The 57671-nt window shown below is 67.0% G+C and carries 40 protein-coding genes and 2 pseudogenes (1 of these 42 cut by a window edge); 21 read left to right on the plus strand and 21 right to left on the minus strand.

The annotated features are described in order from the left end of the window. Positions 1-332 precede the first annotated feature (332 nt). Together EJ357_RS47495 and EJ357_RS47500 are read left to right on the plus strand one after the other, a co-directional pair. Positions 333-2549 carry a tetratricopeptide repeat protein gene (locus EJ357_RS47495; protein ID WP_175647244.1) on the plus strand — a complete coding sequence of 739 codons (2217 nt, stop codon included), beginning with the start codon at positions 333-335 and terminating at the stop codon, positions 2547-2549. A 223-nt stretch (positions 2550-2772) separates the two neighbouring features. Next, positions 2773-3324: an AAA family ATPase gene (locus EJ357_RS47500; protein WP_126399033.1), complete on the plus strand. Its 552-nt coding sequence runs from the start codon at positions 2773-2775 to the stop codon at positions 3322-3324. 19 nt (positions 3325-3343) lie between these two features. Here EJ357_RS47500 and EJ357_RS47505 read toward each other — a convergent pair. The 8 genes and pseudogenes from EJ357_RS47505 to EJ357_RS47535 all read right to left on the minus strand — a co-directional run. Next, positions 3344-3525 (minus strand): annotated as a pseudogene (locus tag EJ357_RS47505) (ATP-binding protein); the annotation flags it as partial. Between the two features lie 1014 nt (positions 3526-4539). Beyond that, entirely contained in the window at positions 4540-5451 is a 912-nt protein-coding gene (locus EJ357_RS47510; RefSeq protein WP_126387524.1) for a hypothetical protein, read from the minus strand. 42 nt (positions 5452-5493) lie between these two features. Next, positions 5494-6324 carry a hypothetical protein gene (locus tag EJ357_RS47515; RefSeq protein WP_126387522.1) on the minus strand — a complete coding sequence of 277 codons (831 nt, stop codon included), beginning with the start codon at positions 6322-6324 and terminating at the stop codon, positions 5494-5496. A gap of 571 nt (positions 6325-6895) precedes the next feature. Then, entirely contained in the window at positions 6896-7033 is a 138-nt protein-coding gene (locus EJ357_RS48810; RefSeq protein ID WP_175647243.1) for a hypothetical protein, read from the minus strand. 185 nt (positions 7034-7218) lie between these two features. Beyond that, positions 7219-11589 carry a non-ribosomal peptide synthetase gene (locus EJ357_RS47520; protein WP_126387520.1) on the minus strand — a complete coding sequence of 1457 codons (4371 nt, stop codon included), beginning with the start codon at positions 11587-11589 and terminating at the stop codon, positions 7219-7221. Next, positions 11586-13124 carry an amino acid adenylation domain-containing protein gene (locus EJ357_RS47525; RefSeq protein ID WP_126387518.1) on the minus strand — a complete coding sequence of 513 codons (1539 nt, stop codon included), beginning with the start codon at positions 13122-13124 and terminating at the stop codon, positions 11586-11588. The genes EJ357_RS47520 and EJ357_RS47525 overlap by 4 nt, the downstream gene beginning before the upstream one ends. Further along, positions 13124-13447, minus strand: coding sequence for an acyl carrier protein (locus tag EJ357_RS47530; protein WP_126387516.1), 324 nt, complete (start codon positions 13445-13447; stop codon positions 13124-13126). Before EJ357_RS47530 ends, EJ357_RS47525 begins: the two co-directional genes overlap by 1 nt. Before the next feature lie 527 nt (positions 13448-13974). Continuing rightward, entirely contained in the window at positions 13975-14463 is a 489-nt protein-coding gene (locus EJ357_RS47535; RefSeq protein WP_228472866.1) for a GNAT family N-acetyltransferase, read from the minus strand. Positions 14464-14924: 461 nt separating this feature from the next. Here EJ357_RS47535 and EJ357_RS47540 point away from each other — a divergent pair, with 461 nt between their 5' ends. From EJ357_RS47540 to EJ357_RS47550, 3 genes are read left to right on the plus strand one after another with little or no spacing between them, the layout of a single operon-like run. Beyond that, a complete protein-coding gene (locus tag EJ357_RS47540) occupies positions 14925-17156 on the plus strand; it encodes a YcaO-like family protein (protein ID WP_228473255.1) in 2232 nt (743 codons plus the stop codon). A 31-nt stretch (positions 17157-17187) separates the two neighbouring features. After that, on the plus strand, positions 17188-17748 hold the full coding sequence (locus EJ357_RS47545; protein WP_228472867.1) for a flavodoxin family protein: 561 nt from the start codon (positions 17188-17190) through the stop codon (positions 17746-17748). After that, positions 17745-19004 carry an MFS transporter gene (locus tag EJ357_RS47550; protein ID WP_126387511.1) on the plus strand — a complete coding sequence of 420 codons (1260 nt, stop codon included), beginning with the start codon at positions 17745-17747 and terminating at the stop codon, positions 19002-19004. The genes EJ357_RS47545 and EJ357_RS47550 overlap by 4 nt, the downstream gene beginning before the upstream one ends. Positions 19005-19098: 94 nt before the next feature. Here EJ357_RS47550 and EJ357_RS47555 read toward each other — a convergent pair whose 3' ends face one another. After that, on the minus strand, positions 19099-19614 hold the full coding sequence (locus EJ357_RS47555; RefSeq protein WP_228472868.1) for a hypothetical protein: 516 nt from the start codon (positions 19612-19614) through the stop codon (positions 19099-19101). Between the two features lie 735 nt (positions 19615-20349). Between EJ357_RS47555 and EJ357_RS47560 the strand changes: the two genes are divergently transcribed. The 5 genes from EJ357_RS47560 to EJ357_RS47580 all read left to right on the plus strand — a co-directional run bounded on the left by EJ357_RS47560 (position 20350) and on the right by EJ357_RS47580 (position 34424). After that, positions 20350-24186 (plus strand): LamG-like jellyroll fold domain-containing protein, encoded by a 3837-nt coding sequence (locus EJ357_RS47560; RefSeq protein ID WP_228472869.1) that lies wholly within the window; start codon positions 20350-20352, stop codon positions 24184-24186. Positions 24187-24309: 123 nt separating this feature from the next. After that, positions 24310-31326 (plus strand): polymorphic toxin-type HINT domain-containing protein, encoded by a 7017-nt coding sequence (locus EJ357_RS47565; protein WP_126387509.1) that lies wholly within the window; start codon positions 24310-24312, stop codon positions 31324-31326. A gap of 53 nt (positions 31327-31379) precedes the next feature. Next, positions 31380-32036, plus strand: coding sequence for a DUF6928 family protein (locus EJ357_RS47570; RefSeq protein ID WP_126387507.1), 657 nt, complete (start codon positions 31380-31382; stop codon positions 32034-32036). Positions 32037-32598: 562 nt separating this feature from the next. Further along, entirely contained in the window at positions 32599-33171 is a 573-nt protein-coding gene (locus EJ357_RS47575; RefSeq protein WP_323377762.1) for a hypothetical protein, read from the plus strand. Between the two features lie 71 nt (positions 33172-33242). After that, the gene (locus EJ357_RS47580; RefSeq protein ID WP_126387505.1) at positions 33243-34424 is read left to right on the plus strand and encodes an ISAs1 family transposase; all 1182 of its coding nucleotides are present in this window, start codon (positions 33243-33245) and stop codon (positions 34422-34424) included. A 57-nt stretch (positions 34425-34481) separates the two neighbouring features. On the opposite strand, the gene EJ357_RS47585 is transcribed toward EJ357_RS47580, so the two are convergent. The 4 genes from EJ357_RS47585 to EJ357_RS47600 all read right to left on the minus strand — a co-directional run bounded on the left by EJ357_RS47585 (position 34482) and on the right by EJ357_RS47600 (position 37835). After that, entirely contained in the window at positions 34482-35951 is a 1470-nt protein-coding gene (locus EJ357_RS47585) for a UvrD-helicase domain-containing protein (RefSeq protein ID WP_126399023.1), read from the minus strand. Between the two features lie 82 nt (positions 35952-36033). Beyond that, positions 36034-36531 carry a hypothetical protein gene (locus EJ357_RS47590; protein WP_126387503.1) on the minus strand — a complete coding sequence of 166 codons (498 nt, stop codon included), beginning with the start codon at positions 36529-36531 and terminating at the stop codon, positions 36034-36036. Further along, entirely contained in the window at positions 36528-37412 is an 885-nt protein-coding gene (locus tag EJ357_RS47595) for a DUF6083 domain-containing protein (RefSeq protein WP_126387501.1), read from the minus strand. Before EJ357_RS47595 ends, EJ357_RS47590 begins: the two co-directional genes overlap by 4 nt. Positions 37413-37571: 159 nt before the next feature. Then, positions 37572-37835: a helix-turn-helix transcriptional regulator gene (locus EJ357_RS47600; protein ID WP_126387499.1), complete on the minus strand. Its 264-nt coding sequence runs from the start codon at positions 37833-37835 to the stop codon at positions 37572-37574. A gap of 622 nt (positions 37836-38457) precedes the next feature. On the opposite strand from EJ357_RS47600, the gene EJ357_RS50120 reads away from it, so the two are divergent. Continuing rightward, positions 38458-39048: a hypothetical protein gene (locus EJ357_RS50120; RefSeq protein WP_228472870.1), complete on the plus strand. Its 591-nt coding sequence runs from the start codon at positions 38458-38460 to the stop codon at positions 39046-39048. Positions 39049-39383: 335 nt separating this feature from the next. Next, complete coding sequence (locus tag EJ357_RS47610) at positions 39384-40214, plus strand: hypothetical protein (protein ID WP_126387495.1); 831 nt, start codon at positions 39384-39386, stop codon at positions 40212-40214. Between the two features lie 146 nt (positions 40215-40360). Here the strand turns inward: EJ357_RS47610 and EJ357_RS50125 are convergent, their stop codons facing one another. Then, complete coding sequence (locus EJ357_RS50125; RefSeq protein ID WP_126387493.1) at positions 40361-40906, minus strand: ATP-binding protein; 546 nt, start codon at positions 40904-40906, stop codon at positions 40361-40363. A gap of 204 nt (positions 40907-41110) precedes the next feature. On the opposite strand from EJ357_RS50125, the gene EJ357_RS47620 reads away from it, so the two are divergent. Both EJ357_RS47620 and EJ357_RS47625 read left to right on the plus strand, forming a co-directional pair. Continuing rightward, complete coding sequence (locus EJ357_RS47620) at positions 41111-41347, plus strand: DUF397 domain-containing protein (RefSeq protein WP_126387491.1); 237 nt, start codon at positions 41111-41113, stop codon at positions 41345-41347. Positions 41348-41434: 87 nt separating this feature from the next. Beyond that, on the plus strand, positions 41435-42337 hold the full coding sequence (locus EJ357_RS47625) for a helix-turn-helix domain-containing protein (RefSeq protein WP_126387489.1): 903 nt from the start codon (positions 41435-41437) through the stop codon (positions 42335-42337). Positions 42338-42366: 29 nt separating this feature from the next. On the opposite strand, the gene EJ357_RS47630 is transcribed toward EJ357_RS47625, so the two are convergent. The 4 genes from EJ357_RS47630 to EJ357_RS48820 form a co-directional block, all read right to left on the minus strand. After that, complete coding sequence (locus tag EJ357_RS47630) at positions 42367-43167, minus strand: SAM-dependent methyltransferase (protein ID WP_228472871.1); 801 nt, start codon at positions 43165-43167, stop codon at positions 42367-42369. Positions 43168-43332: 165 nt separating this feature from the next. Continuing rightward, a complete protein-coding gene (locus EJ357_RS47635) occupies positions 43333-43896 on the minus strand; it encodes a hypothetical protein (RefSeq protein ID WP_126387487.1) in 564 nt (187 codons plus the stop codon). 27 nt (positions 43897-43923) lie between these two features. After that, positions 43924-44997 carry a helix-turn-helix domain-containing protein gene (locus EJ357_RS47640; RefSeq protein ID WP_126387485.1) on the minus strand — a complete coding sequence of 358 codons (1074 nt, stop codon included), beginning with the start codon at positions 44995-44997 and terminating at the stop codon, positions 43924-43926. Positions 44998-45153: 156 nt separating this feature from the next. Then, the gene (locus EJ357_RS48820) at positions 45154-45294 is read right to left on the minus strand and encodes a hypothetical protein (protein ID WP_175647240.1); all 141 of its coding nucleotides are present in this window, start codon (positions 45292-45294) and stop codon (positions 45154-45156) included. A 619-nt stretch (positions 45295-45913) separates the two neighbouring features. Between EJ357_RS48820 and EJ357_RS50665 the strand changes: the two genes are divergently transcribed. Further along, on the plus strand, positions 45914-46099 hold the full coding sequence (locus tag EJ357_RS50665) for a DUF6417 family protein (protein ID WP_126399019.1): 186 nt from the start codon (positions 45914-45916) through the stop codon (positions 46097-46099). Between the two features lie 131 nt (positions 46100-46230). On the opposite strand, the gene EJ357_RS47650 is transcribed toward EJ357_RS50665, so the two are convergent. Together EJ357_RS47650 and EJ357_RS47655 are read right to left on the minus strand one after the other, a co-directional pair. After that, positions 46231-46734: a response regulator gene (locus EJ357_RS47650; protein ID WP_228473256.1), complete on the minus strand. Its 504-nt coding sequence runs from the start codon at positions 46732-46734 to the stop codon at positions 46231-46233. A 224-nt stretch (positions 46735-46958) separates the two neighbouring features. Beyond that, the gene (locus tag EJ357_RS47655; protein ID WP_126387483.1) at positions 46959-47531 is read right to left on the minus strand and encodes an RNA polymerase sigma factor; all 573 of its coding nucleotides are present in this window, start codon (positions 47529-47531) and stop codon (positions 46959-46961) included. Positions 47532-48344: 813 nt separating this feature from the next. Between EJ357_RS47655 and EJ357_RS47665 the strand changes: the two genes are divergently transcribed. Continuing rightward, entirely contained in the window at positions 48345-49964 is a 1620-nt protein-coding gene (locus EJ357_RS47665; RefSeq protein ID WP_228472873.1) for a S8 family serine peptidase, read from the plus strand. 38 nt (positions 49965-50002) lie between these two features. Then, positions 50003-50401, plus strand: a complete 399-nt coding sequence (locus EJ357_RS47670; RefSeq protein WP_228472874.1) for a hypothetical protein — start codon at positions 50003-50005, stop codon at positions 50399-50401. Positions 50402-50500: 99 nt separating this feature from the next. On the opposite strand, the gene EJ357_RS47675 is transcribed toward EJ357_RS47670, so the two are convergent. Then, on the minus strand, positions 50501-51892 hold the full coding sequence (locus tag EJ357_RS47675) for a sporulation protein (RefSeq protein WP_126387479.1): 1392 nt from the start codon (positions 51890-51892) through the stop codon (positions 50501-50503). A gap of 363 nt (positions 51893-52255) precedes the next feature. Between EJ357_RS47675 and EJ357_RS47680 the strand changes: the two genes are divergently transcribed. The 4 genes and pseudogenes from EJ357_RS47680 to EJ357_RS47695 form a co-directional block, all read left to right on the plus strand. Next, positions 52256-53962, plus strand: a complete 1707-nt coding sequence (locus EJ357_RS47680) for an asparagine synthetase B family protein (protein ID WP_175647238.1) — start codon at positions 52256-52258, stop codon at positions 53960-53962. A gap of 28 nt (positions 53963-53990) precedes the next feature. Then, positions 53991-54425, plus strand: coding sequence for an NUDIX domain-containing protein (locus EJ357_RS47685; protein WP_126387475.1), 435 nt, complete (start codon positions 53991-53993; stop codon positions 54423-54425). Positions 54426-54498: 73 nt separating this feature from the next. Further along, a pseudogene (locus EJ357_RS47690) lies at positions 54499-55818 on the plus strand (UDP-glucose dehydrogenase family protein). A gap of 763 nt (positions 55819-56581) precedes the next feature. Next, positions 56582-57671: the 5' portion of a helix-turn-helix domain-containing protein gene (locus EJ357_RS47695; RefSeq protein WP_126399012.1), read on the plus strand. The gene runs 89 nt beyond the window's last position; 1090 of the gene's 1179 nt are visible here — the first part of the coding sequence; the start codon lies at positions 56582-56584; the stop codon falls past the right edge of the window.

Genomic DNA, 57671 nt, shown 5'->3' on the forward strand with positions numbered 1-57671 from the left:
CTTGGGCGTGAGTTTCCGGTCAGGATCCGGCATCCTCGCTGAGGTGCCTGCCATCCCCCTACAGTCACTGTGTGGACCTGGTGACAGCACTCACCGTGGTGGGAACCTTCGCGGGCGTGATGAGTGTTGTGGTGGCGCTCCTCCAGGGCCGACAGCCACCTCGTCCCGCGCCGGCTACTGACCCAGGTCCGCCCCCGGAGAATGGCACGAGGCGAGCACCAACCCTGCCAGCCCCTGATGCTTCCCCGCCATCGGCTCTCACCACAGTGCCCATTGCACGAACGCTGCACCCTCCAACGGGACGACTGGGGCAGATCCACGGCCGGGATGACGTGCTGGAGCTGCTGAGCAGCCGGCTCTCCGCACCTGACGGCCGCTTTCAGGTGCTGGCCGGCTTGGGCGGCACAGGAAAGACAACCCTGGCCCTCGCGCTGGCAGAGCGCGCAGAACGCCAAGGGCGCAGAGTGTGGTGGGTGTCTGCCACGGAGCAGAGGTCACTGTTGGGCTCCCTCCTCCAATTGGCTCTCACCTTGGGCGCGCCGGCCACGCAAGTGGAGGAGGCCCGAGCCGGAGTCCGCAACGCGGCCGACGTTCTGTGGGAGCGACTGGAGGCGGAGCGAGGATGGCTGCTCGTCTTCGACAACGCCGACGATACTGCGACGCTGGCGCTCGGTGACGCCCCTGCGCGCGATGGCAGCGGCTGGCTCCGCGCCACGTACGCCGGCCTGATCGTTGTGACCAGCCGGGTCAAAGACCAAAGAGATTGGGGCCGCCACGGTGTCGTGGTGCCAGTCCTCTGCCTGGACGCTACCGCCGGCGCTCGCGTCCTTCAGGATCTCGCTCCGCACGCCGGGCCTGCGGCTGAGGCGCAACTACTTGCCCAACGCCTCGGCGGCCTCCCACTGGGCCTTCACCAAGCAGGGGTGTATCTGGGATCGCCCTTTGCCTTGGAACGCACCTTCAGTTCCTATCTGGAGGCACTTGACGATCGATTCCCGCTGCTCATGGGCCAGGCAAGTGATCCCCGATCGGGCGTGACACACACCTGGGAGCTGTCCCTCGACGCCTTGGCAGCACAGGACAGAGCCCAGGCCCGGCCGCTGCTGAGGGTCCTGTCCTGCTTTGCCCCGTCTGCGGACATCACCTCCTCGCTGCTGGACCTGCAGGTACTGGGAGACGGCCTCGGTATGGCGGACATGTCCGTTCGAAGCGGACTGGAGGCCTTGCTCTCCGTGGGATTACTCGAGCTGGGGGCAACGCCTGGATGCGAGGAAGCCGCCAGCGTGGTCGTTCACCCGTTGGTAGCGGCCGCCAGCCGCCAACACCTGGACGTATACATCACGACAGCAGCCGCCCGCGCACTACGAGTCGCCACCGGCCGACTACGACCGGACGACCCCGAGGACTGGCCCTTCTGGCTTCGGCTGCTGCCCCACGTGCGTTCCCTGCTGTGTCTTCCCCCGGCTGCACTGTCCGACAGGGGCCTTGCCGCGATCGCGTGGGCTGTTGTGAGCAGTTGCCCGGCATTGAGGTGGAGCGGGGCGTGGTCGGCCCCGGAAGCGCTGACACGCGATGCCCTGCGCCAGGCGGAGTCTCTCGGCCCGGACCACGAGGCGGTGCTCTGTCTCCGATACCAACAAGCCCTCGCTGCCCTGTACCAAGGACGCCATACCGAAGCGGAATCACAGCTGAGCGGCATTCTGACGGCTCAACTCGACACCTTGGGTCCGGATCACCCCGCCACGCTGGCTACACGTCATGAATCGGCACATCTACTCGTAGAACAGGGGCGTCTGGTCGAGGCCGAGAGCGCCTGCCGCGATGTATTGCGCGACCAGCTCAGGGTGCTGGGGCCTGAGCATCCGCAGACTCTGGCCACACGTCACTGGCTGCTGCGGGCCGTCGGAGAGCGAGGACGTTACGCAGAAGCCGAGGCCGGCTACCGCGACCTGTTGGTCATTCGGACCCGGGTGCTGGGGCCGGAGCATCCCTACACCCTGATGACCTACAACAACCTGGGCCTGCAGCTCGCTTATCAGGGGCGCCTCGCAGAGGCGGAACTCATGTACAGCGAACTGGTCGAGACTCGCCTGCGTGTCTTTGGCTCCCGACACCCCTACACACTGCAAGCGCGCGCCAACCGGGCCGGGGTCATGACAGAGCTCGGCCGAGGACAGGAAGCAGAACAAGAGTTGCGCGACGTGCTGGAGACAGAACTACGCGTGCTGGGAGCAGAGCACGTCAACGTACTCGACGCCCGCTACGAACTTGCACGGGCGATATCCGCGCAGGGACGCCACCGGGAGGCAGAGACAGAACTGCGGGCGGTCATCGCCCTTGAGAACCGAGTGCTCGGGCCCGAGCACCATCTCGTAGGAGACGCCAGACTCGCGCTCGGCGAGACGCTGGCCAGCCAAGGCAGGATCGAAGAGGCAATCACAGAACTCCGGGGTCTTCTCGACATACAGACGCACATCCTCGGCCCGGCCAACCCGAGAACGGCGGCGACACGGGAGACCCTGACTGCCGTAGAAGCCAGCCGCACTTGAGTTGCACGGTTCACAGACCCGACCTGACATTGTGGTCTGACTGGTCGTACCCGTGGCTTCGACAACGTGAGCTGGCTCCGCTCGGCAGCGGGTTTCGGCCCCCACTTAGCGATCTTTCGGGCTGATCTGGCAGTGGAGTTGGCCCCATCCAGGCCGCGCGGCATGCTGATCCGACATGCCGGGCCCGACGCGGGGGCACGGCAACGGGGCGGGGAGGATCGCGTTGATCGTCTGGGTGAACGGTGCGTTCGGCAGTGGGAAGACCACGCTGGTGGACGAGTTGCGTCCGCGCTGGCCCGAGGTGCTGGTCTATGACCCGGAGATGGTCGGCTATGTGCTGAGGGAGATCGTGGAGGTGCCGACCGGCGACTTCCAGGACCTTCGGCTGTGGCGTCGGCAGGTCGCCGACCTGGCGGTGGGCCTGGTCGAGGAGTATCGCCGCCCGGTCCTGGTCCCCATGACCTTGGTCAATCACGGTTATGTCGGTGAGGTCTTCGGCGCGTTGACGGATGCGGGCATCGACGTCCACCACTTCTTCCTGAAGGTCTCCCGAGAGGTTCTGGAGAAGCGGATCGACGGCCGGAGCTTCACCCCGGACAACCCTGAGCAGGACGAGAAGGTTCGGCGCTGGTGCAAGGAAAGGATCGCGCCGTGCATGGCGGCGGCCGACACCCTGCCCAGTGACACGGTGTTCCTGGACGGAGAGCTGACCCCGCAGGAGTTGGCCGACCAGGTGCTGGCCCGGGTCCGAGCCGGTGGAACCTCCGGGGTGTGACCGTGGCGGGTGCGGTCAGCCGCTGTCCTGCTGGGGCCTGGGCGTGGGCAAGACGGTAGGAGTCAGTGCCGGCTCGATGATGTTGCCGCCGAAGGTGAGCCGGTCCACGATCGCCGCGCAGAGCCGGGGATCGGTGAAGGTCTTTGTCCACCCTCCAAACGATTCGTTGGAAGCGATAGCCACCGATGCCTCCTCCCACCGGAGAGCGCATCGATGCTCCCACCGCAACAAGGACGGTGGGGCCAAAACTTCCTCACCTCACCCGGCCGCCAACACGGGTGGTCCCAGCCCTGATTGCCAAGTGGAACCACAAACCGCTGTCAAAGCCATACCCGTGAGTCTGCTGTTTGTTGATTCGCGGCGGCTGAAGGATGTGAAACCGCCTGCGCCCGTGATGCTGCACGAACCTGCTGCTGCGGCCTAAGAACACCGCACGCCACAATCGCCGCGCGAGAGCAACGCTGCCCTACGCTGCTTGAGGCCAAGAAGGGTTCGGGGGAAGCGCATGAAATTCTTGATCACTGTTGTTCCCGCCGATGCCGCGGACACTGCCCTGCCCGACTTGCAGCGGTGGTTCGGCTGGTCTGAAGGCAGAAACACGGCACCGTCACGCTCGACGACCAGGCCTGGGACGGGGATCCGCAACGGGCTGGCACACCTGACCAGGCACGCAACCGGGCTCTGGTCATCGAGCTGCGGCCGGGTGCGACCAGCGAGCGACTGATCGGAACACTGGGAGCGTGGCTGCGGACTCAGCTGGCGGCCGATATCGAGATCGTCGTGCGGCTTCCCTCCGACCAAGAGATGACCGTTTCCAACGGCGACGACCTCGAAGAACTACGACGAGCCGTCCCAGAGTTGATCAGACCACCGTCGGCCCCGCCGATCCCACATCCCCCACCCAGGCCCACGCCCAGGGGCGGGGACACGCACAGGGCTTTCGGCGATCAATTCAAAGCGGGCCGGCCTCCGGGCCCTCCACTCCATCCCGACGATGACTGGCCACGGGGATAGCGACGGGAGACATCGCCAAGGGCGTGCTGGGCGGCGGCTGGGGACTGCTTGTCGGATGGATTCTGCCCACCGGCCTCAACCTCGCCGTCTTCATCTTCGCCGTCGCGCCGAGTCTCAAGGGACCCGGTCCCCTGGACAAATGGCCGCCGATGGGCAACAGCACGTCCGCGTTCCTCGTCGCCGCGGTCCTCCTTGGATTGGTCATGAGTGCTCTGGGACCACCGCTGTACCGGTTTCTGGAGGGCTACGCGTTCTGGCCGCGCAGAGCTTACGAGCGGGGCCTGCGTGTGCAGAGGAGCCGGCGTGAGCGGCATGGACCTTGTCGGCCCAGTCGGCGGCGCGCTGCGCCAGGTCGGCGAGGCGCAGGAAGTACGAGTCCGGGTGCCGGCGGGCACGGTCCATGAGCCGGGCGTGCTCGGCGGTGAGCTCCTCGGCGGCGTACGCGGCGATCGCCTCCACGCCGTGGCGGCGTGTGACGCGCCCGAAGGGGCAGGCGCCCTCCTCCTGTTCGATGACGGCGAGGTCGGCGGGAAGCCAGCCGGTCTCCTTGTCGCGCGGGCCGAGCTGGATGTCGAGCACGCACACCGCGTCCGCATCGTGCAGGCCGTCTCCCTGGTAGCGGATGTGCGGCCGGGGAACGGGGCCGATGGGGCGTTCGGTGTGGGCGCGCCACAGTTCGGGGGAGGGGTCCTCGTCGTCCTGGTGGAGGCGCTGGAGGTAGGAGACCAGGGCGGGAAGCTGCCAGGCAGGGGTACCGAAGGGCGCGGCCGGCATGGCGAGCCCAGCCCGGGCGATGAGGCCGGTGTGGTTGCTAACGGCGGACTGAGCGACAAACAACGGGGCATTCAGGCGGAGTTCGGAGCGGAGCATGGCGAGGCCTTCCGGGCGGCGGCGCACAGCGAGAGAGGGGGGCGGGCTGCCCGGGCCGAACCCGTCGGCCCGGCCCGGGCAGCGGGTCAGGAGGCGTCTTCCGTGCTCCTGCGGAACGGTGATGGCCGCCGGGCCAGGCTCCGGGCCGCGCAGCGGCTCCATGCCGGGGCAGGCTCCGCCCTCGGACTCCCACGCTTCGGCCGTTCCCGGGCCGGACGGCGCGGCGTTCGGCTCGACGGCCACCCGGCGGACAACGTCACCGGTCGACCACTCGCCCGTGACCCGTTACCCGCGCGCGGCGATCAGGCCGCCGGCCCGGTCCATGTCGACCTCGCCGAAGCTGCGGTAACGGCGCTCCTCGTCGTCCCACACCGTAGTGCGCTCCCACGGCCAACCCCGATGACGCCGCCCGCAACCGCACTCCAGACCCAGCGCCGCACCATTCATCCGCGTGTACATGAGCACCGCCTTGGCAGCGGTCATGGTGCAGGTGAGCGACCGCTCCCAGCACTCGTACGCCGCGTTGTACACCCCGAACGTCAGGATCTCCGACGAGATCACCCAACGGGCGAACGCGGCCCCCTCCGCGGGCTGCGGCCCTCCGCGACAGCGTACTCGGCGAGATCTTCGAGGTGGCAGGCGTTCGACGCGAGATAGCCGGCGGGGAGCACCGACAGGACCCGGTTCCGCGTCGAGAGCGGCGTGGTCGCCTGCGGGGGCGAGCAGGCAGTCAGCGCCGAAGTAGTCGCTCCCGACGGACCGCGACGGATACAGAGTCACGGGGACGGTTGCCTTGATCCACGGGCGCAGCATGACGGGGACCTCGCCTGCCGGAGTGGTGGCGATCGAGGCAGAGACGACCTCCGCAGTCACCGGCGACGCGTCCAGCTTGCCGTAGACCGACATAGACAGGTCCGGCGCCGTCGGCCGTGTGCGGGCGGTGGGCGCCTCGGCGACCACCAGGTCCCCGAGGGCGAGCCACGCGATGCCCTCGGACAATTTCTGGCCGAAGCGGGTCAGGGCAGCGCCGTTCCAGCGGTAGCCCCGGGCGGTGAGCCGCCACACGCACCGCAGGACGGTTTCCCCCGCCTTCTGACGGGCGGTGAGCAGCAGCACGCAGTGTCCGGGCTGCAGGTCTGCAGGGGAGTGTCAGTTGAACATCGTCGTCTGAGTGTCAGTGGATCGGGCCTTCTGACCTCGTGATCGGCACTGACGGATGGTGCTCAACTGGCACGAACATGAACGACGAATGGCCATGTCATTCTCGTGCAGACCGCTATAGCGGGCGCCGAGTTTGCGCTGGTCAGAGACGTGTGGCTCCACTGGGTTTGAGGTCTCAGTGCTGCTGTGGTGACCGCGTCCTGTTGGATGAGGCCACCACAGGCTTGGTGAGGACGTCTACAGGGCGGTGGGTGTGGGCGGTACAGGAATGGCAGTTGTCTCGAGCCGTGCTCGGCTTCGACTGAGGTCGCTGCAGCGAGGCCAACTCTGACTCGCCCTCGTGTCCCAGCCAACGTGGGCACCAGATGTCCGGGGCGGCGGGTTGTGCACTCATCAGTACGGTCGGCAGCTCAACATGCCAGCCGGTGCTGTGGGCGTCATGCACCCCCTGGTGGTTGATGGGTGGGCTGCCGGCATCCCACGGTCCTTACCACGCACCGGCAGCGTGTCGTCAGAACTCAGGCCGTCATCCCTGGGCGTAGCGTTCGTACAGGCGCAGGGCGGTTGTCAGCTCGTCGCCTGCCTGAAGTGAGCCCTCGTCGAGGGATTGCTGCAGGCAGGCGACGGCTCCGGCCAGGCCGGTCTCTCCGGCGAAGGCAGACATCGTTGGCTGGGAAGCAGGCCAAGCCCACAGACCCGCTCGAGGTCGTCGACCACACCGACACCCTGATCACCCATCTCGTCGACGGCCCCTTGCGGGTCGGGCCGCTGGGAGATAGCTGCGGTCAGTACCAACCTCACGATCGCCGGACGGCAGGACACCATGCCCTCCATCGCGCGTACTCGCACTCACCCACCCTGGATCTGTCCGGGCGGCGGCAGGAAGCCGCTCCGGACGTATGCCCGCACATACCCGGCGAAGAGTTCCTCATCCACGATCGGACAGTGAATCCCCCTGTCGGCTAGAGCGTTTCGCGTCGCGTGCGCATCGAAGACACACGGAGTATCACCGCCTGAGGAACCCACGTCTGCGGGTAGCAGGGTCAGTAACGGGTAGGCGGCATTGGTCGGTTCACCCTCGACGGCCTGACGCCACTTCGCCAGCGGTACTTCGGAAATCCGGTAGCCCAGCGCGCGCAGGTACTTGGCCGCCTCGGTCAGCCGCAGGAAGCGCTCGCTTGTCACGTGGAAATTGCCAGAAGCGTCCTGCCGCGAGAGTTCCAGCACGGCGCGGCTGACGTAGTCGACCGGCACCAGGTCGAAGATCTCTTCGGTGTCGTTGGGCACCATGCCTACGTCGACGCACCCCTTGAGCAGGAGCCACAGGTAGTCGGTAGTTGGCCCGAGTCCGCCGACGGCAGCCCCGGTGATTCGAGTGGGCCGATAGATCGACACGGGTAAACCGCGCTGACGGGCCTGCCGCAGCAGCACCTCGGCCGCCCATTTGCTCTGTGCGTAGCCGTTGCTCAACGTGCCGTCCGGGGGCAGCGGATCGTCCGGCCGGATGGCGCCACGTCCATCAGCGTTCGCGTAGACGCCCACCGTGGAAACGTGGTGAAGGGGGACGGTGTGGTGCTGAACGGCCAGGCGCAGTACTTCCGCGGTGCCGCGTACATTGGTGTCCTTCAGTTGCTCGTAGGAGAGCGCAAGGTTGACACAGGCGCCAGTGTGATAGACAGCGTCGACCTGCCGGGCAAGGGCATCGAAGTCCGTTGGAGGCAAACCCAGTCGCTCGAGCGACAGATCACCCGGGACGGCGATCAGCCGCTGCGCGAACGCCTCGTCCCACAGCCCGAAGTGGGCGAGGGTTGTGCGCAGCCGCTGCTGCGCAGACTCCTCATCGGGTGAGCGCACCAGGCAGTACACAACCGCTTTGGTGTGGGCCAGCAGGTCATGCAGGAGATGGCTGCCCAGGAAGCCGGTGGCCCCGGTGAGGAAGACGTATCGGGCAGGGCCCGTTGCCCGCTTGCCGGTGCCCTGCGCGATGATGTCGGGAGCCAGTTCAGCGTCTGTGTTCGTACCGGGAGCCGTCTCTGCGGCGCCGTTGGTAAGAACCGTCGCCATGCGGGCGATGGTGGGTGCGGCGAACATCGCCCCTAGGCCGAGGCGGATCCCCCAGTCCTCACGCACTTTCAGAAGTAGCCGTACGGCGAGCAGCGAGTCCCCGCCCAGCGCGAAGAAGTCCTCGTCCGGTCCGATCTCGTTCGTGCCGAGTACCTCGCACCACAGCGTGGCGACCCGGCGTTCTGCGTCGCTCATCGGCCGCCGAGGCTGCGTCGCCGTGCCCGTTTCCTCTGGTTCTGGCAGCCGTGACCGGTCGACCTTGCCGCTCGCGGTGAGCGGCAACGCAGACAGCGGCACGTAATGCGCGGGGATCAGGTGAGAGGGCAGCCGCAGGCCGAGCTGGGCACGCAGGTCCGCCGCCAGAAGCGCGGTTCCGCTGGCGGATAGGTAGTGCACGACCAGGCGCCTGTCACCGGCCTGCGACGTACCGGCGGTCACCACGGCGTCGGCCACACCCGGCAGCCCTTTGACAGCGGCTTCGACTTCGCCGAGCTCCACCCGGACACCACGGATCTTCACCTGCTCATCCCTGCGTCCGAGGAACTCGATCCGGCCGTCCGGCAGGAACCGACCGAAATCACCGCTGCGGTACAGCCGGGCGGGTGCGGCAGCCCAGGGGTCAGCTACGAACTTCTGTGCGGTCGCTGCCGGCTGTCCGTGATAGCCGAGGGCGAGACCGGTCCCGCCGATGCAGATCTCACCCGGCGTGCCAGGGGGCACCGGGCGCAGCTGTCCGTCCAAAACAAGAATCTTGGCGCCGGGCACCGGCCGTCCGATGGGCGGCCGTTCCGGCCAAGCCGCGGGATCGCCGGAAAGCAGTTCGGCGGTGACGACATGGGTCTCGGAGGGGCCGTACTGGTTGTCGAGCACGGCACTGGTGCTCTGTGTGAAGAACCGTCTGACTGCGGGGGTGATGAACAACTGTTCGCCTGCGGTCACCACCTCTCGGAGGCTGGCGCAGCGCCATCCGTCCGCCGCCGCGCAGTCCGCCAGCTGCTGCAGGGCCACGAACGGGAGGAAGAGCCGCTCGATGGACTGCTCCGTGACGAAGCCAAGCAGCCGCGTGGGGTCTCGTCGGACGTCCTCGTCGACCAGGACCAGCGTTCCGCCGCCGGCCCAGGTGGCGAACAACTCCTGGAAGGCGACGTCAAAGCTGAGTGGGGCGAGCTGAGCCGTCCGTGAACCCCGTGTCGTGCTGGTCCGGTGCTGTTGCCAGCTGATCAGGCCGGCCAGCGCCCGGTGCGGCATCACCACCCCCTTCGGCCGGCCAGTGGAACCTGAGGTGTAGATCAGGTAAGCGGGGTCGTGCCCGGTCACTTCAGGCAGTGTGGGGAACGTGTCGTCTGATGTGGCCCGGGCATGCGTCGACGGGGCTTCGTCCAGGAGCAGCGTCTGGACAGCGGGTTGACCGGTCACCAGGTGCTGGAGGTTCCGGGTGGTCAGCACGGTCCCGGCTGCACTGTCGTGCAGGATGAGGGCGACGCGCTCCGCTGGATATCCGGGGTCGACCGCCACGCAGCAGCCGCCGGCCTTGAGTACGGCCAGCACGGCCAGCGGCAGCCCAAGGGAGCGCTCCAGCAGAATGGCTACCCTGCTTTGCCCATGCCCGGCGGCAACCAGTTGCTCCGCCAGCGCGGTACTTGCCGCGTCGAGCTCCGCGTAGCTCCACCCGTCCTCCCCGTGCAGCACGGCAGTTGCATCGGGGGTTCGGCCGGCCGCCAGGCGGAATGCCTCGTGGGCAACGGGCGGATCAGGTTCCGGCTCCGGTCCCGCGGCCCAGGATCCCACGACCCGATCGTGGTCCGCCTGGGAGAGCATCGCCAGTTGGGCCACCGTCTGGTCGGGGTGAGTGACCGCGTCAGCGAGCAGTGCACGAAATCGAAGGGTCAGCTCTTCGGCGGTTCGTGCCGAGAACAGGTCTGTCGCGTACTCCAGGCGTCCTCGCAGCGCTCCGTTCTCGGGAGTGAGATGGAAGAAGACGTCGAACTTTGCTGTGCCCGCATGCGGATACAGCCGCTGTGCCGACACACCCGGCAGAGACAGGCCGGGCGGTGGCCCGTCGTCCACCGTCAGTACCACTTGGAACAGAGAGGAGCGGGAAGGTACGCGTGGCACGCCCGCTTCAGAGACCAACCGGGTGTAAGGGATGTCCCGATGGGCGACGGCGGAACGGATCCTCTGCTTCGTCCCGAGTGCCAGTTCCCTGAACGGCTCCTCGGGCCGTACCGGTTGGCGCAGGGGAAGGACCTCGGCGAGGCAGGCGATCATCGATTCCAGCTCGGGCCCCTCACGACGCGAGACCGGTGCACCCAAAACCACGTTCTGTTGACCGCTGTGCCTGCTGAGCAGGGCAGTGACGGCGGCCGCCAGTACCGTATAGGGGGAGGCCTTGAGTTCACGGCACAGCCGGTGCAGCCGCTTGGTGATCTCGCGGTCCACGGTGAAGTCGACTACCGCGCCGCGGCGGCTGAGCATGTCCGGACGGGGCCGGTCGGGCGGAAAGGTGGACTCAAGGGGGGCGTCGGCGAGGACCTTACGCCAGTAGGCCATCCCATCGGTGTGCCGCGCACGCTGCTGCTGCGCGTACGCCCTGAATGGCAACGGCAGCTCGGGCAGCGTCGCAGTGGTTCCCCCGACGGCTGCCCGGTACAGCTCGCTGAACTCCTCGTCGAGGAGTTGGAGAGACCAGCCGTCTACCGCCGCATGGTGGACGGCCACGGCCAGCACCGCTTCCTCCTTGCCCAGTTCGAGCAGGGTCGCGCGTAACAGCGGAGGCTGCTCCAGTGCCACTGGTCCTGAGACCGCCGTCCGCACGGCTTCCCGCAGCCCGGTTGCGGTGACCTGCCGGCGGGCGAGCGGGACGGGGCGTGGGGGCACGATCTCCTGCAGCGGTTGTCCATCGATCATGTGGAGCCGACTGCGCAGGGACTCGTGCCGACGCACGATGCCGTCCAGAGCGTCCTGCACGGAAGGGACGTCGATTGCACCGCGCAGGTGGTGTGCCCACGCCTCCACGTAGCTGGAGGGTCCGTCGCCGATTTGGTCGACGAGCCAGATCCCCTCCTGCTCATACGACATCGGATACAGCGACGGTACGTCTGCGCTCGTCTGCCTGCGGACGGAGCCAGGCGGGATCACGGACTTCTCCTTGCTCATGGGCCGGTGCGAGGACGTGGTGAGGAGGGCAAAGATGCCAGTAGCGCCGCAGAGTCGACCTTTCCATGCGTTGTGAGGGGGAAGGACGCGCACGGCCGGAGCAGGTGCGGGACCAGATATCGGGGCAGTCGCGCCGACAGAGCCTTCCGAACGGCCGCTGGGGAAGCGGCGCCTTGCTCGCCTGGCACGGTCGGCAGCGCAGGCACGTAGAACATGGCCAGGCGGACCACGCTCCCACCGCTGTCGGTTACGGGCAGCACCGTGCATTCCCGCACCCCGTGAACAGCCCGGCCAGCCGCCTCGATCTCCGCCGGTTCCACCCGGTGGCCAGCCACCTTGATCTGGCGGTCGCCGCGTCCACTGAAGTGCAGAAGGCCGTCCTGGTCCAGCCAGCCGAGGTCGCCTGTGCGGTAGATGCGCCGTGCGACTCCTTCGACTCGCACGGTGGGGAACTTCTGGGCAGTCAACTGCGGATCTGTCAGGTACCCCAGCGCCAGCCCGTCCCCGGACAGGCATATTTCGCCGGTCTCTCCGGGCCCGGCCGGCTGGCCGCCCCGCAGCACGTGGATCCCGGTACCGGGAACGGCGCGCCCCAGCGGTATGCCGCCTGTGAGATCACAGTCTTCTCGGTCGATTGCGTGGACGGAAGCGAACACACAGTTTTCGACAGGCCCGTAGCAGTTGCTGACTCTGAGCAGCGGATGCCTTTCCAGGCAGGTGCGGACGTGGGTGGCTGAGAGTCTCTCGCCCCCTACGAGGACACGGCGCAGCCCCCTAAAGGAGTCCACGTCCTCCTCCACAAGGAAGTTGAACAGCGACGTGGTAAGGAAGACTGTGTCGACCCGCGCCGTGCCCACCAGCGTGCGCAGCCCTCCTGGAAGAAGGTGGCCCGAGGGGTGCACCACGCAGGTACCGCCGGTCAGCAGCGTGCCCCAGACCTCGAGTGAGAAGGCGTCCCAGGACGCTGGCGCCACTTGGGCGATCACCCCGCCTACTGGCCACCAGTCGGTGTGCTCCCGGAACAGGCGGGTCGTCGCCCGGTGCGGGGAGAGCACCGCCTTGGATGTGCCAGAAGTGCCCGACGTGAAGAATACAGTGGCCGGATCGGCGCCGCTGATGCCGGACAGGGGAGCCGCGCCGGTCGCGGAAGCCGGCCAGGTGGCGGGGGGCGACCAGACAGGCACGGCGGTGTGCGTCGATGACGGCGCCGTGGCCACCAGTACCGGGGGGTTGAGCGCCTCCAGCAGGGCGTGGACTCGCTGGTCCGGCCAGCTCGGGTCCATCGCCGCGTAGGCTGCGCCGCACTTAAGCACTCCGAGCAGCACGGTGATCAACTGGGCCGAGCGCGGCAGGATCACAGGAACGATGCTTCCTCGGGCCACTCCCCGCTCTCGCAGCGCGTGCGCCACCTTGCCAGCGTCTGCATCAAGTTCAGCGTAGCTGAGCCGTTCCACACCACTGATCACCGCTGTTGCCCCAGGCTTCATCGCAGCCCGACACGCTACCCCCTCGTGGATCAGCACGGGGTTTGTCATCACGCGTCCTTGAGCTCAGCCACCGATCGCGCGAAGTCACCGAGGCAATCGCTGTCGAGAAGGACCTCAGGCTTGATCACGACAGCAAGTGTCTTCTCGATCCGGACGCAGATCCGCATGGCCTGAAGTGAGGTCCCTCCGAAGTCGTAGAAACCGTCGTCCAAAGTCACTGTGCCTGCCCGTAGGACCTCTTCGACGATATTCAGCACCACTTCAGAAGCCGACGCGGAAGGCATTCGGCCGGTGGTCATCGATGCATCATTCATCGGGTCTTCCGGTGCAGCGGGTTTGCTTGCCTGGGCAATTTTGGGCAGATTTGCCACCAGACTCCTCACTCGCGGGCAGCGTACTTTCGGCCATTCGAGGGAATCGGTTTCAGGACATAGTTCTGTGGATGTAGGAACGGCCTGTTGTAGCCACTAAACGTCGCCCAGGCCCTTCGGATCTCAAAAGGCCTTTTTCGGTCACGATCTTGCTGCCTGGCTGAAATCAGTGCAGTGCGGGCGCAGTAGTGATCCTCGCACCCCAGACGGAGTCCCGTTGACCGTGGTGCGATACGCCGGGGCAGGCCGCGCAATCTACCCGAATACCGCCAGGGCCATCACCCGGCAGGGCAGGGCCTTCAAAGCTTTCCGCAAGCAAGAAGCCCTCTCAGAACCTGTCGGGGCCCCGAGAGGGCTTCCGCGCCCCTGGGATCGGTGTGAACAGGGCCGCATAGCAGCCCTTGCATCCCCTCTCTCGGCTGGCCACTTACAGGAGATGGGGGCCGGGTTCTGCGCACCGCAACCGCCCGCCCGCGACTTCTTCCTGTGCCGGGGCCGCGGTAAGGCCGCTTCCGCAGGCGCGTTGTCTACAGGGGGCGAGCGGCCGTTGTGGCGTGGTCGGTGAAGCCGTGGCGCGCATAGAAGCGACGGGCTCCCTCGTTGGCGACGTAGGCCGTGACTTCCGCGCGCTCAGCCCCACGCTCCTTGGCCCAAGTGAGGAACTGCTCGACGAGTTGGGCACCGACGCCAGACCCGCGATGGTCGGGACTCACCCACATGGCAGTGAGGGTGGCGATGGGGAAGGTGGTCATGGGCGAGGGCTGGGCGAGGGTGCCAGTCAGGTAGGCGACAGCGCTTCCGTTCTGGCTGTCAGCGGTGAGGATGAGCCGATCCGGATCGTGCAGACCGGTGGCGAAGCGGTCCGGCCCGTATTCGCGCGGCCAGTTGGTGTTAATAGCCGAGTCGCGGCTGCCGGCGTCCTCTGCAAAGAGCGCGGCAGCACATTCGACGAGATTCGGAATGTCCTTTTCGATGGCGGTTCGCACCACGATGGGGTGAGCCTGGTATGTCGTCACGACACGCATCGTATCGCAGGAGACTTCCCGGAATGCGAAATTAAGCGGAACTCTAAACTCCGGAATGCGTGCATGCGCCAGGCGTGACGCAAGTAATCATCGGTAATGGGTGATCTTCGCCACAGCGAATTTCCTCTGTAACAACAAGGTCTCCCTGTGTTAGCTTCAAGAAGTCAGCAGTCGGGAGCGCTCCCATTCGGGGCGGATATCCCGACTTACGTTTGCGATTTGAGGAGCCTCAAATGGTGAAGACCTACGGCGAGCGTGACGACCTCTCGACCCGCGCCCCGGCCAACAACAACGTGGCCCCGGCGCCCACGGTTCGCTGGGCCTGAAGCTGAGGCCTTGCTGAACACGCTGAATTCTCAGCGGTAGCGAATGGGGTCGTTTCCATCCTCTGGAAGCGGCCCCATTCCGCGCACTCTGTTAGGTTTCACGGAAGGGCCACTTTCTTGACCGACGTGATCGCAGCCGAGGTAGACGTCCTTGAGGTGACGGCAGACCAGTCCTTACTGGTCACCCCCCACGGCGCCAAATTCATGCTCTCCACACCCGCACCGCTTCTCCGCGAATGGCTGGAGCTGCTGGACGGTAGTCGGTCACTGGAGGAGGCTCTGAAGTCCGCCCCGGAAGGCTACGACGAGATCGCTGCCGTGCTGCAGGAGGCGGGATGCCTACGCCCGGTACAGAACGGCGTGCTGGAGCGATGGGCCTATCGCATGGCGGATCCGGAAGCACCCTCGGTGCCGCTGGAGCGCGTGCGACTGGCGGTCACTGGAACAGAACAACTGCGGTCAGAGGCCGGCCCCCTGCTGAATCAGTTCCGCACGTACGAGAACGTGACGGCGGCCCAACTCCCCGAGTGGGCCGCCGACGCCCGCAGAGCAAGCCAGGTGCCGGTACTCCTCGCACTCTTCGACACCCCAGCTCACGCCCAACTGCTCGCACTGAACGAAACATGCGAAGCCGAGCGCATCCCGTGGCTGTCGCTCAGGTTCGAACTGGGGCAGGGTCTGATCGGCCCAGGAATCTGGCCAGGGCGGGGAGTAGACATGCGCGACGTCCTGGACCGCCGGCGGTCGGCCGCGGTCCAGGAGGACGTCTTCGACGCCCTGGCCCGTGACGAGGCTTCCATCCTGACGCGCACTACGCCATCCGAACTGCAGTGGATGCTGGCACAAGTCGCGACGCGTCTCCAGCGGTGGCTCATGGGGCTCATGCGCCCCGACCTGTATGAGTCGGAGCTGGAAATGAACCCTCTCTACCTCACCGTGCAGCACCACGAAATCATTCGCATGCCTCACCGACCCTACGCCGATGCCGACTACACTCCGCCACCCAAGTCCGTCGTAGGCCGAGAGACCGGCATCGTCACACGGGTCAAGCCCTGGGGAGCCCGGCAGGGCAACCCATCCAAGCTGCACACCTGCACGGTGGACGTGGCTCGCGTACGACGCGTCATGGAACTCTCCGCTGACCCGGCCGCGTTCGGCACGTCGTGGGAGTCCGCCGAAGCGGCACAACAGGCGGCGGTCGGCGAGGCCATCGAGCGCTACAGCGGCAACTACGTGGACCCCGCAAGGCTGGTGCACGGCTCCTACGCCTCGCTCACCGCCCGCGGGCTGAACGCACTCAGCCCTGCCTCGCTGGTGCTGTACTCCGAGACCCAGCACGCGACCCCCGGCTTCCCCTTCCCACGCTTCACCACCGAATCCGAATGCGCCTGGGTCAAAGGCTGGTCCCACACGAAGAACGCCGAGATCTACGTGCCGGCGTTCCTGGCGTACGTGGCCTGGCACGAGCACCCCGAACGAGTGAAGCACGACGAGCCGCTGTACGCCTATCCGAACCTGGCAGGCATTGCAGCCGGGCCCTCGAAGGACTTCGCGCTGATGTCGGGCCTGGAAGAGGTCATCGAGCGTGACGCGTCGATGGTCTGGTGGCACAACGCCAAGGCATTGCCCGCCATGCCGGATCGGCCCGAGCTGCAGGACCTGATCGCTGACCGGGCCGATGAGCTCCTGCCCCGGTACGTGCACCTGGACAACGAGTTCGGCGTTCCCGTCATGGCCTGCATCCTCGACTCGACCGTGAACGACACAGTGGTCATCGGCTTCGCAGCCCGCGACACCCCTCTGGCGGCGGCCAAGAAGGCCCTAGCCGAGGCGATCACCTTGCAGGGCAACGCCGCCTTCACACTGGACGCGGAAGAGCTCGCGGCTGAGATAGCAGCCGGCGCGCTGAACGGCCACAACCTCAAGCCCCACAGAGCCGACCGGCGCTATCTCGACAGCTACCGCCCAGACTTCCGGGACGTTGTTGACCTGCAATGCCAGGGCCAGGTGAACCTCGACCCGCGAGCCCGGGAACGCATTGCCCCGTGGACGGCCGATTTGCCTCAGGGCGACTGGGCCTCCCTGCCCTCACTGCCAGCGCGTTCCTTCGAGTTGTACCTCGAGCGGATTGCCGCCAGAGAGCTGGACGTCATCAGCGTGGATGTCACCACCGCCGATGTGGCACCCTGCGGCTTCCACGTGGCCCGAGTCCTGGTCCCAGGCCTCACCTCGAACTTCCCCGCCGCGTTCCCACAGCTTGGACGAGGCCGCGTGCAGCAGGCGGCCGTCACCCTGGGCTGGCACAGCGAGCCCACGCCCGAGGACGAGCTGAACTACTTCCCCCTCCCGCACGTGTAGAGCCGGAGCAGCAGTGAGCACACTCATATCCGTGGTCTATGACTCGCGTGGCGGCAAGACCCACCGAATGGCCAGCGCGATCGCTGACGGAGCGGAGAAACAAGGCGCGCAGGTCCACCTGATCAGGGTTGCGTCACTGAACGAGCACCAATGGGAGTTGATGGCAGCTTCGAACGGTGTGATCTTCGGGTCACCCACCTACATCGGAGGTCCCACCGCCAGCTTCGTCGCCTTCGCCGAAGAAACCGCCGGCCGGCAGATGACCTCCCACTGGACTGACACCCTGGCCAGCGGGTTCACCACGGGGGCAGCCATGGCCGGCGGCAAGCTGCACACCTTGAACTACATGCTCGCTCTTGCCATGCAGCACTCGATGATCTGGGCCGGGCAGTCACTGCCCGCGGGGTGGAACACCTCCACCAGCAGCCCGGACGACGCCAACAGACTCGGCTACCGGCTAGGCACAGCAGCTCAGGCGAACATCGATCAGGGCCCCGAAGGCCTGCTCGACAGCGACCTGGCCACTGCGACGGAACACGGACGACGCGTGGCCGAACTGGCCACCCGCATGCGACAAGGAGCCCAGGCGTGAACGCCGCGCTATGGAGAGACCGCCTGGGATTCCCGGACACCGCCCGGCGCAAACGGCTCGTCGTCACCGCCGCAGTCGACAGTCTCGGCACCGGTCTGTTCCTGCCGCTCAGCGTCCTCTACTTCGTCAACGTCGCCGGCATGGACGTCGCCGAGGTGGGACTCGCCCTGTCCATCGGCGCCGGCATCGCCCTGCTGGGCGGCCCTCACACCGGCACTCTCATCGACCGCATCGGCCCCGGCCAGATGGCCGCACTGTCCTGCCTCCTACGGACCGCAGCCTTCCTCGCCTACCTCGGCGTCGACCAGTTCTGGCAGATCATCGCCATCTCAGCAGTCGTGCTCTGGGGCGACAACGCATTCTGGCCAGCCAACTCAGCCATGATCATCGCGCTGTGCGGGCGAGAACAACGAGCCCGCTGGTACGCCCTCGGACGTACTGTCCGCTCCGTCGGCACAGGCCTCGGCGCGGCCCTGTCCGGAGTGATCGTGGCAACAGGCAGTGAAGGCACACGAATAGTGGTCTTGCTCAACGCGCTGTCCTTCGCGGTCGTGGCAGTGCTCCTCTACACATGGCGAGAAGCACGTGTAACCACGACAACCTCCGGCCAAGAAACGGAAGATGGCGAAGACAGCGCAGAAAAGCGAGCCGGACTGCGAAACGTACTGGCCGACCGGCCTTTCCTGCTCGTCGTGGCTTCCAACGCCCTGCTGGCCGTATGCGCCATGTCCCTGATCGTGCTGCTACCTCTGTCTGCAAACAGCCTCGCACCCGACGCCGTCTGGTTGCCCGGCCTGCTCTTCGCAGTCAACGGCGGACTACTCATGCTGGCCCAAGGCCCCGCCGTCCGGCGTATCGAAGCGAGTAGCCCCTCCCGGATGCTGCAAGCATCGATCGCCCTCTACGCCGCCGGTTTCGCCACCTTCATGATCACTCCAGACATCGGCGGCCTGATACCCATCCTGGCCATGACAGCTGCCGTGACGCTCTACACCGCCGGTGAACTGATCCACCCTCCCACCAGCGTGATCCTCGTGACAGACATGGCACGCGCTGACCTCCTCGGCCGATACCTGAGCGTCAATCAGCTCTCCTGGAGCGTGAGCCACGTAATCACGCCCGCCGCGCTGGCAGGTCTCTTCGCCTGGAACGCCCGTCTGCCCTGGCTCGTGCTGCTGGCCACCTGCGCGGCAACCTCGGGCCTGCTGGTACTTGCCACCCGCAACCTTCAACCGAAGGAAGCTGTATCGGCATAGAAGCGGCAGGGCACGAGAACGTCACCGGGGGACTTTTGGGTGGCTGTGTCTCGGTGCCGTCCTCGATGCGGCAGCCAGGGGCGCAAAGCCGCGGTCAGGAGGTGGAAGCCGCTTGCAGAGCGGCTTCCACCTTCTTCACCTGCCGGGCGACCAGGTACTCCGGCAGCACCGGCATGAGAGCAGCCTTCTTCTGCTTGGGCAGTGTGCTGCCAAACGTCTCGTTGAATTTGAACACGGCGAGGACATCCCCGATGCGCACCAGTCCGTACGCCGTGTGGTTGTCGATCCCCTTCGAGGAGAAGCCCATGTTCACCCTGAGCGACTCGTCACCTGGCTCCAGCGGTTCTCCAAGCGAGAGCTTCGCGTGCAACGAGTTTCCCAACACGGTTTTGTAGACCACCGACGGACAGTCCTGAAGCGACTTCTCAACCGCTGCGAGCACCCGTTTGGCCCCACCTGCGGGATAGCTCGTCAGCGCCACCGATCTAACCCCTACGGTGTTCGTCGGGTCGCTCAGGTACAACCGTGTATAGGCGGATGCGCCTTCTGCCCAGCCGTGTAGGAGCACCCTGAGCGCGGGCAGGCAGACCTCCGGCTTGGCGATGGTCACCCCCGCCTTCATGTCCGTTGGTGTTTCGCTGCTCAGACCTACGCCGTAGCGTCCCGATTCCCTCTCGGTCAGTCTCGCGGCTTCCAGTTCCCTCTGACTGAGTGAGCGCGCTTCAGGGGTGGCACTGGGGCTCGGACTGGAAGCCTGCGACGAGCACCCGCTCACTGCGGACACGGCAAGGACTAGCACCGCGGCTGCTGCACGGCTTCTTCGCCGACCAAGCCCGACGGGCTCACAGCCCGTGCGCGAACTACGAAACATCCCAGCCCCTCCCCGAACAATCCGGCCGAGAGCATAAGGCAGTCGCCGGACCTCGCATGCTTGTGGGGTGCCGCAGAATCGGCGCGAGCGCTGAGAGCGCGGGGGTTGAGCGCCGCTGCGGCCTTCTGCGTGACCTGACGCGACACGCCTCCCGCCCCATAGACGACTGCCTCGGGGCGGGCCTAGTGGTCTGTCCTGGATTCAGCAACTCCGAACAACGCCTTTGGCCAATGCCCCACCGCGTAGAGCGAGTTACAGCTGTGTCGGGATTCGGCGAAGTCCTGTCGATGCCTGTCCTGCCCCTCGCACATGGCTGCCTTTGGGCGAGTCGTGTCTCTGCGTTCTGGTCGTTACCTGCGGGAAGCCGCAGCTCAGGTTCTTGACATATGCAGAACACGTCTGGATAGGGTGCCTCCACTTTGATCATCTTGTGACTCCGGGGTGGGGATGCTGTGGAGTCGGGGGAGGCATGGGATGAGTGTGTCCATGTGGCGCCGCAGCATCGGTAAAACGTTCTTGACAGCGGTCGCGGTGGCCGTCGTGGGCGGTGTGCTGCCACCCAGCGCTGCGGCTCATGCCGTAACGGCCAACGCCGCAGCTGTACAGGACGCTGGGCAGGCTTCGGATGCCATTCCCGCGGAGGCTGAAACCGCGTCCACCCTCGCTGCCCAATCGGGGGAGCCGGTGGAGGTGCCGTTCGAGCGGACCGAGTATTCCCAGGTCTTCGCCCAGCCGGACGGCAGCTTCAAGCTGACGCAGTCGACCACCCCGCAGCATGCGAGGGCGTCGGACGGGTCGTGGAAGCCGGTCGACGTCACGCTGGCGAAGCGCGCCGATGGCCGCATTGCGCCGAAGAGCGCTGTCGTGGACCTTTCCTTCTCCGGCAAGGGCACCGGTTCCGACATGATCCGGATCGGGTACCGCAACGGGCACATGCTCACCCTGGGTTGGGGCCGTTCATTGCCCGAGCCGGTTCTGGAAGGCGATACGGCCACTTACCGTGAGGTGCTTCCCGGAGTCGATCTGCGTCTGACGGCGACGGCGGAGTCCTATCGCGAAGTTCTTGTCGTCAAGACACCGGAGGCCGCGGCCAGCCCGGAGTTGGACAAGGTGCTTTTCAGCGTCGACAGCGAGGGCCTGGAGGTCACGTCCACCATCAACGGCGGCCTGGCCGCGGCGAACGATGACGGGGTGGAGATATTCACCGGCCCGCCCGGCCGGATGTGGGACTCCGCAGGCGAGGCTCAAGCCGCGGGTGCTCAGCCCATGATGGGCGCGAGTACGGCTGCAGACGAGAGTCAGACCCCGGGTGAGGGCGGGGCAGAGGAGCCAGACCCGGCCGCCGGTCCGGGTGACGGCGACGCCTCGGCGGTCATGCCCGTGCAGGTCGCAGACGACAGCATCGCTGTCGTGCCGGACACCGATGTGCTGGAGGGTGCCCAGACGGTCTATCCGGTCTACATCGACCCCGCCGTCGGGATCGGGCACACATACCGCGCGGTGCTGTCCTCCGACGGCGACAGCTACTGGATGTTCGACGGGGCCGGCTACGGCATCGGCCGGTGCGGCTACAACTCGCAGGGCACCTGCACCACCGGTGCCTGGTACACGAACCGGATGTACTTCCAGTTCAACTCCGCGAGCGCCCTGCGCGGCAAGTACGTGCTCGACGCGACCTTCCGCGCCTATGAGACCTGGTCGTTCGACTGCAACCCGGCCTGGGTGGACCTGGAGCGCACCGACGGCATTTCCTCGGGCAGCAACTGGCCCGGGCCCGGAGGACCCAAGGCGGACAACAGCTGGGACCAGATGGGCGACCAATACGTCTCGGCCGGCCGCGGCACCGCGTGCTCCCCTGAGCAGCCGAACGCGTGGATCGAGTTCAACGACAACCCGAACGAGCCGGACGAGAACCTGAAGTCCACGGTGCGGAACTTCGCGGACGGCAAGATCGACAATCTGACGCTGATGCTGAAGGCGAAGGACGAGTCGGATGTCACCGCCTGGAAGCGCTTCGACGACAACGCCGAGTTGCAGGTGGACTTCGCTTACCAGCCCGGGGTGCCGACCCGCTACGGCCTGTGGCCGGGCAACCCCGGCGGCGACCCGGACGACGTGCAGTGCGCCACCTCCTCATCGAACCCCATCATCGTGACCCGGGCCGAGCCGTACGTGCAGGCGGCAGTGCAGACCAAGGTCGAGCACAACGCCGGAAGCTCCGAGGGATCGCTCCAGGCCGAGTGGGTGATGGAGCGCCAGCACTCCGGCACCTGGGTAGGCAGCTGGAGTGCCCACAAGCCCGACACCGGCTGGGATCCCGACGGCACCGTGGAGACCGCGAAGGTCTCCCCGCGAGCTGACAAGACGCTGTACCGGGTCAAGGCACGTACGCAGTCGCACTGGACCTATGACGGCAAGTCCGGGGATCTGTTCTCCTCGTACACGCCCTGGTGCTACTTCAAGGTCGACCTCGAGCGGCCGAAGCCCCCCGTGGTCACTGCCGTGGACGGCGGCATCTACACCCTGTGCGTCACGGAGGACTGCGCTGCGCAGGGCGGTCCAGGCATCCAGGGCAAGTTGCACTTCGCCCAGAACGCTGCAGACAGCGACGTCGTCAAGTACGAGTGGATGCTGCCCGGCATGACCAAGACCGACTTCGCCACGGGCGCGAGTGTGGATGAGCCCGTCACTCCCTTGGTCGCCGGCCGCCAGACCCTGCAGGTGCGCGGCTGGGATTCCGGCGGCTCGGGCGAATGGGCCCACGTCAAGATCAAGGTGCAGGCCGCAACCGGCGCGATCGGCCGCTGGCACTTCGACGACTACGCAGCCGGCTCACTCGAGAAGCTCGCCCGGGACACCGCCACCGAGGGCACCGTGCGGCACGACGCCACCATGTACACCGAAGGCACCGGGTTTTCCTCGCTGGCGCGCCGCGGCGGCGGTACCGACGGTACCGACCGGTCGCTGTGGCTGGACAGCACTGACCCGGCCAAGCAGCAGGGCTATGCGGCCACCTCCACACCACCGATCAACACCGGCGACTCCTTCACCGTTTCGACGTGGGCGTATCTCACCGACGCATCGGCCAACAGGGTGGTCATGGCCCAGCCCGGCACCAATGCGAACGCGTTCGCCCTGTACTACTCGACCGCCTACAACGCCTGGGTGTTCAACCGCACCGACCAGGACAAGACCAGCCCTGTGTTCATCCGCTCCCTTGCCGAGGAGGAACCTCAGCTGAAGGTCTGGACGCATCTGGCCGGCGTGTTCAAGACCGAAGGCGATGACGGCCTTGCGGACACCGACCCGACCAACGACACCATCCAGCTGTTCGTCAACGGCCGGCCCCAGGGCCAGCCGGTCAAGCTGGCCAGTGCGGCCTCCACCTACCAGCCTTGGTCAGCCTCCGGAGGCTTGCAGTGGGCCCGCTCGGTCAAGTCTGGTGTCGGAGGGGAGTTCTTCCGTGGGCGACTCGACGAGACAGCCGTGTGGCAGCAGGCACTGACCGAACCCCTGATACGTGCCGAAGGCGAGCTGAAGGAGAACGAGGCTGCGGCCACCGAGCTGGTGGCGCACTGGGACGCCACCAAATCGACGGGTACCACCCTGGCGGAGACGACCGGTTACCCCATTACCGGCATGGCCCTGGCAGGGAGCGCGCAATTCGCAGAGACCCCGCAGCTGCTCACGCTGAACGGCACCACCAGCTATGCCTCCACCAGCGGGCCGGCGGTCGACGAAACCGGCTCCTTCACCGTCAGCGCCCTGGCCCGGGCGGACTCGGCCAAACTGGTCGGCAAGGCGGACGGCTACACCGTCACCATCGCGAGCCAGAAGATCGGCAACGAAGCGTCCTGGGCCCTGAAGCTGGTCAAGCTGGCCGACGACATCGACCGCGACAACAAGCCTGAATGCCTATGGCGCTTTGAGCGCACCAAGGTCGACGCGAACGGAAACAAGGCTTCCGCGACGCAGGTGTCGGCCATCGCGGTGGCGGTGCTGGACGAACTCGTCCACGTCACAGGGGTGTACAACGCCGCTGAGTCATTCGCGGACGGCGATGCAACCCGGTTCGGCAAGCTCCACCTGTTCGTCGGCGCTGACGACCAACAGGATGACTCCACCGAGCCCAACTTCGCCGACCCGCAGCAGGGCACCGGTGAACTCGCCATCGGCCGGAGCCACACCAGCGGGGCGCCCGGCGAGTACCTGCCCGGGGCAGTACAGCAACTGCGGATCTGGGCCGGGGCGATGGAAAGCCGCCAGATCGCCGAGCGGGTCCTCGGCGAACCGGCCACAACCACCGGCTAGCCGGATCCTCATGGGCGGCCGCCGAGACCGGCACGCCGCCCACCTCAGCAAGCAGGGCAACGACGCGGATTCAGACGTGCACCTTGGTGCGGGTCAGACGATGACGATGGGCGGAACAAGGCCATGAAGGCTGCACACCGAGCAGGGCGGCGACGCTGGATGGGCCGGGCGGCTGCCGTATTGGCGCTGGCCATGGTGCCGAGCCTGCTGGGGCCCACCGAGTTCCAGGCCGAGGCCAAGGACAAGGGACTCGGCCGCCCGAAACTGCCCGCGCCGCGGGAAGCCGATCTGCGCCCGCTCAAGGCCAAGCCGGACAAGAAGAGCGCCGCCGCGTTGAAGAAGGCGGAAGCCGCCGACAAGGCCGCGGCACGGCGTGCCCGTGACGAACAGGCGGCCAAGCCTGTGTGGCCCACGCCCGGATCCGTCACCATGGACGTGCCCGCCACCGGCACCGCTCGTGCCAAGGCAGGTTCCCTGCCTGTCACCATCGCAGCCCCCAAGAAAAAGCACGCCAAGGCAGCCGATGAGGTAACCGTTACGGTCCTGGACCGCAAAAAGGCCAAAGCCGCAGGCGTCGACGGGGTGATGCTCACCGTCACCGGCAACGCCACCGGAGCCGCCCGACTGGCCGTGGACTACCGCAAGTTCGCGGTAGGCGGCGCCGACTTCGCCGGTCGGCTCCGCCTGGTTCAGCTGCCTGCCTGCGCACTGACCAAACCCCACAAGCGTGCCTGCCGAATCCAAAAGGAACTGCCCTCCACCAACAATCGCCGCACGGCACGGGTGACCGGGGACATCACCGTGCCCAAGCCGGCCACCACCCCCACGCCCGACCGGCCCGCTGCTGAGCAGACGACACAGCCGCGCCAGATGGCCTTGCTGGCCGTCACCGCAGGGGCCAGCTCCGGACTGGGCAACTACAAGGCCACCCCGCTTGCGGCATCGTCCGCGTGGCAGGCCGGCGGCTCCTCCGGCTCCTTCTCCTGGAGCCACCCGCTCACCATCCCCGCCCCCGCGGCCGGCCCGGAGCCAGATCTGGCCATCTCCTACGACTCCAGCAGCGTGGACGGGCGCACCGCCAACACCAACAACCAAAGCTCCATGGTCGGAGAAGGCTTCGACATCACCTCCTCCTACGTCGAGCGCAAGTACCACTCCTGTGACGACGACGGCGAGACCGGCAAGTACGACCTGTGCTGGAAGTACACCAACGCCTCACTCGTGCTCAACGGCAAGGCCTCGGAACTGGTCAAGGACGACACCAGCGGCGAGTGGCGGCTGAAGAACGACGACGCCTCCAAGGTCGAGCTCCTGCTGGACACCACCCTCGGCAACGGCGACGGCAACGGCGAACACTGGCGCATCACCACCGGCGAGGGCACCAAGTACACCTTCGGCCTGCACAAGCTGCCCGGCGCTCCGTCCGGCGAGCGCACCAACTCGGTCTGGACCGTCCCCGTCTTCGGCGACGACCAGGGCGAGCCCGGCTGGGGGAACTCCACCACCTTCGGCGGACGAGCGGTGACCCAGGCATGGCGGTGGAACCTCGACATGGTCGAGGACACCCGCGGCAACGCCATGACCTACTGGTACGCCCAGGAGAAGAACTTCTACGCCAAGAACGGCGTCGACACACCGGGCACCGAATACGTCCGCGGCGGCTACCTGAAGGAGATCCGCTACGGCCAGCGCGCCGACGCACTGTTCACCGGCACCCCGGCCGCCTCGAACAAGGTCACCTTCAACGTCGCCGAGCGCTGCCTGGCCGCATCTCCCGGCTGCAACACCCTGGATGAGGCGCACCGCACCAACTGGCCCGACGTACCCTACGACGCCATCTGCAAGACCGGCGACGCCTGCACCGGCCAGACCAGCCCCACCTTCTTCACCCGAAACCGGCTCACCAGCGTCGACACCTACTTCTGGAACACCAAGCTCACCACCCCCGCCTTCGACCAGGTCGACTCCTACCGGCTCAAGCACCTCTACCTCGACCCCGGTGAGGTCGGTGACTCCTCGGACCAGTCGCTGTGGCTGGACGAACTCCAGCGCGTCGGCACCTACGGCACCGACATCGAGCTGCCGGCCCTGAAGTTCGGCCACGAGATGTTCACCAACCGTGTCGACGGCAAGGCCGACAACATCCTGCCGCTGGGCAAGCCACGCCTTGCCACCATCGTCTCCGAGACCGGCCAGCAGACCACGATCAACTACATGCCGGCCGAGTGCACCGCCGCCATGACCAAACCGGCCGAGGACAACAACACCAAGCGCTGCTACCCGATCTACTGGTCCCCCAACGGCGGCTCCGTCCCGCAGCTCGACTGGTTCCAGAAGTACCCCGTCTCCGACGTCCGCCTCACCTCCGTCTACGGCGGCACCCTGGCCGTCAACCACCACTACGACTACTCCGGTGGCGGCGCCTGGCACTACAACGACGACCCCATGACGCCGCAGAAGGAGCGCACCTGGTCCATCTGGCGCGGCTACGGAAAGGTCACCCACACTGTCGGCGACGACACCGGGCCGAAGTCCAAGGACGTCACCGTCTACCTGCGCGGCATGCACGCCGATAAGCAGAAGGACGGCTCCACACGCACCGTTGAGGTCTCCGGGATCAAAGCCGCACCCATCGACGACCTCGACCAGTACGCCGGCTTCACCCGTGAACAGGTCACCTACGACGGCGCCGACGAGATCTCCGGAAAGATCAACGACCCCTGGTCGAAGAAGACCGCCACCCAACACAAGTCCTACGCCGACACCGAGTCCTACTACGTCCGCACCGAAGCCAGCCACGCCCGCACCCGGGTGACCTCCGGCATCACCGCCACCGACAAGACCCGCACCACGCAGACGACGTACGACGACTACGGCATGCCCGTGACCGTGGAGGACTCCGCCACCGAGGCCTCGGGCGACGAGGTGTGCACCCGCACCTGGTACGCCCGCAACGCCACCGCCGGACTCACCGCCTTGGTCTCCCGCCAGCAGGTGGTCGCCAAGAAATGCACCGTCGCGACAAGCCAGTTGGACCTACCGGCCAACGACGCCCGTCCCGGCGACGTGATCGGCGACACCGCCACGTCCTACGACACGACCACATGGTCGGCGGACCAGGTGCCGACCAAGGGCGAAGTCCGCTGGATCGGCCGCGTCAATGGCTACGACGCCTCGGACAATCCGATCTGGCAGAAGGTCACCGAGACCACGTACGACACCCTCGGGCGCGCGACCCTGGTCACGAACAACGTGGGCAGCCGTACCCGCACCACGTACGTCCCGTCGACTGCCGGCCCTTTGACCCAGATGGACGTCTACAACGACAAGGACCACAAGACCGTCACGGTCATGGACGCCAGCCGCGGCCTTCCCCTGAAGACAACCGACCCCAACAACAGGATCACCGAACAGAGCTATGACAGCCTCGGCCGACTGACCGAGGTGTGGCTGGCCAACCGCTCCCACGTCCTGGGCCAGGGCGGCAACTACAAGTTCGGCTACAGCATCTCCAACACCGAACCCTCGTGGCTCTCCACCTCAGTCCTCGGCAAAACCCAGTACAACACCAGCTACGAGATCTACGACGCGCTCCAGCGGCCGCGCCAGACCCAGGCTCCCTCTCCGCGCGGTGGCCGGATCGTCAACGAGACCCTCTACGACGACCGCGGCCTGGCAGTCGAATCCAACGCAGACCTGTGGGAAAGTGCCACCGCCCCGTCCGGCGAACTGGTCGCCACCGCGGGCGGCTCCGCTCCGCTGCACACCGACACCAGCTACGACGCCACCGGACGCCCGACCCAAGTGGTGACCAAGACCTACAGCACCACCCGCTGGACCACCACCACCAGCTACACCGGAGACTCCGCCACCACCACCGCGCCCGCCGGAGGCAAAGCCGTCACCCTGCTGAGCAACCTGCTCGGACAGGTCACAGAGAGCCGCGAATACCCCAACCCCACACCGACCGGTACACCGGCCATCACCGCCTTCACCTACGCTCCCGGCGGCCAGACCAAGACCGTCACCGGCCCGGACACCAAGCAGTGGTCCTACGGCTACGACCTCAAGGGCCGCCGCACCACCGCCACGGACCCGGACAGCGGCACCACCAAGTCGACGTACACCAGCCTTGACCTGCTGGACAACACCACCGACGCCGAGGACAGGAAGCTGCTCTACGGCTACGACTCCCTCGGCCGCAAGACAGGCCTGTGGCAGACCGACAAGACCGACGCCAACAAGCTCGCAGCCTGGACCTACGACACCGTCGCCAACGGTAAGGGCTACCTGGATTCAGCCACCCGCTACGTCGGCGGCACCACCGGCAAGGCCTACGCCCAGAAGGTCACCGCCTACAACAGCCTCTACCAGCCCCTGTCCACCCAGCTGCAGCTGCCCGCAGCCGCCGATGAACCCCTCGTCGCCGCAGGAGTCCCCCAGACCCTGGACTTCGCCACTGCCTACAACGTCGACGGCACCATCCAGTACACCCGCGAGCCCGCCGTCGCAGGCCTGCCCGCCACCGGCACCCAGACCTACGAACAAATCGACTACACCTACAACACCCTCGGCATGCTCAACACCGCCAAGGGAGTCACCGGTTACCTGCTCGGCACCACCTACACCACCATGGGCCTGCTGGAGCAACAGACCCTCGGCAGCGACTCCGCCGGCAAGAAGGTGTACGTCGCCAACCAGTACGAAGACGGCACCCGCCGTCTCAAGGAGTCGGACGTCACCACCGACACCCACAGCTACATGCTGCAGGACCTGAAGTACACCCACGACGACGCCGGCAACATCACCGCCATCTCCGACACCGCCACCTGGCAAGGAACCTCCCAGGCCGACCACCAATGCTTCGCCTACGACGGCCACCGCCGCCTCACCGAAGCCTGGACACCCAAAACCGCCGACTGCTCCACCACCGGCCGCACCACCTCCAACCTGGGCGGAGCCGCCCCATACTGGTTCAGCTACACCTACAACAGCGCCGGCCAGCGCAAGACCCAAACGCAGCACGGCGCTTCCGGAGACACCGCCGTCACCTACACCTACGGCACCGACACCGGACAGCCGCATCCGCTGACCAAGACCGAGACGACCGTCCCGGGAAGCTCCACCCCGACCACCGAAACGTACAAATACGACAAGGCCGGCAACACCACCAGTCGGCCCGGCACGCAGGCAACCCAGACGCTGAGCTGGAACAGTGAAGGCAAACTCGCCCAAGCCAGCGAGCCCGCCGCCGAAACCAAGCCCGCCACCAGCACGCAGTACCTCTACGGCCCGGACGGACAGCTCCTGATCCGCCGAGCCGCCACAACCGACGGCGAGACGGTCCTGTACCTCGGCAGCACCGAGGTGAAACTCACCGTCTCCAACAGCGGGGCGAACAAGGCCCTCTCAGGCACCCGCTACTACGCAGGCGGCGCCGTACGAACGGCCGACGCAGGAACCACCAGCCTCTCCTTCCAGGCCGGCGACCACCACGGCACCATGAGCCTGACCGTCAAGGACAACACAGCCCAGCCCGCCACCCGCCGCTACCTCACCCCCTTCGGAGCCCCCCGCGGCAACGAACCGTCCACCTGGCCCGACGACAAGGCATTCCTCGGCAAACCCGCCGACGACACAACCGGGCTCACCCACATAGGGGCCCGCGAATACGACCCCACCCTTGGCCAGTTCCTCAGCGTCGACCCCTTGCTGGAAACCGACAAACCTCAGACCCTCAACGGCTACAGCTACGGCGCTCAGAACCCCGTCACCCACTCCGACCCCACCGGCCTGGGCCTCGCCTGCGGCCGAGACACCGGCTCGCCGGAAGAATGCGGAACCGGTGTCGTCACCCACGGCGACGGCTCCCTCTCCAAGGACGGCAACCCGACAGGCGGAGGAGTCGCCCCCGGCTACGCCGGCACCAACCAATCCAGCGGCACGAACGGCGGCAACAACAAGGGCAGCACGAAGCAGCCCGAACTCGTTCCCGGCGTGGAGATCCCCACCGAGGAATACCTCCGCAACATCGGTTACGACCCGTTCGGGAACCAGACCTACAGCCAGCTCCTCGTCCGATGGGCCGAGAACCTGTGCTACCAGAACTCGGGAAGCCCCGAGTGCAACGCAGCCCACCAACTCGGCTGGATCAGACCCTCAGGCGACTTCCTCGAACTCATCGGCGTACGAGACGCCATCCGCTGCGCGCAGGGGAGCGTCAGCGGCTGCGTGTGGACGGTGGCTGGGCTTCTGCCTGTGGGGAAACTCGCCAAAGCGGCAAATCTCATCAAGAAGGGCGACACGGAGGCCGCCCGAGCGCTGGCCTGTCTCAGGCCGAGTAGCTTCCTGCCAGGCACCCAAGTACTCATGGCCGACGGCTCGACCAAGGAAATTGAGGATCTGCGGATCGGTGACCAAGTCTTGGCGACGGATCCTTGGACAGGGGAGACCTCACCACAGAAGGTGACCGCTGAACTCCTCAGCGAGGGCTTTAAAAACCTGGTAAAGATCACCGTTCAGGAAGAGACGGACGACAAGCAGACGCTTACTGCCACAGAAAACCACCCCTTCTGGGTCGTTAACGCAGGCCAGTGGGTCGACGCTGGCGACCTGAAGCTCGGCCAGTGGCTCCGCACATCAGCCGGCACTCTTGTTCAGGTCAAGGCCATCCAGCGCTGGACTCAGAGCGCACGCGTACACAACCTGACCATCGCTGGCCTGCATACGTACTACGTACTCGCGGGTTCTCACCCTGTACTCGTACACAATGCAGGAAGCGTTGGAGCGTGCCCGGAATCAGGAATTGACCACGGAGCCCTAGGGGCATTTGCGACGGCGGACCGGCTGGCTGCCGAGGGGTATCAGAACATCACAAAAGAGGTTCGATTCCTTGACAGTAATGGCGATGTATTCATCGCTGACTTCATAGCAAGGCGACCGGATGGTGCGTGGGTAGCGGTCGAGGTAAAGACTAATACCGGCCCTCTCACGCCCAACCAGTCGACCGGCTACCCTGAACTCACGACTACTGGCGCAGTGCTCCAGTCGAGCAAATTGAAGCAATATGGTTTCAAGAAGGGTGATAAGGTCCGGATGGAAACCGTGGAAATCGATCACTGGCTCTGCCCGGACTGCTGATGAGCCGCATGACCTGTGGATGCGTGACGAGGGGTGGCCAGAGAGGTTAACAGATGGGCTCGAAGGTTTCGGTACTTGCTTTTGCTCACCAGACGCCCCGCGAGGTGCTTCACTCCGAGCTCGTTGACGATGCAGTTTCCTCGCGTCGTCTGGTTGAACGCATCCTGCCGGACCAGGGCATGGAACCTGTGGGGCCAGTGACTCTCGACGAGGCTCTCTGGCCCCTCCCGGGGATTGCGTGCGCCGGCAGCTTCGAAGGCCTGGAGCTGATTACCTCGCAGGATCTCCGTGAGCGTCGGCCCAGCGACCTGACCGACGATATCCATAGATGGGGAGATGATCGGAGCGCCTTTGCTGTCTTTATGGACAGCATTGTCGGATGGGCGGCATTCGCAATGTGGGATCACGGCCGACTGAGGAGATCTGTCAGTATCTCCCATGAGGAAGGAATCATCGAGGATGAGGGTGTGCGATTCACATTTGAGCAGACCTATTGGGATCGCTCCCTGAGTTCCCGTCTCGGATTCCACCCTATAGAGCTTGGAAACGAAGCTCTGCGGGCATTCTTTGGATTTGTTCTAGAAGGTCGTTGGGATCAGCATTGCATCGATCCGGAGGAAATCGCGGTGACTGAGTACCGTGCCCAGAATGCGGGATATCGTCAGCAACTCATTCGAGAGCGAGCGGCTCGAATGATTCGGCGTGCCTGACTCCCGAATTGGGTGAATTAGGTGACAAGTCGATGACTTTGACTATTTATCGTGAATTCCTGATGTCGACTTTATCGGACAAGATCGGTGTCCTGGCGGGACATGCTTTCATATGTAGGGTCTGGTCTGAGGTGCAGGGTGTCCGAGTGTATCTGCGAGGAATATCAGCCGCTCATCGTTTAAGGCAGATCTCTGAGATGGTTGGGGTGTTGGTTAAAGTCTCAATAGCCCTTTTGTGGTTCCCTGGGCGCCGATCCTGACAGGGCGTCGGCGTAGTCGTCGGGCGTCCGTTGCGTGATCACGTGAGCTGAAGGAGGGCGAGCGGACGGATCCCTGCTCACGGACGTACGCCTCGGAGCTGTTGCGTCTGCAAGCACCGTCAGGTGGAGCGAGCCGACTGTGCTGGGGGATGATCTCCTGCGTGGCTGAAGAGGCAGGTACTGGTGCGGACGACGCTTGTCTATGGGATGAGCGATTGAGCTGGGCGTTCGGACTGATAGCGGATGATCCGGCTGCGAGGACCGCAGCGCTTGCCCATCTGGCTGAGGCACGGAGGCAGGTCGTGGACGCGCTCGGTCGGTTCAACGAGATGTGGCGGCTGACGCGGCCCCTGGGAGCGGACGAGCAGTACCGGGAGCCGGCCATTCTCAAGGCGCGTCGGAGGTGTCAGCAGGCGCAGAGACGTTCGCTGCCCGACGGGCTGTGGAATCGCCCTGCGAGCGAGGATCTGGCCACTTGGCCGGGGTTGCCCTACGCGTTGCTCTTCCTGGAGTGGGAAGCGAGATTCCCCCAGGACTGGACGCAGCATGCGAAGGCGTGGGGTACGAAGGAGAGCCTGATCCGGGAGGTGGCCCGTGCTCGCCAGGAGGAGGCCGTCAAGGCGAAGCTCACCGACCTGGTAGAGATCGTCGTCCACCGTGCGTATCGCTGCAAGGACCGCGAGTACGTGCGGGTTGCCCGGGCCGTCGACAGCGCTGACCTGCGCGGCAGGCTCGATCGGGCAGCCGAGTCCGACAGTCCGTGGGCCCGGTGCCATGCAGGGTATGTGCTCTGGCTCCTTGACCGCCCTGACCTGCCAAACACCCGTCATGTCTGGCAGACCTGGGTGGCAGGCAAGGCTGCGGCGTTGATGTGACCTGAGGACAATGCCGGGAAGGTCCCGTGCTCATGGAGTGCTCTACGCCCTCGTGACCTGCCTGGAAGACCATGCCTGCCCACGCATCATCCGCAATCCCGCTCGCCCTTGACCAGCTCCGAGAGCATCTCGACGTCGGCCCCGGCGAGGTGCCCGGCCTGCTGGAGCGGCTGACCCAGGTGCCGGACCCGCGCGATCCGCGCGGAGTGCGGCACGCCCTGTCCTTCGTCCTCGCGCTGACCGCGTGCGCGGTGCTGGCCGGGGCGACCTCGCTGCTGGCAGTCGGCGAGTGGATCGCGGACGCGCCACCGCAGGTACTGGAGGGACTCGGCGTGTGCCCTGATCCGGTGCTGCCTCGGCGGCTGGTCCCGGCCGAGGCTACGGTCCGCCGACTGCTGACCCGCATCGACGGAGACGCCCTGGACCGGGCGGTGGGCGGATGGCTTGCCGATCGTCGGCCTGCGAGTGCCGGGCTGCGCGGATTGTCCGTGGACGGCAAGTCCCTGCGCGGCGCGGCTAAGGCTCGGGGGCGGAAGATCCACCTGCTTGCTGCGGTGGAGCACACCACCGGGCTCGTCCTGGCTCAGCTCGACGTCGGCGAGAAGACAGGGGAGACCAGGCGCTTCCAGCCGCTGCTGGACAACGTCGCCGACCTGGCCGGAACCGTGGTCACCAGCGACGCGCTCCACACGCAACGCGAGCATGCCTCTTATCTCCTGGGCCGCCGGGCCCACTACATCGCCATCGTCAAGGGCAACCAGAAGAACCTGCGTAAGCAGCTGAAGTCCCTGCCCTGGAAGGACATCCCGCTCCAAGGCCGCACCCACGGCACAGGCCACGGCCGCGCCGAGATCCGTCGCATCAAGGTCGCCACCGCGGGCAACCTGCGCTTCCCCGGCGCCCGTCAGGCCGTGCAGATCAAGCGCCGACGAACCGACCGCAAGACCGGCAAGACCACCCTCACCACCGTCTACGCGGTCACCAGCCTGACCGCCGAGCAGGGCACTCCCGCCCAGCTCGCGAAGCTCATCCGCGACCACTGGAAGATCGAAGTCCTGCACTACGTCCGCGACACCACCTTCGCCGAGGACGCCTCCCAACTGCGGACCGGCAACGCACCCCGCGCCATGGCGACCTGGCGCAACCTTGCCGTCGGCGCCCTGCGAATGAATGGCGTGAAGAACATCGCCTCCGGCCTCCGCCGCAACGCGCGCGACGCCCGCCGACCCCTCGAGCTCCTCGGCCTCGCGTGATCACAAAACAGACGCCCGCCGACTACGCCGAAGCCCTGGCCGATCCTGCACCATGCGTTAGGCCGCGCTGAGCGCGGTGGGGTGAGTGTTGATCCAAGAGAGGCCGCCGAGGTCAAGGTGGTGCCGGGCGCGGGTGACGGCGACGTAGGCGAGGCGGGCGTCGGTGTCGCTGATGGGTTCTGGAATGGGCTGTCCTTGGGCGTCGTGTTGGTCGGTGTCCTTGGGTGGGGGGAAGTCGTCGGCGATTTTGACGGTGGGCCATTCGCGGCCTTTGGCGGTGTGGGCAGTGGAGACGGTCACGTCGGCATGCTGTTCGTCGGTGAGCTGGTCTACTGCGGTGAGGATGGCGTCGGGTCCGTGGGTGTCGATGAGGTCGACGAAGGGCTGGACGTCGCGTCCGGCGGGGTCGTGTGCGGCGTAGTCCTGCAGTTCGCCCCAGGAGTTGAAGAGCACGAGCTCGGGGTGAGAGGTGCTGCGGCCGCCTTTGAGGTCGCGGGCGGCGAGTGCTAGTGCCGCCAGCTGCTGCTTTCCCCGGGTGAGTGCGACACGGTGGCCTTCGGAGAGCAGGCGCATGACTTCTGCCATGGCTCCGATGTTGGTGCGGCACAGCACCACGTCAGGGCAGTCGAGATGGCCGATCTCGGTGGTGATGGTGTCGGTGCCTGTCAGGCGGATGGGGGCGTCGGCGAGGGCCAGCCACCGGTTGGCTTCTTTGGCGATCAGAGGGCCGAAGCGGAAGGATCGGGTCAGGGTGAGAGCTGTGGCATCGAAGCCGGTCATCACGTCGCGTGCGCCGCGCCAGCCGTAGATGGCCTGAGCGGAGTCGCCCACCATGACGAGCTGGGCGTGGCGGCGCTGGGCGTTGAAGACCTCCTCTAGGACCGGGTTGGTGTCCTGGGCTTCGTCGAGGAAGAGAAAGTCGGCTTCGAGCTTCGGCTGGGTCAGGGCCCACATTTTCAGGTAGTGGTCGTGCTCGAAACGCAGCACACCTTGATCGGGGTTGTGTAGATCGGCCCAGGCTTTGGTGGCGAACGGCAAGGCTGCCTCGGCGAGTTGAGCGTGCTCGCCCGAGGTGTTCAGGCCGCGCAGGTGCGGCACGTGGTGGTGGGCAAGGGCGCGGTCGGCGGAGTGGCAGTAGCGGGTCACGGTGCGCAGCACGGTGTGGGAGAGCGCCCTGGGGTTGATCTTGTGATCGCCGATGCGGACCGGCCGGGTGATACCGAGCGCCTGCCCGCTCTTCCAGGCAGGTTGGCGGGGACTGTTGAGACGATCCCTGTAGCGGTGGCCGAGGGCGGCGTAGGCCGTGGCGTGGGCGGTCTGGCACTTCACGGTGCGGGGGAAGCGGGCCGCGGCGTCCCGGGCGATGTCCTTGTTGAAGGCGAGGTAGCGGCCGCTGCGCTGGGCGCTGGCAGCAAGTAGACAGAGCGTGCTGGTCTTCCCCGTTCCGGCGCCGGCTTGCAGGACGAGATGGTGACCGGCCCGGAAGGCGTCGGCGGCGTGGGCCTGTTCGTCGGTGGGCGTGTGCAACAAGGGCTCCGGGAAAGAGAGAAGCATCGAGGGCAGAGGAGGGATGCCTCTAGCGGCTGTGCTGGGCAGCTGCGCCAGGGTCCTACGGTGCCGGCGGCGCGCAGCGGTGATGACGGCAGCCGACGCGACGTGCCGCGCTGGCCAGGACCTCTTCGGGCGTGTGATGGGCGAGCAGGCTCGCGAGCCGGTCCTCCAGACGTTCGGCGCGCTCGCGTGCATCCCGGTCCAGGGCCGCTCGCACGCGTCGGCCGAGCACGTCCTGCGGACGCTGCCCCAGGGCAGATGCGTCACGGCAGAGAACCTCATGGGTAGCGGAGTCGAGGTCAACGTTGAGCAGGACCTGACCGTGCCGGTCCGGGTAGTGCGTGGTAAGGACGTCGATGGGCAACCACGGGCCCAGACGGCGCCGCAGCCCATGCAGGGCGCGGCCGGGACCGTGCGCGCTGTGCACCACCATCAGCCTGGTGCGGTCCGCATTTGCTGCCAGGGGCACACGGTGACGGGCATGGCGGATCTCGCCGGGGGCGGCGGGCCTGGTCAGGGTGATCTCGACTGCATGGTGCACAAGGTGTCCGGTCACGGCCGAACCGCCCGGCGTACGCGGCTTGCAGGCCCAGGGCGTCGGTTGCGATCGGGCAGGCGGGTGTGGATGTGCTCGTGATGGCGTAGGGGTTCGAAGGGCTCCCAGTCGGCCACCGCCAGGTCGGCCGCCGCCGGTGTGGCGGCGTGCTGCGGGCACCGCTGCACACGCCACCGCATCTGCTCGGCATACGGCAGTCCGCCCAGGTCGTAGATCGCCATAACCTCAGCGGGCAAGGCCAGTTGACCGCTCGTTGCCGTGGCCGGGACCAGCCTCCAGGTGCCGGGCGGGGCGTCGGATGTCAGGAGCGGGCTGGTGCAGCGGTTGCGGCGCCGGGTCTGGGCGACGCACTGGATCTCCTCCACCGGGCGGGCCGCGAGGTAGCGGATATACAGCAGCTGCACGATGGGCCTGGCCGGGCGGCAGACGGCCGGCGCGGGGGCCTGTGGCGAGGGCGGGGGAGGGGCGAAGGCGCCGGCCTCGATCAGGCGCCGGGAGTTCACGGCCAGCGACCGGCGTAGCCCGGCCAGTTCGGGGGGAGTCGGGTGAGCATCCCGGGCGGGGCAGACGACGGCGTGCGGCAGACGGCACCAGCTGCTGCCGTCCCCGGCAGGGTGGGCGACACCGCAGCTGACGTGCCAGCGGCACGCGGCGGGCACCCGGGCGGCCGGAAGTTCCTGGGGATGGAGACGGACGGGCCGCTCAGTGCTGCGGTGGTACCACTCGATCCGGTTGCCGCACTCGCGGCACCGGCCGCTTTGACCGCACCGCAGCAGCCGGCTGACGCTGCCGGGGGAGACCTGCAGAGAGCGGCGCACGCGATGGGCGACGACCGGGCTGCCGTCCCAGTGCCGGGCCGAGGGATGTGGTGTGGGGCGCATGCGGGCGAACCTGCCAGCCAACACGCCGGATCCATGGCGGCAGTGCCGCCGGATCACCCGGCCAGCCCCACTAGGTGCGACTGGAGTGCGAATGCCTGAATGAACGTTCGAGATTTTCTTGCCGGCTGGGTGATTTCCGGCATCGGCTCGGGCGGCGTGTCAGGCCTCGGTGGGCCCAGGCAGGTCATGCCCGCGGCACAGGGTGCCGAAGAGCTCGTCGAGCGGGGTCTGCAGGGCGTGGGCGAGGGCATGCCAGGTCTTCAGTGTGCCGATGGTGCGGCCCTGCTCGATCTCGATGACGGTGCGCCTGGCCAGGCCGCTGCGGGCGGCAAGCTCGTCATAGGTCCACCCGCGCGCGGCCCGCAGACGCGCGAGCTCCAACCGCAGCGCGTCGAGGTCCGGATCGGGCGGCAAGATCGTCACCCGTCCATCCGAAGGGGCAGACCCCTGCCCTGTCAGTGCAGACCTCTGCCCTATTTCCCCAGGTCGCGGCAGCCGTCAGAGGGCAGACCTCTGCACTACGGTGGGCGACCGCCCCACAACCAAAGACACACCGGCGCGCACGCGACAGGAGGACCACGCGCCCATGAGGCTGCGCACAACATGCCCAGCAACGCCACGCGCCTGGACCGTGGAACTACGCTCGCACCCCAGCGGGCTCGTCCTCGTCTGCCAGCACTGCCCCCACGGCAGCGGACAGATCACCGCAGCCTCCGCCCGCTCAGCCGCACTCAGCCACCTCGCACGCCACGCACGCGGCGACCTCCTCCCCTCACATCTGCGCATCTGCCAGTGCCACGAACGAGGCTGCCGCTGGCACCCCCGCCACCGCGGCTGCTCCGGCCCTATCCGCCTCCTCCTCGCCTGCGAACGCGGCGGACGACTATGGCGACTCGCCGACGCCTGCAGCGCCTGCGCCGCAGTAACAGCACAAGCCGCCGTCGTACCCGACACCGCCCTCGCCCGCGCACCGCGGCAGCCGGCAGCCACCCGGCGACGCACACGGCAAGCCAAGGGTCCAGGCGAACAAATCCGGGTCCGTGAAATGCTCAGCTACCTGGCCGCCGCCCTCCCGTCCGACGCATCAGCCGCCACACGCCTGCTCGCGCTGCAGTGCGCGCTACGCATGAGCGCCAACATGCAAGTTCGGCTACCCAAAGGCATGCTGCGCAGCCTCCGCCTCGATACCCCGGGGCTCTGGCGCGAGTTGGAACACGCACGATGGCTGCGCACCTCCCCCGGAAGTACCACTAACGGGGTCGTTGCTGAACTACTCGACGTCACGCTGCTCGAGCAGGCCCCAGCTCGCCCCGACCGAATGTATGCCGCAGACTGGGCACTGCGAGTCAGCTCCGAGGTGGGAGTAGCCGGACCGCTGTCGCAGCTTTCAAGCCTCTATCTCACAGCACACACCACCCCGGAAATCGGCAGCGGTCAGAGCGAGCTCGACCAGATGGCACACGTTTGCGGTGCCCGCCCCGCGGAACTGCCCAACACGCTCGATCGCCTCGCAGCGACCGGCATACTCACGTCATGGAAGGTCTGCCTGAACTCGGGAGACCTGCACTGGACCCTGGCCGGGGAGAGGGGGCGTGCACGAGAGCTGACACTGGGGAGATCTGTTACTGGGCACTGAGCCCGCCTCCGCACCCGTTCGAGGCGTTGGCACAAACCGTGGGCAGCCCGGAGAGCCACGAGCGGGCCGCATGCCCTCGGCCTTTCCGTCGGGAAGGTACGCCCCTCGCGTCCAACCCGGCGCCGATCCACAGGCCTTGAGCATTGCTCGCCTGAGCGCGCGAGCCGCGAGGCTCCTTCCAGACCACAACCCACCGTCCGTACTCGACACCACGGAACGCAAGCAGGTACTAGCGTGTTGTGTCGTTCGGTGTGCGAAGAGTGATCAGGCCAGGGGGGCCTATGCGGAGGCGGATGTCACCGAATCGCCGTGGGGCTATCGTCAGTGGCGGCCTCGTGGCCGTCATTGTGGGGTTGACTGTGTCTGACTGGCCCCAGGGGAGCCTCCGGGGCTTTTGGAACCAGCATGCTTTTCTTGCCGGTTCACTGTCCTCCGTGCTTTTCCTAGCTCTCGGTGCGACGCTCGTCGAGGAATGGATTGCGCGGCGCGACGAGGCTCGGCTTCGGCTGGTCATACTCGTGGCCTGCGGGGCGCTGGCTCGGGCGCCTCTGGCTCAGCGGCGGGTGATGTGGTTTGCCCTAAACGGTGGCCACCTTATTGAGGATGCCGACTTCCGGCTCGATCCTGAAGCGGCAAACCGGATCAGGGCGATTCTGGCTCGCCATGATCTTGCTGAGCTCAAGGAGAACGAAGTCATCAATGGGGTGGCAGTTCCTCCTGGGACAGCATCCAGGATTAGCGTGCTCGCTGCCGATCCGGAGTGGGCCCAGACGGCATACGACCTTCTTCGGGGGTGCTCTCACGGCTTCCGCGTGATCACGGCCAGGTGGGCTGCGCTGCTGACTGGGACGGACACGAGTGCGGCGATCCTCGAGGAGATCGCTCTTCAGTCGGAGCAGTTGACGCAGGTCCAGGTGAGGCTGCTCCCTGTCGCGCGAGGACGTGTGACAGAGTTCCAGCCCGAAGAGATCAACGAGTTGGGCGGCCTATGGCGGAGGGAGTTCGCCAACTCCATCGCTCTCGACGAGGCGTTGACGCAACTCAGCGGCAAGAGAGGGGCCGACTGGGTCACGGACGGGCGGAATCTGCTCGAGGCCACGGACCTGGAAGCGCTCAGGGCGCGGGAGCCGATGGGGGAGGGGCGACCCATGCGGCTGTACACGTGACTTTGACGGGGCGGCATCGACAATGAGCTCCGGTTGGCTTTCGAAGCCGCTCACACGGCATCCCGGCCCTCCGCGGCGCTCCACACCGCTGTCAAGGATGGGTGAGCCCGTCCTGAAGAGAGTGGACCTGCACCTCAATAAGCCGGTCAGTGGCTGGGGTCGGCGATGCGGGCCCAAACGGTCTTTCCGCCCGGCGCTGTTGTGGCGTAGCCCCACTGGCTGGTGAGGGCATCCACGATGAGCAGCCCCCGGCCTGCGTCTGCCAGTGGCGTTGGGTCGGCGCGTGTTGGGGGTGTGGGGCTGGGGTCGGTCACGGAGCACACCACTGTGCTGCCTGTACGGGCTACACCCAACCACGCCTTGCTATCTGCTTCGCCGGGGCCGGCTAGTGCGTGCTGCACGGCGTTGGCGGCGAGCTCGTTTACCACGATCATCAAGTCTTCGGCGAGCGCGTTAAGCCCCCAGGCGCTGAGGTTCTCGCGGATGAAGCGACGCACGGTTTGCAGGCTAGCGGGATCACCGCTGAAAGCCCGGGCAGCGAAGTCGGCCGTGCTGATACCCAGCGCAAGTCCCCAGTCCGAGGTGAGGGACGAGGCCAGGGGGACGTCTGGGAGCGGACCTTGTTCCGCAGGCGCGAGCGTGCTTTCGACTTCTGTGGCCCGGCTCAGTGCCGGTGCCGCGTGTGCTGCCACTGTTCATCCCCCCGGAAGACGCCCAGTTTGCGGGCCGCGGAACCCCTGCCCCGACTGGTCAGTATCCGCCCCTCCGCGCTCCACATGCAATTGCATCGGTGACTTGCATCCAAATGAGGCGACCCGGGAACGCTTGTACCTGGCAAGGAGAGCAGCATCGACCAGAGGTGAGTGAAAACCGGACAACGCTGAAAGAGGGCGGACATGACGCAGATCATCAATGGTGTCCCGGCGGATTCCCTGTGCAACGTGACCTGGGTGAAGAGCAGCGGCAGCACGGCGGACGGCAACTGCGTCGAGGTGGCCTTACTGGCTGGAGGGGAGGTGGCAGTGCGCAACTCGCGGGACCCACACGGTCCCGCACTGGTGTACACCCAGGCGGAGATCGCGGCCTTCATCGCGGGGGTGAAGGACGGCGAGTTCGACCTGATCGCCAGCTAACGCCAAGCAGAAAAAGCCCAATTGGGTCCTCGCCGGACGGCATCCTGGAAAACTGACGCTCGTCGTCTGCCCTTCACAGGAGACCCCATGCCCGCGCCCGCCGTCCCGGTCGATGCACCCACGCTCGAGTACTACCTTGCCGCCTCCGCGCGCAGCCCGATCGCGGTGCGCCTCGTCCTTGGTCACCTTCTGCGCACTCTGCGCAAGGCAGCCGGGATCGACGCGGAGGCGGCAGGCCGCTTCATCCGCGGCTCGGAAGCCAAAATCTCCCGGATGGAACGCGGCCAGGTGACCTGCAAGCACGACGACGTGACGGACCTGCTCGCCCTTTATGGCGTGGCTGGCACCCAAGTCCTTGGCCACTTTGCGGAGATGGTGCGCATCTCCCGTCAGCCCGGCTGGTGGCACCGCTTCGACGGCGTCCTGCCGGACTGGGCCGGCAAGCTGATCGGCCTGCAGGAGGCTGCCTCCACCATCCGCACCTATGAGGTGCAGCTCATCCCCGGACTCCTGCAGACGCCCGCCTATACCGAAGCACTCGTGCGTCAGGCCTACCCGCTGGCATCGCAGGAGGAGATCAACACCCGGCTGGAGCTGCGCAGGACCCGCCAGAACGTGCTCGCCCGCCAGGATGCGCCCCACCTGTGGGCGATCCTTGACGAGGCCGTGTTGCGCCGGCCCATGGGCGGCGAGCAGGTCATGCGCGACCAGCTGCGGCATCTGACGGAGATGGCGCAGCTCGAGCACGTCACGGTGCAGATCGCTCCGTTCAATCGCCCCGGCTGCATCGCGGGCGGCTTTCCGATAACCCACCTGCGCTTCGATCTTCCAGCGCTGCCCGACGTCGTCTACCTCGAGCAACTCCAGGACGCCGAGTACCTGGAGAAGCCTGAGCAAACCCAGCACTACCGTCGTGTCCTGGACGGCCTGGCCCAGGCAGCCCTGTCCCCGCAGCACAGCCTCGACCTACTCGAATACATCCTCAGCTAAGTCGCCGGACAATCACGAGCCCTTGCCGGTCAGCGGACCTGGGCCACGCCGCCGTACTCCGCCCAGAGTGGGCTGCCCGTACTCGCAGCGCGGTCACTGCCCGGCCGCCACTGCGAGACATCGACCTGCCCCGGCGCGAGTAGCCGCAGCGTGCTGAAGAACGACTCGACCTCCGCACGCGGCCGGATTCGTCCCCACCATCCGCTGGCCGCCCCCTGCAGTACAGCGTCGGCCTGCCGCCGCACATCGGCGTCCTCACTGACGAGCTGGCTGGCCGCGACGCAACTCCCCGGCGCCAGCACGCGGGCGGTCTGCTCCAGCAGGCCGGCCGGATCTGCGCGATCGGGGATCGTGTGCAGTACGGACACCAGCAGCACCGCCACGGGCAGGTGGATGTCGATCAGCCTGAGCACCGGCGGCGCACACAGCAGGTACCCCACCTGCAGGGGATTGGCCCGCACGACCATGGTGCGCCGCTGGTCCTCCCACAGCGCCCGGCCGTGGGTGAGTACGAGCGGGTCATCGTCGGCGTAGACGACCCGGCAGCGCACATCAACACTCCGGGCGACCTGATGCACACTCATCGCCATGGGCAATCCGGCACCGAAAACGATGAACTGACGGATCCCGTACTCGCGCACCAGATGGCTGGTCACCCGCAGCAGGAACCGATGCGCGGACTCCGCAACGCATCGGGCACCTGGCACGACCTGCAGCAACCGCTCACACGCCTCCTGGTCAGCGGGATAGTGATCCTTGCCGCCCAGCAGGTAGTTGTTCATCCGGGCAATACTCGGCGACGCGACGTCGATGACGTCCTTTTGCGGCACCCGCCCGCGTTCCAATGCGGCACCCCACCCTGGCCTCCGTACCTGCGGCACGCTGAATGCCGCAGACACTCCATGGTAGAAATACCGCGCCCGGCCGGGACAGTTCTCCACAGAATCACTCGCCCCGACCCGAAGTGCGCTACAGCAAGCCAGCCATGGCCGCTGTCACCGGCGCACGCGGCCGGCCGGTAACTGCGCCCTCGCAGGCCCAGCTGGCGGCGCCGTCAGCTCATCCCCCAGCGCCCGCTGCGCCATCCGCAATTGGGAGGCGACCGCCGGCACTTCAACCCCCATCACCTCAGCGGCCTGTGCCTCGCTCAACCGCAGCCGACAGAGCAGGATCACCGCATCCGCCTGCGCATGCGGCAGCACCCGGTGCACCGCATCGACCGGCTGCGCGACAGCAGGCTTGCGGCCGCGCAGCGCGGAGGAGATCAGCGCATCCAGCAGTCGCCACGCCACCGCCGCCGGGCGGGGACTGCTGATGACCGTCGGCCAGATCGTGGCCAGGTTCCCCAGGACCGCCTCCACGACCTGCTGGCTCATCCACACATCCCGCACGCGCTCCCGCGTGTAGCTCAGATAGCGCTCCTGGTACAACAGGCAAAACGCCGTGTACTCCAGCGGCAGGACCAGCTCGATCGCCGGCTGCGGGGCATGGTCCGGGGCCCGCTGGGGGCAAGACGCCCGCACAGGCAACTCGCCGCGGCGGCGTAAAGACAGAAACATGGCACCTCATTTCCGGGGCACAGAGCGTCAGATGGACTCGGGATCTGCAGCTGGAGGCCGCCGGGGACCCTCCTCGGGATCCACGCAGAGCAGGAACGTGTAGTGGACGGCCTCCCACAGCGGCCGCACATCCGCAGGCCAGCCACCCATGGCGGTCACCAGCGCCGACGTCTGCTCCCAGCCCGGGACCATCTCGCCGCCGAGAATCTCGTTGATCTCCTGCGTGCTCAGCGCCCCGTGCGTCGCTTTGCGCACGACCCCGACCTGCGGGCGCCCGGCAGCCAGATGCAGCCCCCGCAGCGCCGCCTGCAGACGCGCAACTGCATCAGGAACCGCATGCCGCGCCGGCGCCACCAGCCCGTGCGCGCTTTCGAACAGTGCCTTGAGTTCCTCGGGTTCCCCGTCGAACAGTTCGACCATCGCGCACAACACCAGCCATGTCGGCGTGCGCTCGCCCGACAGGATGCGCGAGACGTACGACGGCGACAGCGACAGCTCGTCAGCCACCTTACTGATCGTCAAGTCGCTGGCCCGGTGGAGATGAGACAGCGCCGAGGCCAGCTTCACCGACGCCCGCTCGGCCGACTGCGACAGCGGATTTCCCTCCGCCGCCTGCGGGTCCTCCACCGGCGGCGCGGGCGGCTGCCGGACCGCAGAGCGCTCCGCGGCCCGCCGTTTCAAGCGTTCTCGCACCCTGTTCTCCGGCCACCGCGTGCGCGCCGTGGTGGCGCTGATCCGGGCGGCCTCGGCCACCTGATCCCAGCTCGCACCACCGTTGCGGGCGTCCTGGACGGCTGCCGCGACGTAGTACTCCACCTCCCGGCTCACATCGCCCGCACAGCGCAGCAGTTCCTCCAGGGGACGTCCGTCGTACTCGGCCTCCAGCAGCGCCGCCGACAGCGCCTGCAGATGCTCGGCGATCCGCCGGCCCAACGGCAGTGCAGTGCGAGCGTGCTGCTGCCCCCGGCCGTCCCGTTCACGCTGCGCTTTGCCACGGCAGTCTTTGGTGCAGTACTCCTTCTTCCGCCCAGGACCGCTGGTCTGTGCAAACCGCCGCTTGCAGTAGCGGCAGCTGTCATAGCGGGGAGTCGTGCCCGCCATCGTTCCTCCCACGTGCTGTAGCCGTTTCTCCTCCGGACACGCGCGAGTTCTTGCACGCGCGGAAGAGGAACTCGCTATTCCCAAAGTCATAGCGGCGCCAGCCGCCGAAGCGCGTGGTGGCATGCCCGCAGGCACGCCACCACGCCTAAGAGCGGCTCAACTCAGCCGAATCCGCAGGTAGTTGCAGTGCGACTGGCGCATCGCCACCATCAGGCCCGCCACCAGCACCGTGGTAGCGGGCGCCGCCCACCAGCCGCGAATCAGGATCGTGGGCAGCACGAGGAGGGCCAGAAACACACTCGCCTGCACCGTGACAGTCCAGGCACTCGCGATACGGGTTTCGGGCCGGGGAAGACGCGGAATGCTAGCGTCGTCGCGAGTTGCCGCCCGAACGAGAGCGGGAACGGAAAACGGGTCAAGCACAGGGCACTTACCTGCCTTTCTTGGTCTTGTCGATGAGGGGCCCCGGCATCGGTAGCGAGCCTGTCCGGGGTTTCCTCGCGTCAACGGACCGTAGTGCCTCCGTCACACCCGGCGCCATATAAACGGTTCATCGCGCAAAGTTCGAACGTCACAGCGGTGACAAATGGCCGAGCAGCGGCAACACGAGCACCCGCCCCCGCTCGCTTTCGACCGACTCCGACTGGAGTCGACCAAAACTGACAAAATCCGCGCCCATCCCGCATAAATGCAGGGAAGGGGCCGACTGGGGCCGGAACGATCCCACCAAGGCGCGCGCCCAGCGCACACCCTTCCGGTGGGCAACGGACCGTCCGTCCCCACGGTCAGCCGCATCCCCGCAGAATGTTTGCGCAAATTCGCAGCGTGTGTTCACCGGCGACGTGACCAAGCGCGCTCACGTGCCGTTGCCCAGGCCGTGGACCCTTTCGAAGAGACCGACCTCGACTTCGCACCGATGCCGACCATCGAGCGGCAGGCTCTGCTGAGTCTGGAGGAGGCACACGAACTCCTGCATCTGCTGCTTGCCGTAGCCCAGGAGGGCGGAGCCCTGTCCAGCCAAGCCGACCATCTGGCCCGCGAACTTGCTGCCAGGATCCCATCGGAGGATGAGAGGGCCTCGCCATCGGAGCCTCCCCACTGAACGAGTGGCGGGTCCCAGATCGTCGAGAAGCCCACGACGAACCAATTGCGCCAAACCACGGCGTGGCCGCCTGACCGGCGACGCCGCGGCGTCAGAGCAGAGGGCGGGACGACCAGGCCCCTGGCAGGCGATCAGCCACTGGTGCGCCCGGCTCGCTCGGCGTCCCCTGCCTTGAGAATGTCGCCGAACATCGGTTCCCCATCCGGGAGGCCGGCCACGCTCGTCTCCCGCCTTCGCTCGATCAACTGCCTTACGAGGCGTACGAGTTCGGCGGGCTCGAAGGGCTTCGCGAGGAAGGCGTCGACGCCGACGTCGAGGCCACTCTCGACCTCGTACTGCGAACAGGCGCTAATGATGGCGAGGGGAAGATCTCTGGTCCGCGGATCGGCCCGCAGCTGAGCAGCGGTGCGCAGCCCATTCAGCCGGGGCATGATGACATCGAGGGTCACGACATCGGGCCGCACCCGATGAATGACATCCAGGCACTCGACACCATCGGCTGCGGTCACGACCTCGAACCCTTCCAGTTCGAGATGGACTCTGATCAACTGCCGGATGACCCTGTTGTCGTCCACCACAAGCACCCGCCCCGACCTGCCTGGCGCTACCTGTGAGTCGGTCCCCACCGGCTCCACGACAGCTGGCTCCGCACCCGGCTGCCGCGCTGCGTCCACCTCTGCCTTCGCACCGTCTGCGGCTGATTCGGGATCGCTCTCCAAGCGGTTGGTCAGCCAGCCGAACAACGCCTTGCGCCGCCGATCGAGGTCGGCTCTGTCCACGACGACGGCGGACTCCGCTTGCCGCAGGGCATCGCTGATCACCGCGTCCAGCTCACCGGAGCTGTGCTGGGACTGGTCGCTCATGCGCGTGCCTCCTCTTGCAGCGCAGTGCGTGTCCGATCATCGAGGAAGGGCCAAACTTCTTCTTGCAGCTTTTGACGAGCATTGGCCACGTGCTTGCGGACTCCGGATGGCGCGATCTCAAGGAGCTCGGCGATCACCGGCGGTGGGTGCTCCTCCAAGAAGTACAGAATCGCGACGCGTCTGCGCACCGTCGGCAGACTGTTGATCACGCATAAACAGTGATCTGCTGCCTGCCGCAACAGCGCCAGATCCGCCGGGTCGAGCTCAGCACGTTGGTAGCGCTCGGCCAGTTCGGGTTGCAGCCTGTCGAGGTTGTGGGAGCGCCGGATGCCGTCGATCCACATGTTCTTGCACGTCCGGCGCAGCCACGCACGCTGTGCGTTCTGACTGCGTGGCCCGACCGTGGCCCAGGCCAGTGCGGCCGCCTCGAAGGCACGGCTGACCAGGTCACCCGCTTCTGCGGCGTTGTTGGTGATCACGGTGGTGTACCGGAGAAGCCCTTCGGATTCCCGGTGCCACAAGGCCGCCACTTGGCTTGCGGTCTCGATCGTGAGGCGCGGCTGTGTCACCCGCTGTTCCTGTTCCGCTTCGCCTGTGGGGGGTTGCCGATCTGAACGCGCATGGCCGGCCCGCCCCTGCCCTGCTCCTGCACGACCACCGTACCTGCGGGCGCATGACGCACGAGCGCTAGCAGTGTGGCCCTGCGCTGCCGTTCAGCCAGGCCCGAGTCAACAGCCGCCGCAGCAGCAATCAGACACAGCACAAGCCAGGAGCCGGGCTGTAGGGCCAACGGCCATAACCAGCCCAGCCATCCCATCCAACTTCCCCAAGCGACCTTCACACCACCAGATCGAACGAGACGGCCAAAGTGCTGCCCTCCAGACCAAGATTCTTTCTCCCGAGGCCGAGTGTCAGCGGGGGGCACGGCCCGCAGCACTACGTCGATACCTCACTCCAACCACTGCACGACGGCTGCTGGATGTCACCGTCCCCACGCATCCCCCTCACCCAGCCCTCTTCGAAGAACAACGGCAAGTGCACTCCTTCGCGCAGCGGCATGCCGACGCCGGCACCCCAGTTGACGTGCGGAGAGACCTGATGGACCACGACGATCCCAAAACGACCATGGGCTTCTACCGGATTTCTATGGAACGCAAGCGCAGAGGGAGCGGACGCTTGCGCGGCGGGCTTCCTGGGGAGCGGCGCGTTCGGCTGCGGTCTGTGTGTCGGCCTTGGCTCCAGGGCAGGCGAACTGTTACTCACAGCGGTGGGGGCGTCCGGGCTCCCGGGCGCGGCGCATAGTGCGGGAAGAAGGCATCATCCGCCAGCCGAGTGGTCCAAATGGGTGAATTTGTCGTTTATGTGCATATGGTGTCGCCGGTGTGAAACTCGCGGCTCAAACGTGCGCGGAGCGCAACGACGCCCATTGGCCCGCAGCCGTCAGCCACCGCTCAGCCTTGAGAACCAATGAGGTGAGAAATGTGAGTGCGCCATACCCGGACGGGAGCCCCGGACTCCTCAGCAAGCCGAAGATGCCAAAGCTGGCCAACGGCCTGCCCAGCATCGTCTACGCCCAGGCATCGCCCCGCTCGATCGGAGGTACGTCTCTGTTCGAGGCCGGTGCCATTACCGCTCGCACCGCACAGGCCGTCCAGTCCGAGCCCCGCATCGTCGACCGAGCCGCGCAGCAACTGCGTGAGGCCGGGTTCACGGTGTTCCAGGACACCCCGCCTGAGCGTGGTGTGCGTGAACTCGCGCCCCAGGCGACACTCAACATCTCCGGACCCCCCGACCTCTACGAGCGCGCCTTCGGATGCTCCCTGGAGGCCGAGGAACGGCCGGTGCTCAAGGAGAACCAGCGAGAAGACCTCGCCACCTTCGTGGAATGCCCGCAGACAGACATGCCGGGTCTCATCGACACAGCGGACACCGACTTCGCCGACGTCCTCGAGGGAGTAGCACTCGAGGAGCCCCGGTACTTCTTCGCCACCGCCATGGCCCCGTCTGCCGCCTACTGGCACCTGGACGTACCGGGCGATGTGTCCTTGGGCTGCAACGCCGACAAGGCCCACCGCATGGGGGTGACCGGCACAGGGGTCAAGGTGGTCATGACCGACTCGGGCCACTTCGACCACCCGTTCTTCTCTGCACGCGGCTACAGAGTGCAGCGGCCCGTGGTGCTGGGGCCTGGTGCCACAGCGCCGGCCGACGACGAAAGCGGCCACGGCACTGCGGAATCGGCGAACATCTTCGCGATCGCTCCGGACGCCGATTTCACGATGGTCAAGATGAGCTTCTTCAACACCATCGGCGCCTTCAATGCCGCGGTCGCACTGAACCCGCACATCATCAGCAACAGTTGGGGTTCGAACAAGCGGCGACCGCAACAGATCAGCGCGGCAGACCAGGCCCTGGCCGCCGCAGTCGCCGTGGCCGTCGCAGCTGGCATCACCGTGGTGTTCTCCGCTGGCAACGGTCAATTCGGCTTCCCCGGCCAGCACCCGGACGTGATCTCCGCAGGAGGCGTCTTCCTGACCCCCGACGGCACCCTGCGTGCGTCGGACTACGCCAGCGGCTTCGCCAGCGAGATCTTCATCGGACGCAACTCCCCAGATCTGTGCGGGCTCGTCGGCATGCAGCCCAGAGCGGCCTACATCCTGCTGCCGGTGCAGCCCAACGACGACATCGACCGCGACCTCGCAGGAAGCCACCACCCCAACGGCGATGAGACCCGTGCCGACGACGGCTGGGCGGCGATCAGCGGCACCTCCGCCGCCGCTCCTCAGATCGCCGGCGTCTGCGCCCTGGTCAAACAGGCAAACCCACAGCTGACCCCCAAGCAGGTCCGCGGCATCCTGCGCAGCACCGCCCGCGACGTGGCCGCAGGACACTGCATCAACCGGGACGGCATGGGACACGCGGCGGTCCCGGGCCCCGACCTGGCCACCGGCACCGGTCTCGTTGACGCCCACGCCGCCGTCGTTGCCGCCCAGCAACCCTAGAAACCGATCGAAGCCCCGCCCAGCAGCGCCACCCGAGCATGCCAAACCGCGATCAGGAGGTCATCTGCGACATGGTCAGCGTGCCCAGGGGCCAAGACCAGACGCTGTCGGTACTCGTCGTCCTGCGCCCGCCCGGAGACGCGCCGGCCATCGAGGAGATCACTGCCAACCACGTACACCAGTTCCTGCCGTCCCCGGACGTGGTCCGGGCCGTCACCCGCTGGTTCACATCGCGCGGCTTCGACGTAGGCGAAACCGTCGGCATCTCCTTCCCACTCACCGGGCCACACTCCCTGTTCCAGGACACCTTCCACCTCCCCGCCGGTGAACTCCCACAAGAAGCGCTCAGCCTCGACGCCCTGCCCCCCGACATCGCCCGGCACATTGACACCGCCACATTCACGCCACCCCCTGAGTTCGGGCCGGGCAATCCATAAACATCCTGGCCGGAATCCCGGAGCCGACCTCGCCCTCGTGGTGGTCACAACCTCGCATGGCACCCCCGCTTTCACGCCACAGTGGGCGATGCGCTGGGTTCAGGCGGCGACGCCGAGTTCGATTCGCGTGCGGTGGATGAACGCGCGGACGGCTGGCTCGCGCCGCCAGGGGATGAGGGCGGTGTTGAACTCGCGGACGTAGTCCTTGGCGCGGGTGGACTGGACGCGGGCGAGGATGTCGACGGAGCGGTTGCCGAGTTCGAGGCCGTGGTCGAGATCGCGGGCCTGGAGGTGGGCGGTTGCGACGATGGCGAGCCGCATCCCGACGGAGCGGGTGAAAGCGCCGGGCGGCATCGCGGCTGCCTGCCTGTTCCACATCAGCGCTGCCTTGGGGTTGTTCAGATCGCGGAATACTTCGGCGGCGTCTGCGGAGAGGCGGGAGTGCACGTAGAAGTCGATCCACCCAGGCTCGTCGCCGCAATCCTGCTCGGCCCTGCCCAGGAGATCCTCGGAGGCGGCCAGGGCCCGGCAGGCCGCATTCGGGTTGTTCTCCCGGGCGTGAGCGCGGGCCTCGATCAGCTTGGTGAACGCCAGCACCCGCGGCGCCGCCTGGCGTTTGGCCCGGTTGAACGCGCCCTGCGCCATGTCGATGGCTTCGGATGCGAAACCGCGCATCAGGGACTGCATGGCCATGGTGGTCAGCACATAGCAGCCGAGTTGCACATCCCCGCCGGCGCGGGCGAGGCGGAGGGCTTGGATGAAGTGCCGCTGGGCGGCATCGTGCTGGCCGACATCGAAGGCTGTCCACCCGGCAAGGCGGGACAACTCGGCGGTGACGGAGAAGAGTTCACGGCCGATCTTGTCTGAGAAGCTGCCCTGAAGCAGCGGGGCGGCCCGTCGGTCGAGGCAGTCGGTGACGGAGTTGGCCTTCCAGTTCCCGCCGCCGTATTTGGAGTCCCACCGCCTGGCGTCGTCGGCTGCCTCGCGCAGCTCGCTGAGGTCGGCCCGGCCGACCTGCTGGCCGCCGCGGCGTTCGGCGGTCTCGTCGGCCGGGGTGACGAGCCATCGGGTGACGGGGGTGGTGAAGGCGGAGGCGGCGAAGCCGGATCCGGCCAGGAAGTCGCGGCGGTTCACGGAGCTCCAGAACGAAGTGGCGACGCGGACGGCGTCGGCGGGATCCCTGGGGAAATCCAACCCCACCGAGGCGCCAATTGTCTCCGCCTCGCCCATCCCGATCTCACTCAAGTCGACGGGCCGGCCTAGCCTCTCCCCGATAGTCTGCGCCAAAAGCTTCGGAACCGGCCATTTCGGCGTCATTCCCCGCCTGCACCAGTTCGCCACCGACGTGTGGGTGTAGTCGGTCTCTATCCCGGCGGCATGGGCGAGCTGGTTGACGCGCAGAGCCAGGGACTTGTGGCTCGCGCCGCAGGCTTCGATGAGCCGGGCCAGGTCCGTGTTGGGCGGACGGGGCCGGCGGGTGGTCGATGCCACGACCTCTCCCTTGCCGGTCTCCGGGACCGCGGCCGACTCGAACAGACGGTTGAGGGCATAAGTTCAGTCCTCGCCTTGGGGGCGAAGAGTCGTACGCGTTCCGCGTGTTGGGTCACCGAGGATATTGCCCCGGCACGACTGACGAACCGCGTCTGCGAGTTGTGAGCCCCCCTGCGAGCCCTCCCCTCACGCCGGCCGGGCGGCTGTGATGAGAGCCCAGGCGGCCGCCAGAACTGGACGGATCCCCTCCGGCGGCCGCCGCCGAAGCACCACCTCACCTGACTCGGGGGCGGCCCAGAGATGTGCGGAATCGCAGGATTAGCCGGAGCGGACGCTGCCCGGCACAAAAGCACGGTCGGCGCCATGGGCGCGTCGCAGGCCCACCGCGGCCCGGACGGCACCAAGCACGCAGCCGCGATGGACGGGCGGGCGGTGCTGGCCATGAACACGCTACTGATCGTCGACCCGAAGGCCACGCCCGGCCCCTACCTCGACCGCGAGTCCGGAGTGCTGCTGGCCTTCAACGGTGAGACCTACAACTACCGGGCCCAGGCAGCCGCTTGGGGCATCGAGCTCGGCGAGCGGGACACCGACGCCCACCTCATTCTGCGGGCCTGGGCCAAGATCGGGCCGTCCTGCCTGGACGGGCTCGACGGTATGTTCGCCATCGCCGTCTATGACCCGCGCGTCGGGAAGCTGTTCCTGGCCCGCGACCGGCTCGGTGAGAAGCCGCTCTACTGGCGTCTGGACGGCGGCCGGCTCGCGTTCGCCTCCGAGGTCACCACCTTGACCGGCTACGGCCCGGCGCCGCTCGTGCTGCGTCCGGAGATGCTGGCGATCGAGACACCCACCGGCGTCGATACCCCCTTCCAAGGCATTCAGCTACTGGCCCCGGCCACCCTGCTGTCCTTCGACGTCGTCACCGGCTCCCTGACCCAGCACACCTACTGGGGCTTGGAGAACAGGCAGCCCTTCACCGGCACCTACAGCGAGGCCCTCGCCGCGTTCTCCGTCGTCCTGGCCGAGCAGGTCCCGCTGCGGGCTCCGGCCTGCGACTTCGCGCTCTTACTGTCCGGCGGCCTCGACTCGTCGGTGCTCGCCTACCTGCTGCGGCCGCCGGTCTGTGTCACCGTCCGCTACCCCGGCCAGGACCGGCTCGACGAATCGAAGATCGCCACGAGGATTGCGGCTGACATCGGTGCCGAGCTGGTGGTCGTCGAGCCGGAGCCCTTCGACTTCCCCAAGGTCCTGGGGCACATGATGTCCGCGCTGGACTATCCGATGGGCAACGCGTCCACGTTCTCCGAGTACATGGCCTACCGGAGGATCGCCGCCCTCGGTGTACGGGTCGTGGTCGGCGGGCTCGGCCCGGACGAGTTCCTCATGGGCTACGTCCGCCACTCCCTCGTCCTCTTCGGCGCCGACGCGGTCCTGGCTGCGGGGATGGACGCCTACCGGCCGCTGGCCGCGAAGCTCATGCACACCGCCGGCGAGGACCTCGACCCCGCCGACGCCGTCACCCGGCTCGTCCTGCGCGGCCCCGACCCAGAGGGGCGGATCCGTGACCTCATTGCCGCCGCGATGGGGAAGGCGGGCGGGGACCTGGCCTGTGCACTCACCCTTGCCGACCTGGCCACGGCCTGGCGGCCGCTGGTGATGACGAGCGACAAGCTCGCCTCCGCCTTTGCGCTGGAGCGCCGGTCGCCCTATCTGGCACGGGAGTTGGTCGAGCTCTCCTACCGGCTGCCTGCCGAGCACAAGATCGCCCACCCTGCCGAGGGCAAGCGGATCCTGCGGGACGCCGCGAAGGCTCTCGGTCTGCCGAGGGAGGTCTGGGCCAGCCGTGACAAGCTCGGCTTCGCCTCCCCGGTCCCGTCCTGGCTGAACAGTCAGCTCGCCACCTGGGCCAGCGCGCAGATCCACACCGCACTCGCCGAGGCTCCGGCCTCGCTGCGTCCGCTGCTGGAGGGCGGACTCACGAAGCCGGGCGGGCGGTTCGACCGCACCCGGATGCAGGCCCTCATGGCCGCCGCCTGGTTTCACGGCCAGACGGTGAGGGCTGCCGCGTGATCCTGAACTCCCTTACTACGGTGTCCGGATGCACCAGGACACCACCGCCGACAGCCCGGCCACCGCCCGCGGAGCGGTCGCGATCATCACCAACCGCCGCGGCGAACTCCTCCTCCACCTGCGCGATGACCTGCCCGGCATCGCCTGGCCGAACCACTGGAGCGTGCTGGGAGGCGGCTGCGATCCTGACGAGGAGCCCCGCGAGGCGATCGTCCGTGAGCTCGACGAGGAAGCTGGCTTGACCGTCACCGGCCTCATCGAGCTCTTCGAAATCCGCGACCAACACGGCTCTGGCCAGCTGATCACGTTCTTCGCCGCCTCCTGGGACAGCGATGAGAGCCGGCTGCCCCTCGCGGAGGGCGTCAAGCTCCAATTCTTCGCCCCCGAACACCTCGACATTCTCACGATCCCGCCGTTCATCCGGGACGGGATCAACCGCCATCTGGCCGCCCGGCCCGCCTGAACCACCTCGCCCTCACGGACGGGAAGAGGTGGGCCGCCTGCGGGCGGACCCACCTCGCAAAGGAACCCCGTTCATGAAACTCACCGTGATCGGCTGCGGCTACCTCGGTGCCACGCACGCCGCCTGCATGGCCGAACTCGGCCACGAGGTCCTCGGCATGGACTGCGACATCGACAAGGTCCACATGCTCAACTCAGGCAAGGCCCCCTTCCACGAACGCGGCCTCGACGACCTCCTCGCCAAGCACACCGCCAGCGGACGCCTCACCTTCACCGCCTCCTACGCGCAGGCCGCCGCCTTCGCCGACCTGCACTTCATCGCCGTCGGCACCCCGCAGCAGCCCAGCAGCGACGCCTACGATCTCACCCACCTCTTCACCGCCGTCCGACAGCTCGCACCCCGCCTGCACCATCCGGCCGTGATCGCCGTCAAGTCCACCGTCCCCGTCGGCACCGCACCCCGCGTCCGTGACCTCCTGCACGAACACGCCCCCGTCGGCGACGCCATCGAGGTCGCATGGAACCCGGAGTTCCTCCGCGAATCATTCGCCATCGACGACACGCTGCGCCCCGACCGGCTCGTCCTCGGATTCGACACCGAGCACTCCCGGGCCGAAGCGATCTTGCGGCAGTGCTACAGCCAGATCATCGACGCCGGAACGCCGACGATCGTCACCGGCTGGGCCACCGCCGAACTCGCCAAGTCGGCCGCGAACGCCTTCCTCGCCACAAAGATCTCCTTCATCAACGCGATCGCCGAGGTCTGCGAAGCCTCAGGGGCGGACGTCGCTCAACTCGCCAGCATCCTCGGCCACGACATCCGCATCGGACCCCGCGGCATGCGCCCGGGTCTCGGCTTCGGAGGCGGCTGCCTGCCCAAGGACATCCGCGGCTTCATGGCCCGCGCCGACGAACTCGGCCTCGACCAGGCGCTGACGATCCTCCGCGAAGTCGACGCCATCAACCAGCGGCGCCGCGCGCGCATGGTCGACCTCGCCCGCGAACAGACGGGCGGCAACCTCGGCGGCAAGCGGATCACTGTGTGAGGCGCAGCCTTCAAGCCCAACACCGACGACATCCGCGACTCGCCCGCCCTCGCCGTCGCGCACCAACTCTACGAGCTCGGCGCGGCCGTCACCGTCACCGACCCTCAAGCCCTCGACAACGCCCGCAAGATGCACCCCGAACTCGACTACATCGAGGACCCGGTCGCAGCCGTCCAGGACACGGACCTGCTCCTGCACCTGACCGAATGGCCGCAGTTCACCCACATCGACCCCCACCGCCTCGCCGCTCGCGTCACCACCCCGAAGGTCATCGACGGCCGCGGCACCCTCAACGCCGACACCTGGCGCGAGGCCGGATGGACCGTCCTCGCCCTCGGCCGGCGATGAGCAACCCTGCCTGCGTGTTCGGGAATCCGGAGGACATATCTCGAGCCGCTGCTGCCCGCCCTGCAACCCGCGTGCGATCGTTCGGCCGTAGCTATGCAGAGCCCTTCGCCGGTCACAACCGCATTCCTTGGATCCGGGGCTGCTGAGCACTGCTCCGTTGTCTGGCAGATGGAGGGCGCCTCCCAGCACAGCCTCGGGTCGTGTGGGGGGCGACTGCCGAGCAACGGCTAACCGCCATACACACTGAGGTACCTCGTGTGCGTGGCCGAGTTTGGTGCGCAAGCATCTCAAGTCCAGCTTGTACATGCAGAGTTGGCCGCCACCTCCTACGGTATTTCCGGCAGCGGTGAAGGCTGCCGAAGCTGCTGGGGAAACGGGGGTGGCCGCGTTGAAGGACTTCGTCGCGGCGTGTACGGCGGTGCTGGTGCAGCACATGCATGGGGACTCTTGGCCGCTTGTCCGCGATGGCCTTGTCGCGTTCCTCATCGACAACGAGTCCGGCGATCAGGCTCGAGTGGACGTCGAGCGCCAGTTGGACCGGACCCGGGACGACCTCATCAACGCCCGCGCACGCGAAGAAGAGGGCACGGCTGCGGATGTGGAAGCCGAATTGCGCCTGCGCCTGCGACGTGTCCTTCGTGGCAGGCCCAGTGCTAGCACCCCACTCCGCGTTCTGGTGAACCAGTTCCCGCACGGCGAGCCGGAAGACGGAACACGTGAGGGGCCGAGCCTTCCGGTCGCAAAGGCCACCACGGAGCCCCGGCTGGCGGGCACCCGTACGAAGACGGACGGCCCCCCGCGTCCCACGGCTGCGAGGCTTTCCGGGCGACGCCGCAAGGAGATCGTCGCGGTGCTGCTGTTCAGCGGCGGCCCCATCTTCGAGAGTTCCATACCGCTGTCGGTGTTCGGGATCGACCGCCAGGACGCCGGCGTGCCGCGCTACCGACTGCTGGCGTGCGGCGGCGAGGAAGGCCCACTGCGGACCACAGGGGGACTGGAACTCTCCGCACCACACGGCCTGGAGGCGATCTCACGGGCGGGCACGGTCGTCGTGCCGGCCTGGCGTTCGATCACCTCGCCGCCACCCGAGGACGCGCTCGACACACTGCGCCGGGCGCATGAGGAAGGTGCCCGCATAGTCGGGCTGAATACCGGTGCCTTCGTCCTCGCCGCGGCGGGCCTGCTGGACGGCCGTCCCGCGACGACGCACTGGATGTACGCACCGACGCTGGCCAAGCGCTACCCGTCGGTGCACGTGGATCCACGAGAACTCTTCGTGGACGACGGAGACGTCCTGACGTCCGCGGGTACGGCGGCCGGAATTGACCTGTGTCTGCACATCGTGCGGACGGACCACGGCAACGAGGCGGCCGGGGCCCTGGCCCGCCGTCTGGTGGTGCCGCCGCGCCGGTCCGGCGGTCAGGAGCGCTACCTCGATCGATCTTTACCGGAGGAGATCGGCGCCGACCCGCTGGCCGAGGTCGTCGCCTGGGCGCTGGAGCACCTCCACGAGCAGTTCGACATCGAAACAATGGCGGCACGCGCACACATGAGCCGCCGCACCTTCAACCGGCGTTTTCGGGAGCTCACTGGCACCGCTCCCGTGCAGTGGCTGGTCACTCAACGCGTCCTGCAGGCGCAGCGCCTGCTGGAGACGTCGGACTACTCGGTGGACGAGATCGCCAGCCGCTGCGGCTTCCGCTCGCCGGTGGCGCTGCGCGGGCACTTCCGCCGCCAGCTCGGCTCGTCGCCGGCCGCGTACCGGGCGGCCTACCGCGCGCGCCGCCCCTCAGACGGCGGGACCCTGCACACCTCACCCGGACCTTCGCCCGCTCCAGACGATGACGAATGGC

Source organism: Streptomyces cyaneochromogenes (genome assembly GCF_003963535.1).
GTDB lineage: Bacteria > Actinomycetota > Actinomycetes > Streptomycetales > Streptomycetaceae > Streptomyces > Streptomyces shaanxiensis.

Coding starts and splice junctions, on each gene's coding strand:
- EJ357_RS47565 (WP_126387509.1), top strand. CDS start 24,310: ATGAAGGCTGCACACCGAGCAGGGCGGCGACGCTGGATGGGCCGGGCG.
- EJ357_RS47580 (WP_126387505.1), top strand. CDS start 33,243: ATGCCTGCCCACGCATCATCCGCAATCCCGCTCGCCCTTGACCAGCTC.
- EJ357_RS47595 (WP_126387501.1), bottom strand. CDS start 37,412: ATGCGCCCCACACCACATCCCTCGGCCCGGCACTGGGACGGCAGCCCG.
- EJ357_RS47685 (WP_126387475.1), top strand. CDS start 53,991: ATGCACCAGGACACCACCGCCGACAGCCCGGCCACCGCCCGCGGAGCG.
- EJ357_RS47570 (WP_126387507.1), top strand. CDS start 31,380: ATGGGCTCGAAGGTTTCGGTACTTGCTTTTGCTCACCAGACGCCCCGC.
- EJ357_RS47680 (WP_175647238.1), top strand. CDS start 52,256: ATGGGCGCGTCGCAGGCCCACCGCGGCCCGGACGGCACCAAGCACGCA.
- EJ357_RS47520 (WP_126387520.1), bottom strand. CDS start 11,589: ATGAGCAAGGAGAAGTCCGTGATCCCGCCTGGCTCCGTCCGCAGGCAG.
- EJ357_RS47620 (WP_126387491.1), top strand. CDS start 41,111: ATGACGCAGATCATCAATGGTGTCCCGGCGGATTCCCTGTGCAACGTG.
- EJ357_RS47525 (WP_126387518.1), bottom strand. CDS start 13,124: ATGACAAACCCCGTGCTGATCCACGAGGGGGTAGCGTGTCGGGCTGCG.
- EJ357_RS50120 (WP_228472870.1), top strand. CDS start 38,458: ATGCTCAGCTACCTGGCCGCCGCCCTCCCGTCCGACGCATCAGCCGCC.
- EJ357_RS47640 (WP_126387485.1), bottom strand. CDS start 44,997: ATGGCGGGCACGACTCCCCGCTATGACAGCTGCCGCTACTGCAAGCGG.
- EJ357_RS47625 (WP_126387489.1), top strand. CDS start 41,435: ATGCCCGCGCCCGCCGTCCCGGTCGATGCACCCACGCTCGAGTACTAC.
- EJ357_RS47670 (WP_228472874.1), top strand. CDS start 50,003: ATGCCAAACCGCGATCAGGAGGTCATCTGCGACATGGTCAGCGTGCCC.
- EJ357_RS47560 (WP_228472869.1), top strand. CDS start 20,350: ATGAGTGTGTCCATGTGGCGCCGCAGCATCGGTAAAACGTTCTTGACA.
- EJ357_RS48810 (WP_175647243.1), bottom strand. CDS start 7,033: ATGTCTGCCTTCGCCGGAGAGACCGGCCTGGCCGGAGCCGTCGCCTGC.
- EJ357_RS50665 (WP_126399019.1), top strand. CDS start 45,914: ATGCCGACCATCGAGCGGCAGGCTCTGCTGAGTCTGGAGGAGGCACAC.
- EJ357_RS47635 (WP_126387487.1), bottom strand. CDS start 43,896: ATGTTTCTGTCTTTACGCCGCCGCGGCGAGTTGCCTGTGCGGGCGTCT.